The organism is Paenibacillus sp. Dod16 (genome assembly GCF_049893405.1).
GTDB lineage: Bacteria > Bacillota > Bacilli > Paenibacillales > Paenibacillaceae > Paenibacillus_AQ.
The window spans coordinates 1-57,671 of sequence record NZ_JBNDYG010000012.1; the positions used below are offsets into that span (position 1 = coordinate 1).

Sequence of the window (57,671 nt, forward strand, 5' to 3'; positions counted from 1 at the left end):
ACGCCCATTTGATTTGCGTATTCGGTCTGAGATAGAAAGATCAGAGTCATACCCTTGAATTAATGCCAATTTGCTATCCTTAGTAAATTTAGTCATAAAACAACTGCACCTCCAACTGTTAGATGTGTCTAACAATTGGGGTGCAGTTCAGATGGGGTCGGCTTTTTTGCCGTTACACAAAACTGTTCCAGTAAGTTTGCCTGGCGAAAGGATCATTTTTTTGAAAGATATGTAGGGTTTCCGGAATTAAAGGTGTCTTATATAGTAGCACCGGATCTATGGCTTGGTTCAACCAAAAGAGATGGTTATAAAGGGGGGAGGATCCATGGAGGATGGGACATTGTTGGACGGGCTTGCGCAGAAAGATCCGCAATGTTTTGAAACATTGGTTGACCGCTATTCACGCTACATAGCCGCGGTGGTCGCTAAAGTGGCCGGTGGACGGTTTAATTCCTACGATGTGGAGGAAATCACCGGAGACGTGCTGGTCAAGCTGTGGACAGACGGGCCCAAAATCATGCTGCGCGGAGATAGCTTCAAGCCTTATCTGGCCATAGCAGCGCGTAATCATACCTTGAATGTTTTACGAAAAAGACAGCGGGTCATTGAATCCGAATTGGAAGATGATGCGGTTTCTTGTCCTTCTGCAGAGGCATTGGCTATTCTGCGGCAGGAGAAGGAAGCGATTAGCGGCATGGTCCAGGATATGGGGGAACCGGATCGCGAAATCTTCATCCGCAGGTACTTCTATTTGGAGAAAGTCCGAGATATTGCAAGCAGGCTGAATATGCAGGAGAAAGCCGTCACCGCCCGGATCCGCCGGGCAAAGGACAAACTGCGCATTCATTATGAAACCGATAATCTGTAGGATTTCTATAAGGACCGTGTCTATAGGAGTGAAGCTTCGAATCGATAGCGAAAGGGGATGGATGCAAGTGAAGCGGCGAATTGTAGATATCATGGCCAATATCGACAATCAGGAGCTGGAGAATCTCCTCCTTACGGAGGAAGAGGAACGCGAGTTGACAAAGCAAATCAGTATGGAACGCATCAAGAATCGAGCGATGAACCGTATTCAAGAGGAGGAAACGATGATGTTTAAAAACAGGAAAGTGAAAAAATATAAAGCCAGTATCGTTATCGCTGCCGCGATGATTATGATACTTAGCACGACCGCTTTTGCGAGCCAATACATGGATAGCTTGAAGCAGTTCTTCGGTCAATCCGCGTCCATTGCGGAAGACGAACGGTCACCTATACAAGGGACGGATACAGCGTCCGGGGTAACCATGAATGTTGAAGAAGGCATATACGTCGGCAACAGCGGTTATTTGGTGGTCAGCTTTTCGAAAGAGGATGGTACGCCATTCCCTGCGGGTGTTTCGATACCCCGACTTGAACTGAATATGGAACATGATGTGAATTATATGGTAGGACAGCAGCTTCTTGACGATAACAAAAAGCTTGTCGGCGTATTTGAGATGGATGCGGTGAATGACCTCGAGGGGGTGAAGGCACGGATCACAGCCGATCGAATCACGTCAGCGGACAACACCCAAGCCGTTGAAGGCCCTTGGGATGTTCAATTCACCATTTCTCCCGGCAAGCAAAGAGAACAGAGTCTGAATCTGGCGATTGATGAGGGTAAGGAAGCACTGTCTCTCCGCACCATTAGTGTTTCATCCATCGGTGTGGCCATCGAAGGCAAGCGTACCGACGGTGAGCTGGATGAACTGCCGGAATATACGCCGGAGGTTAAGGTCATCGCCGCGGACGGATCGGAACTGAAGCTTCATGCCAGCTCGACAAGCACCACGAAGAACGGATTTCAGTGGCTGTATAATCTGGATAGCAAGAATAACCTTGTCTTTCTGGGGGATGTGGACATCAAAAGCATCAGCATTGACGGCAACGTGACGGAGCTGAAGTAAATATAGATATATAGGTGGCAGGAGGAATCTCAAGGGGCATAAGTGATGACTTATGCCCCTTTACTTGATCAACACCTCAGCAGGAATGGAATCCGAAAGCCGTAAGCGAATCAGGCCATAGCCTAAATACGCTTACGGCTTTTTTGAGGCTTCGGACCGAAATATTATTCATGAGAAAAAAATGTATTGAAATTGGAGAAAACGTCCATTAAAATGAAACCAACTACCATACTAGTTATACTAGTATGGTGAAATACGACTCTCAACATAGGTGGGAGAGGAAGCTGGGTCACTTTGTCGGTCTAACGTTCAAGATACGAGAGTTTATTTGTTAAACCAACATTGTAAGCGCTTAATATTGAAGGGGGGATCAATAGAAGGGCGGATATTACCTGCCGTAACGCTGCAACCTGTTTATAGCCACAATAATTGAAAGCGATTTCTTCGTGAGTATTGAATGGAGCTGGATCATGAAACACGGCCATATTCCATGACGAAAGAGGTATGAGAAGAGGCCATACGGATTGGAGTGAATAACGTCGATGGAGCCAAAAGTTGCGCATCATTCCTTGCCAGCCGTGAAAGCGGCCAAGAAGCCATCCAAACTTAAAACCGTCGCTGCACTGGTCCGGAAGGATTGGCAGCTGTATTCCCTATTGATTTTGCCGGTCATGTACCTGCTCATTTTTAAATATGGACCGATGATTGGCAACGTGATCGCTTTCAGGCGATTTATGCCCGGAGGAAGCATCTATGGGGAGAAATGGGTAGGACTGCACTATTTCAACATGTTTATCCATGACCCGGCGTTCTGGAACGTATTCAAGAACACCCTGCTGCTCGGTGCGTTATCCCTGCTCTTTACGTTTCCGGTGCCCATMATCTTTGCGCTGCTGCTGAATGAGGTGAAGAGCAGGCGATTCAAGAAATTCGTCCAGACGGCTTCTTATCTCCCGCACTTTCTGTCCATCGTCATCGTTGCCGGGATGATCCTGCAATTGACGTCGGTCAACGGCTCCGTTAACTCGCTCGTGGAGTTCTTTAACGGGGAACGAATCAATTTCATGCAGCGGGCCGAGTGGTTCCGGGCGATCTATATCTCGTCGGAAATCTGGCAGGGCATGGGCTGGGGCGCGATCCTGTATCTGGCCGCATTAACGACGATTGATGAATCGCTGTACGAGGCGGCAAGGATCGACGGGGCCAACCGCTGGAAGCAAACGCTGTTTGTCACGATTCCGGGCATCCTGCCAACGATTGTGACGCTGCTGATTCTGAACATGGGGGCATTCCTGGCGGTAGGGTTCGAGAAAATATTGCTGCTGTACAATCCGGTTATATATGAGACGGCCGACGTGATATCGACGTACCTGTATCGGGTTGGTCTCGTATCGAACAACTTCAGTTATGCCACGGCCATTGGACTGTTCGAATCCATAATCGGACTTATATTGGTATTCTCCGTGAATGCGATCTCGCGAAGACTGACGGATCGAAGCTTATGGTAAGGAGGGAGCGGTTATGAAGGAGTCAAGATCCTATAAGGTGTTCAAAGTGTGCAATGCCATCATTCTGCTGTTCGTTGTCTTCATCACGCTGTATCCCTTCCTGAACGTGGTCGCTCAATCCTTCAGCGGCGAGGCGTACATCAATTCAGGGAAGGTGAACCTGATTCCGAGGGGCTTCAATCTCGATACCTACAAAACCGTCACCAAAGACGCCATGTTCTGGACGAATTACAAAAACACCGTCGTGTACAGCGTGGTCGGCACCGCGATATCCATGTTCTTAACGACGATTTTTGCTTACGCCCTGTCCAAGAAAAGGCTGGTAGGACGCAAGTTCCTGACGATGTTTGCTGTGTTCACGATGTTCTTCAACGGGGGGCTGATCCCGAACTATGTGCTCATTAACAGCCTGGGCTTCAGCAACTCGATCTGGGCCATCGTAATCCCGGGAGCCATCAGCATATATAACATGCTTATCATGAAATCCTTTTTTGAAAATATGCCGGAAGAGCTGGAGGAAGCCGCGGCCATTGACGGCTTGAACACGTATGGCATGCTGTTCCGAATCGTGCTTCCTTTAAGCAAAGCGGTCATCGCGACCATGGTTCTCTTCTATGCCGTCGGGCACTGGAACTCCTGGTTTCCGGCCTTCCTGTACCTGGATCAGAAGGAGCTCTTCCCGGTTACGATCTATTTGCGCAACATGATAGCGGGCGCAACGGGCGTGACCTCCGCCGGTGCCAGCTCGGCCGATAACCTGACGCAGATATCCGCCAATATCAAATCGGTGACCATGGTGCTGACCATTTTGCCGATATTGACGATTTATCCGTTCGTGCAACGTTATTTCGTAACCGGCATCATGCTGGGCTCCGTAAAGCAATAGGACCATCCGAAAGGACATTTTATTGATATCATGGGGGGAATGAGAAAGTGAAAAAGAGTCATCGATCGTTTGCCAGCAAAGCTTTATTGCTATCGTTAATCGTTGCGATCTTGGCGGCGTGTACCGACAAGACAGGCGGCAAAGAGGCCGAAATCCAGGATAAGGGCGCGATGGAAACCTACGCCGTAGGCGATACGTTCAAGGCAACGGAGCCATTCGATCTGTCCATCCTCTACAGCGACCAGCCGGCGTATCCTTACAAGCAGGACTGGATGCTTTTTGCTAAAATAAAAGAAATGACTAACGTGACCTTGAAGCCGACGATCGTGCCGATGAGCGATTACAGCCAAAAGCGCAGTCTGCTGATCAGCTCCGGCGATGCGCCGCTGGTCATTCCGAAGACTTACCCCGGGGAGGAATCCGCGTTCGTAGCTTCCGGTGCGATTCTTCCGATCAGCGATTATATTGATCTGATGCCGAACTTCAAGGACAAGATCGAGAAATGGGACATGGAAAGCGAACTGGAAGGGCTTCGCCAGGAGGACAAAAAATATTATGTGCTCCCGGGCCTCCATGAAGCGGTGTGGCCGGACTATACGCTGATCGTGCGGACGGATATTTTCGAAAAGCATAACATCGCAATTCCGACCACCTGGGATGAGCTTTATACGGCCATGAAGCAGTTGAAGCAGGAGTACCCGGACGTTACGCCGTTCTCCGACCGCTTCAAATTCAACAGTACGCTGAACATCGCGGCTACGGGCTTCGGCACCAAAGGCGGATGGGGCTACGGCAGCGGACTTACGTATAAGGAAGATACGGATGAATTTGTGTACACGGCGGCAACGGATGAATATAAGGACATGTTGGCCTACTTCCATAAGCTGGTGGATGAAGGATTGCTGGACAAAGAGAGCTTTACCCAGGATGACGATCAGGCCGTGCAAAAGTTCGTGACTGGCAAATCCTTCATCATTAACGGCAACTCCCAGACCGTGGTCCAGCATCGCAATGATATGGACAAAACGCTGGGCGAAGGCAAGTATGCGATCAGCAAAATCACGGTTCCCGGCGGCCCGGCAGGCCAGCTGATGTCCGGCAGTCGCCTCGAGAACGGGGTGATGATCACTTCCAAAGTGAAAGAGAGCGAGCATTTTAAAGCCATCCTGCAGTTTATCGACTGGCTCTATTACAGCGACGAGGGACAGGAATTTACGAAGTGGGGCGTCGAAGGCGTAACGTATACCAAGGAAGGCGGCGTACGCAAGCTGATGGACGACATTAATTACAACGGATTGAATCCGAAGGGCACGAAGGATCTGCGGATCGAGCATGGCTTCTCGGGCGGCGTGTTTGCGTACGGCGGCACGACCGAGCTGCTTCAATCCATGTTCAGCGAGGAAGAGCAGCAGTTCCAGAAGAGCATGAGCGAAACAAAAACTGTCGTGAAGCCGGAGCCGCCGATTCCGTACTCGGTTGAAGAACGCGAGCGAGTGACGCTTTTGAGCACGCCGCTGAAGGACTACACGGATCAGAACACGCTGAAGTTCATTCTGGGCGATCGCGATCTTGCCGAGTACGACAAGTTCGTGAAGGAGCTGGATAGCCAGGGCGTAGGACAATACCTGGAGATTGCGAATAAGACTTATAAAAAATATAAAGAGCAACAATAACCAACGGATCGACAGGCTGCCGTTTCTTTAGGGAAAGGCAGCCTGTTTGGAAGTTCGGACGGTCGCGATGTTCCATCCTGCACTGTTGACGACAAGGAGGTTGTTCTAAATTGAGTGTGACCGTTCAAGACGTAATCAACCGATTAACCGAACCAGCGGGACGCCTTGAATCCACGGTGGACGGGGTTGTAGCCGGAAGCGCGGATGCCATCGTTCACGGCATCGCCGTCACGTTCGCCGCCTCGTTTTCGGTTTTGCAGAGAGCCGTACAGGCGGGAGCTAACCTTGTGATCACCCATGAGGGGATCTTTTACAGCCACCATGAGGATGGAGTGGATGGGATGCAGGCGAGTTCTGTCCACCAGGATAAAATAGATCTGATCCAATCCGGCAATCTGGCGATTTACCGGTTTCATGATGCGCCTCACAGGTATGTTCCCGATATGATCACACAGGGATTGGTTCAGGCACTGGACTGGGAGCCCTATATCGATACGTACCTTCCTACAGCTGCCCTAGTCACACTGCCCGGAGAACTGACAGTTCAGGAGATTGCAGAAGATATAAAAAGAAAACTGAATCTTTCGTATCTTCGTTATGTGGGGAATCGAAGCGGAATATGCTCCAGAATCGGCATAACCGTCGGCTACCGTGGCGGCGGCGCGCATGCCATTCCTCTCTGCGTGAATGAGCGGCTGGATCTGCTTATCGCCGGCGAAGGCCCGGAATGGGAGACACCCGAATATATCGGCGATGCAGTGGCGCAAGGCCGGAACCCGTCCATGCTTCTGCTTGGTCATGCCGCCAGCGAGGAGCCCGGTATGGCCTGCGCGGCCAAGCTGCTCCGCGAGCTTTTTCCGCAGATTCCCGTTCATTATATACCGCCCGTGCCCTTGATTCAGGTAATATAGAGGGAGAAATAACTTCAACGGTATCGGAAGAGCCATCCGCATAGAAAGCGATGCGATCAGCCAGATCCTATAACGTAAGCAAAAAGAACACTTGAGCATAAGAGAAAGAGGTAACGACATATGTCAACAGAGCAAAAGATTAAAGGCTCTACCAGGGAGTATTCCTATCAGCTGCTGAAAGACCGGATATTCCATCTGGAGCTGGAGCCGGGTACGAAAATCTCGGAAAAGGAAATTGCGGATGAATTGAACGTCAGCCGAACGCCGGTCCGGGAAGCGTTCATGAAGCTTGCCGAGGAGGAACTGCTCGACATTATTCCGCAAAGCGGGACAATCGTATCCCGTATTAATCTCAAGCATGTTGAGGAAGGCCGGTTTATTAGGGAGAAGATCGAGAAGGAAATCGTGGCGCTCGCCTGCGAATTTTTCCCCGAAGAGTTCCGTTTCCGTCTGGAAACCAATATTGCGCTTCAGGACATATGCGCGGGAAACCATAATTTCTATAAGCTGTTTGAGCTGGACGAGGAGTTCCATCAAATTCTGTTTGAGGGTACGGGCAAAGAACGGACCTGGAAGATGCTGCAGCAACTGAACATTCATTTCAACCGCTTGCGGCTGCTTCGCCTGTCGAAGGACTCCAACTGGGAGAATATTATCTCGCAGCATAAGGAAATGTATCAACTGATCGTTAATAAACAAGCGGAGCAGGCCATGAACGTAATGGAGCGCCATCTGCGTCTTGTCGTTGTGGAGCAGGATATTTTACGCGAGAAGTATCCGCATTATTTTATTTAATAACAAGCTTTATTAAAAATAATGACCCGCAGGAGAGTCACTTGGGATCAAGTGACCAGCCTTGCGGGCCATTTTTTTCATTAGATCGATCTGCGGATAACACCGTCAAGAATTTGAGCCACATGAGATGGTCCTTGCTCCAGATCCTGTTGATCCAGGGTAACCCAGGAGTGCTGTTCATCCATATCAAGGGATCGCTGGAGCCAGCCTGATACCCCTCTGCCTCTGCGGTCGACTTCGACCAGGACGGAAATCCCTTCCTGCTCCGGATACAGAATCAATTCAAGCTCTTTGATATGGCCGGCATAAGAGGAGCCAGGGTAAAATTCAATTTCTTGCACAAAAGGAACGCCCTGGCCTAATCTCGGGTGATATTCACAAGTGGCCATTTTGAAGCTGAAGCCAAGTTCTTCCACGGCGTCAAAAACAACGGATGCGCCTTCGTCCGGTTCAACGTCGATAAAATCACGGTCCTTCGGATCGATGGCATTATCGATATCAAGGCCGGTATGGATCCATACCGGCTGCCGCGAAATGGTGAGCGGCGTTTCCAGCGGCAGGGCAAAAGAGAATGGTATTTCCTGTTGATCGCCAGGCTTTAACGTGAGGCGGCTGGAGACATTGATTTTGGCAAGGGTATAGGATTCTATGTACTTCTTGTCGTCGCTTTCCCTGGTGTATTCCGTCATCACTTTCAAGTAAATACGGTCGACCGTCTGCTCTACGTTTCCTCCTTTAATGTGAATGACGCCGCGTACTTCTTCACCTGGATAATAGGAGGATTTTTCGAGATGCGTATCGATCTGGGCTGCTCCAATTCCTACACTGGCTAGCATTTTGTTAAAAAACGACATAAAAGATACCTCCAAAAGAGAATGTATGATAATGGAATTATACGCTGGAAGATTGCCTCTGGTTTCCGAATTGCAAAAATATTTTTTTGCAGTTTACGTAGTGAATATATTGACGCCCAGGAAGCTGAAGAATAGCCATGAAATCAGGAAAAAGAGTACAGCCCGTTAGCATTCGCAGGTTCGGCATGGTATATTGGACACGATACCATTAAGGATGGAGCATTCAAGGCATGAGCGAACAACAACGTTCCGGACAAGGAACCAAAAATAACAAATCAACGGCATACGGAAAGAAGCCGGGTGATAAGGCGGCTGCGAACCAAACAGGGGCCAAGCCGGCTTTTAAGCGCGAACATAGGAAGAACAAGGATTCGTTATCGGCTTCATCGTATTCGAAGGCGAAACCGTCCGATAAATATAAGCAAGGAGTACGAGGGCCACGGCCTTCATCCGGACGTGAGCACGCAGATGAGCTGCAAGCAGGCGACATTATTGTCGTTACGATCAAACGGCTTGGCATTAACGGCGAAGGAGTCGGCTATTACCGTCGCAAGGCGGTGTTTATTGACGGAGCGATCACGAACGAAGTTGTCAAAGCCGAGGTGAAAGAGGTCCAGCCTAAATTTATCAAGGCACAGCTGGTAGAAGTAGAGAAGCGTTCGCCTTACCGGATTGAACCTCCTTGTCCGGTATTCGGCATCTGCGGCGGCTGCCAAATTCAGCATATCTCCTATGAGGGACAGCTGCAGGCTAAGACGGATATTGTGCGTGAGGCGTTCAGCCGGTATGCAGGACGGGACGATGTGAAGTTTAAGCCGATCCTCGGCATGGAGCACCCATGGAATTACCGGAACAAAGCGCAGCTGCAGCTGAAACGGAAGGGCCACGAAGTGATCGCAGGGCTCTATGAAGCGGACAGCCATACGATTGTGGACATTAGCGGCTGCCCGATTCAGCATCCGAAGGTGAATGAAGCGGTGGAGAAGGTCAAATCCGTCCTCGAAGAGTTGAGGATTCCGCTGCACAAGGAGAATGGAAACAAGGACGGCGTTCGGACGATTGTGGTTCGTCACGGCTTCCAATCCGGGGAGCTTCAGGTGACGCTGGTGACGGCCGGAAGCAAGCTGCCAAGGCAGGACGATCTCGTTCGCATGCTGCGCCTTACCATTCCGGAGGTGAGCGGGATTTCACTCAATATTAATCCGAAGAAAACCTCACTCATCTTCGGAGACCGAACAATCTCGCTGTGGGGAGCCGAGAGCATGCAGGAATCGCTGAGTGACCTGCATTTCTCGCTGTCGCCCAGAGCGTTCTTCCAGCTGAATCCACAGCAGACGGTCAAGCTGTATGAGTCGGTCCGGGGGGCAGCCGGATTGACGGGGAAGGAAACCGTCATCGACGCCTACTGCGGAACGGGCACGATCGGCCTGTGGCTTGCGCCTTATGCCCAGGAGGTGCGCGGGATCGAGACGATCCCCGAAGCCGTCGAGGATGCCAAGGCCAATGCGCAGCGAAACGGGCGGGCTAATGCGAGCTTTCACGTCGGCCAGGCAGAGGAACTGCTGCCGCGCTGGGTCAAGGAGGGTATGAAGCCGGACGTCATCATTGCCGACCCGCCGCGTACCGGCCTGGACTCGCGCTTCCTGGAGACTGTGCTCCGCACCAAGCCGAAGCGGTTTGTATACGTATCCTGCAATCCCTCGACCTTGGCGAAAGATTGCAAGGTGCTGCTTGACGGCGGTTATGAGCTCGATTGGGTGCAGCCGGTCGACATGTTCCCGCAGACAAGCCATGTGGAGGCGGTAACGCTGTTGATCAGGAAAGACAATTAAAACGGAGATATGCAAAGAGGGGCTAAAGAGCCCCTCTTTTTTCATTGTTATAGCAGGACACTTGAGACATCACATTACAAGATTATGGAACAAGACCGTTTGTAGTGAATATTGACCAATTCCAGTCCGCTTCGGTCGACAACACTCTTTTTCTATGATATGGTAGCAAGTAATTAGGCATTTCGTTCCCTTGGGACGAGGTGCCTTCTCGCATATTTACAGCCGTTTTACATTTAATGTCTATCTGGAGGTGATGCAATGGTGCTCCTGATTTCCCCGCTACGGGGGGAGAAATCCGTAGTTCATTATGGACGATCGATGGAGAGTGCACCCAAATAACGATAATCTGAGGAGTGTTGTTGAGATGAGAGTAAATTTACGAGCAGAAATGCGCGCCGCGATGAACAAAACTGGACTTAAGCAGCTTCGTCTTTCGGGACGAATTCCAGCGGTTGTATTTGGCACAGGGGAAAACAATATGATGATTCAACTGTCCGCCAAAGAATTCGGCAAATGGGCAAGGAACGGCAAAGGAGGAATCCTTGAGCTTCGTTTTGACGATCGGGAGCCGCTTCCGGTTCTGCTGGAGTCCGTTCAGCGTGATCCAATTACTCGTGAATACATTCATGTCGACTTTTTACGCATCAATATAAATGAAGTTGTTCGGACGAGAGTAAATCTTGATTACATCGGCACCGCCAAGGGAGCCAAACTTGGAGGCGTCGTCCAAATTCAAAGCACGTTCATCGAGATTGAGTCTTTCCCTGACCGTATTCCTGCCATCATTCCAGTTGATATCAGCGAACTGGATATCGGGAATTCCTTACACGTCGGGGATCTTAAACTGCCAGACGGGGTCGTGCCGATCTCATCAGCAAACGAACTGCTCGTGTCGGTGGTGACACCGAAAGTCCAGTCGGAGCAACCGGAGGCTATGTAACTTCTGCTGCCGGCGATTACTTCCCGATACTCCATCGGGAAGCGATCGCCGGTTTTTTGCGTAAAACTTGAACAGAATCCGAACTTTCCATCAAGTGAGACTAGGCTTGGCCGTCATTATTATTGTACACTCAAGTCATGTGAACTGCGGCCTGCCGCTTACTCGGCGGCTGCATACTAAGCCAATGAAGGAAGTGTCGAACCATGAATGCAGAATCCGTTATGGCGGAGCTTGAAGCACTAGGCAAGGAACGGCTCAAGAAAATGTATCTGTCCAATGGGGCGCGTGAACCGCTCTTTGGCGTGGCGACAGGCGCCATGAAGCCGATGGCCAAGAAAATTAAAATCAATCAGCAACTGGCTGAGCAGCTTTATGCCACCGGGAACTACGACGCCATGTACTTTGCCGGCATCATTGCAGACCCTAAAGCGATGACGGCAGCGGATTATAATCGCTGGATGGATGCGGCCTATTTTTATATGCTGTCCGATTATGTGGTTGCCGTAACGTTGGCAGAGGCAGATATTGCGCAAGACGTTGCCGATCAATGGATCGCAAGCGGCGAAGAGCTCAGAATGTCGGCGGGGTGGAGCTGTTACTGCTGGCTGCTCGGCAGCAGACCAGATCGTGAGTTCCCGGAGAGTGAAATCTCAGCCATGCTCGAACTGGTGGAAAAGACTATTCACGAGTCTCCGGACCGAACGAAATCTGCAATGAATAATTTCATGTACACCGCAGCCATATCCTATCTGCCGCTTCATGATAAGGCGGTTGAGACCGCAAAGGCCGTAGGACCGGTAGAAATGAGGCGGGACAATAAGAGCAAGTTCCTGAACGCTTCCGAAAATATTAGGAAAGAAGTCGAGAGAGGGAAACTAGGTTTTAAACGCAAGTATGTGAGATGTTAAACCATGTTTTTAATCGGCGGATTTGATGGAAGACCTAAAGAAGGCGGTGTTTTGCTGCCTTCTTTTAAATATCCTTTTTCATATAGTAATGCGTATGCCGTCCGGCATTCTCGATCTGGCCATATACCTCATACCCCTGCTTGATGTAAAAATCCAAGGCTTGGAAGCTCAATGTATCCAATTTAACGAACTCGCATTGTTTCTCTTTCGCTATTTTTTCCGCCTCGTTTAACAGCTTGGTGCCGTACCCCGATTTACGGAAAGGTTCATCCACGAACAAGTAGTGGATCTCCAGCCAGTTCCAGCATATTTCCCCCACAATTCCTCCCAAAATCTGATCGTCCGCATTCCTCAACAATAGGTTTACTTCCTCATAACGGCCCTTTAAGTCGTCTGGGAAGTGCTTGAGATTATACTTAATCATTTGGTTCCTTACGTAATTTATGTCGGCGCTGTTTGATTCTGCAGTTTCATTAGTAAAATAAATTTGCATAAGGTTTGCTCCTTCTGGTATGCCACATCTGTGGTATGCGTAGGATACGAAATCGGTTATTCCTATCCTTCTCAAGATATCATAGCCTTCGAGTGGATCGGCGGTAAAAAATCTTTTTAAAAGAATGTACCCGTGAGGCAACGGGATGCCTATGCTATACTGTGGTTGTTATTTGATCCGCTTCATCTAAGGGAGGATTGTCCTTACATGTGTTGCATCGCATTCATACGTATTCGTTAATGAAGGTACAGAACATCTAAATCCGTCCATTTTCATGTAAAAATGCGAAGGATTATTTGTGCTGTGCCTTTTTCATTACTATACGAATGAATGAGGTGCTTTTTTGTGTTTAAACATAATAAAAATAGTCGGAAAAAGCTGAAGAAACCGTCTAACTTTTCCGCTCAGCATTTATTAATCAGCAAACGGCTGATTCATGATATGATCGATTTGGCCCAGATCCAATCCACCGATACGGTTCTCGATATCGGAGCGGGGACAGGGGCATTAACCTTTCCGCTGGCAGAGAAGGCGGCACAAGTGCTCGCGATCGAGACAGATCCGGCGTTTATTGATAAACTGTTCAGCAAGATAAAAGATGGCAGCAACATTCGCGTTAAGCCGTCTGATTTCCTGGAGGTTCCTCTTCCGAAAAGTCCGTTTGCCGTCGTGGCGAATATTCCGTATTCGATCACCACAGCGATCATGGCGAAGCTGCTGGATTATCCCGGCGTGCCGCTGCAGCGAGCCGTGCTGCTTGTGGAGAAGGGGGCAGCCAAACGTTTTACGGCAGTTCCTATTCAAGATCCGCGTATCTTAAGCTGGAGGATGCATTATGACATGCGGCTCGTGCGGACCGTATCGCCTCAACATTTTGCGCCGCCTCCCAAAGTGGATTCCGCTATTCTAGCCATCAACCGGAGGAAAAAGCCGCTCATTGCCACGCAGCATCAACCGAAGTTTAGAGCGCTGGCAGCCTATGGATTGCGGGACCCGAGGCTGCCGTTATTCGCGTCTCTGGCGGGCGTGTTCACGCCTCCTCAGATTACGAAGCTGGTCCGAATGCTGGGGGTGGATCGAGAGCTCCCCATCGGCAGGCTGAACGAAGAGCAGTGGGGGACTGTATTCCATACGATGCTTCAGCATGTGCCGTCGAACCGTTGGCCCATATTATCTGCAAGCTCTAAACGGAAATTCAAGAAAAGAGAATAACATTCCATGGGGATATTGTCGTTTCTAATACGATCATTTATAAAATATTCGCAGAATTCGCTTGACCCTGACACTAGTGTCAGGGTTTACAATGAAATCGAATCGTTCATCCAGGAGGCGAAAAAGCATGAAAATCGGAGAACTTGCAGCCCGTACCGGCGTCAGCATCCGTTCGCTTCGATACTACGAACAGCAAGGATTGCTTATGCCGGTTCGCAACGAGAACGGGTACCGGGAGTATTCGATTCTCGCAGAAGAACAGGTGCGTACCATCCAGTTATATTTGAATCTGGGATTGTCCACCGAGCAGATCGCGGGTTTCCTCCATTGCGTCTTGAAAAATAAAGAGGCGTTTTGCGCGGAAGTGTTTCCGATTTTTCGTCAAAAAATTGCAGAGATCGATGCGCAAATCCACCAGCTGAACCATATCAAGATGAATCTGGAGGAACGCATGCAATCGATTCTGGAGGAACGAGAATCGGAAGAAGCGGAGGAATGCAAATGAGTTTACCACGAATAGATGCAGCCAGCTTTCAAGACGCGATTAAACAGAATGGAGTCACTCTGGTTGAATTTGGAGCCACATGGTGCCCGCCGTGCAAGGTGCTGCTACCCATTCTGGAAGAGCTGAGTCAGGAAGAAGCGGGTCGCCTGGATGTCTATCAGGTGGATTGTGACGAATCCCCGGAGCTTGCCGCTCAATTCGGTATTATGTCCATGCCGACGGTGATCGTGTTTCATAACGGAGAACCGGCAGACAAACTGATTGGACTTCGACCTAAGAGTGTGTACCAAGCGGCGCTAGGCCGTTATGTCTCATAGAATCGAATATAGATTGATTGAGCGAAAACGCCTCTGTTGTTTAATGACACAGAGGCGTTTTCTATTGAGGTAGAGGGCATTATACGCCGTGTATCGAATTCTTATATAGCAACCGTAATACGCTGCCGAAGGAGATACTTTCATGAGATCAAGAAGGAAAATCATATCTCTTCTGACCATCATCGTACTAAGCTGTCTTGCCATGAGCTTGGTAGACGCGGTGATCCGTCCGGATTATGCTGTTAAATCCGCCATCAAGATCATCCTTTTTCTTACATTGCCAATTGGTTACGCCGTGATCGCCGGCGGGGTACCGTTTCGGAGGCTGTTCACCTTCGAGAGAAAAGGCCTCCTGATGTCCTTGCTGCTGGGATTCGGCGTATTCACGATCATACTCGGCGGATATTTTTTGTTGAGTCCTTTATTTGATTTCACCAACGTAACAGGAGCCTTACAGGAAAACTTGGGGGTAAACGCGGGCAATTTTGTGTTTGTAGCCCTTTACATATCGATTGCGAATTCACTGCTGGAGGAGTTCTTTTTCCGGGGGTTTGCTTTTTTCACGCTGAAGGAGCAGGTCGGACGACGGTTTGCTTATGTATTCAGTGCAGGGGCCTTTGCCGTGTATCATATTGCGATGATGTCCAGCTGGTTCTCGGTAGGGCTATTCCTCTTATTAATCGCCGGTCTGGTTGTCGCGGGCCTACTGTTTAACTGGTTGAATGAGCGCAGCGGCAATATTTACGCATCCTGGATGGTCCATATGTTTGCCAATCTTGCCATTAACACCATCGGATTTATGCTGTTTGGGATCATCTGATGATAGGATTAGATTTGTTTGCGGATAAATTTATGCCTGGCAAGGCGGTGGAAATTTTAAGGAGGCGTTTTAACTGACAACAGAGATCTTTTTCTCAACTAACCCCATCGGTCATGTAACGAATGAGCAGCTTCAAACCATGCTGGACAGACACAATCTAGGGAACCTCATTTCAGCTGAGAAAACGTCTAAGGGAGTAGGAAATCAGACGTTGTTCATTAACTCGAGCAGAGGAAGCTATGTATTGAAGGGAAATCCCCTTTATGCAGGGCAGTTCGCTGAAGAGAAATTTTATACGGACTATTTGCACGAATATACATCACTGCCTTTATCTGCCCCATATCTGCTGGATGCGTCCGACGATATTTTCGGCTGGAGCTACGCGATCATGCCCCGTCTTCATGGCGTACATATGAATGATCCACAATGTAGAGCAAGTCTTGGCGCAGCGGATCGAATAGATATTGCCTCTTCAGCGGCCAACATTTTAAATGAAATGCACGGCTGGACAGTGAATCAGTATGGCGAGCTCGACCCGCAAACACTAAAGATCCGCCCGTTTGAGGGATCTTATAAAGAGTGGCTCTACAACCGGATTCGGTTTTGGTTACAGGATGCCAAGCAATATTCCCAGATCACCCGAGCCGATACGGAATGGGTTGAAAAGGTGCTGCGTGCCTCGGCGGATGAGTTCGATAAGCATTGCTCCCCCACTTTTGTTATGGGGGATTTCAAGGCAGAGAATATGCTGGTAGCGTATGATACGGTTCGTCAGGCGTGGCGAATCAGCGGCATTTTTGATTTTACGACCGGATATTTTGGGGATGGAGCAGCGGATTTGCCCAAGATGGTGATTATGTATTGGGATTTCGAGGAACAGGAAGCAGCTCGGCATTTTGTACAGATGTACTTGCAGGGTTCTGCCATTAAGGAAGGCTTTGTTGATCGATTTAGAGTGCATATGCTCCATCAGCGTATATTGGATTGGGGATGTGCCAAAGCGATTGGTGCAGTTACTTGGGATCCGCAGCTTGCTTTTTCCGAATGGGCAAAAGATTATGTTTATGCCATGGACTACTTGAGATCGTGGATTGCATGATGCTTGTGGAATTCCGGATTGACCTTCACATCATGTGATGGTTTACAATGCGGTTAACCGAATGAAAAAGGAGCTGCTGCGTGTGCATATTAGTGAGTTGTCACGTAAAACGGGCGTAAGTTTGCGTTCCTTGCGTTATTACGAGGAGAAGGAACTATTGTCTCCGGACCGTCAGAATAATGGCTACCGTGAATATAGGGAGACGGATATCGAGCGGGTTCGGCTGATCCAGATGTATTTTAGCCTGGGATTGACGGTGAAGGAGATTATGAGTTTTTTCCAATGTGCATTTGATGAGCAGCCCAGAATCGAATGTCTCCCGAATGCGATTGAGGTAGGTAAGCGGAAGCTGGATGATATCCAGCTGCAGATCGAGCTGCTGAAGCAGGCGGAAATTCATTTGCAGAAGAACATTAAGGCATGGGAAGCTGTTTTGGACAAGGGGGATCGGCGTAATGAACAAGGTTGACGGACAGGTTGTGAAGCGAGTTGCTGTCGTGACGGGGGGCAACCGCGGAATTGGAAAAGAGATTGCAAGGCAGCTTGCTGCCAAAGGACTTCAGGTGATCATTACGTCCCGGGACGAAGGGAAGGGGAGGTTAGCTGTCCAGGAATTGCTTGCGGCCCGGCTCGATGTAAAGCTGCAGGTGGCGGATGTCCACGAAATCAACGATGTGGCACGGATGATGGAGCGAATACAGTCAGACTACGGCCGTCTTGACGTGCTGGTGAACAATGCCGGGGTTATTTTGGACCGAGGGGTTTCAGTGCTGGATGTAGAGGAGTCGGTCGTGCGGCAAACGCTGGAGACGAATTTTTTTGGTGCTTTGCGTATGATGCAGGCGGCGATCCCTCTGATGAAGAAGCATCATTATGGGCGTATCGTAAACATCTCTTCCGGTCTTGGCGCATTCGAAATCATGCAGGATGGTTACGGTTTAAAAGGGTCGTCCTCGGCTTACCGTATCTCCAAAACGATGCTGAATGCGTTAACCTGCCTCGTCTCGCAAGAGGTAGCCGGTGCCGGCATAAAGGTAAACGCGGTTTGCCCTGGCCGGGTTCAGACCGATATGGGCGGTGAGGATGCTCCGTTAACCGTTGCCGAAGGGGCTGATACGGCTGTTTGGCTGGCGACGATGGAGGATGATGGACCGAGCGGGGAGTATTTTCGAGATCGGCAGCGAATCGCTTGGTGATGTGGTGGGAATTTTCGCTATGCAAGGGATGACGTCTATTGTTTGGTTTACCGATGGATGACGCTGCTAATGATTAGCAATATAAAAATACTCTGAAAAAGACCCATTTCGAAGATGCTGATGTATAATAATCGGTATCAGGAGGTGCAGAGTATGAGTGATATCAACATTTTTGGCCATCAGGCTTTGTTTGAACATGTCTACAAAAGTGCTCCAATTGGCATTGCCCTGGTTACGATAGAAGGAAATTGGATCAGCGTAAATCCTGCGGCTTGCAAAATGTTTGGCTTGACGGAAGAAGAATTGATGGCACAGCCGGCAACCGATTATATTTATTCTGATTGCATTAACAATAAAGATAAGCTGTTTCAATCTTTGGATGAGACGTCCTCAACCATTGCGGTGGAAAAACAATTCGTACATAGAGACGGCCGTGGCATCTGGGCATCGATGCATGTTTCTCTGGTTCGTGACGAAAAGGATCAAACTCCTTTGTTTTTCATTTCGCAAATTGTTGATATTACCAACAGCAAGGTTGCCGAGCAAAGGCTCCAGGAGAGCATTGAACGCTATACCTCGCTGAAGAAGTATAACCATGATGCGATCATTTCCTTCAATCTGGAGGGAAGGATCATTAACGGGAACCAGATGGCAGAGCAGCTGACTGGTTTTAAAATTCCCGAATTAATTGGAACCCGGATTTCCAATTTGATCGGTGAACGTCATCTTGCTCGTATACTTTCTCCTTTAGCGGATTATGTTGCTGTCGAGAAAGCTATAAACGTTATCCATCACAAAAACGGACACACGGTTGAAGTGCTAGCTACGCTTGCACCGATTGTCATTCATAACAAGAATGTGGGTTTCTACATTATTGCCAAGGATATGACAGAGCAGAAGAGGCTCATCATCGAGAAGGAAGCAGCCGAGAAGACAAATAACGCCAAGAGCGAGTTTCTGGCGATGATGAGCCATGAGATCCGCACACCGATGAATGGTGTGATCGGGATGACGGACTTGATACTTGAAACAGAGCTTGATGAGGAGCAGCGGGACTATGTACAGATCATTAAGAAAAGCGGGACAACCCTTCTGAACATCATCAATGATATTTTGGACTTTTCAAAAATCGAATCGGGCAGAACGGAGCTGGTGGAGGAAACATTTAATCTAAGAACGGCTTTGTCCGAGACATTGAACCTGATTCTTCCGAAGGCGCTGGAGAAAAATATTGAGGTAACCACATCCGTAGCTTCGGACGTTCCGAGTCAGGTTTACGGGGATGTGACGAAGCTGAGACAGGTCTTAATGAACCTGCTTAGTAATGCCATTAAATTTACGCCTAATGGCGCCGTCTCCATCTCTGTGCAGTGTGTCGAGGACCAGGGGAACTCGGCCCTTATCCAATTCTCCGTTATGGATACGGGCATTGGCGTGCCGAGTGAGAAGGTTGCGCAGTTATTTGAACCCTTTTATCAAGTGGACCACTATATGACCCGCCAGGTGGAAGGAACGGGGCTGGGTCTGGCGATCTGCAAAAAACTCGTTCAGTTGATGGGCGGAGATATCTGGTATGAGAAGAATCAGAACCAGCAGGGGTCTGTCTTTACGTTTACGGTTGATTTTTCGTTTAAGCCGAATGATGTCAATCAACAGGAGAATGGGGCCGTTCACGAGAATCACTCCTCAGGAAACGATCTGAAAATTTTGATTGCCGAGGATAATGAGGTGAATCAGTTAGTCCTCAAGAAAATGATTGAGAAGCTGGGATACCATTCGACCACCGTCCAGAATGGACTCGAGGCGGTTGAAGCCTTCGAGCGTTATCCGTATGACATCGTGTTCATGGACATTTCGATGCCCTTCATGGATGGAACGGAAGCGGTCCGGCTCATTAAAGAATCGGTATCATCCGAAAAACAGCCCTTTATCGTGGCCGTTACGGCCCATGCGATCAAGGGCGATCGTGAGAAATATTTAGGGATGGGCATGGATGAGTATGTAAGCAAGCCTGTCAGCATGAATGTTATCTCGGGCATTATTGATAAGTTTCTGGCTGAGCGAGATATGTCTCAAGCCTAAACAGATGAAAGCTCAAGTGATGTCGCTTGAGCTTTTATTCATTCTAATTATAGGAACGAATTCGCATGCAGTATGCAGCTGCTAATCTGCCGTCGCGTGTATGGGAGTTGCAGTCATAGTGAATGAAAAACGGCCTGCGGGAAGAATCCCGACAGGCCGTTAATGTTATAAAGGATGTCCTAAGAAGCGTTACCGGTTACGCTGCTTCCGCTTTTCGTAAGTTTATAGGTGATGACCTCGCCGCTCCAGAAATGGAATTTAAGAATCACTTCTCCGTCTCTGACCTCATTAAAAAAGGTAGGCTTGAGCTTGATTTCATCCGTCGAGTAGGATGGGGAGAACGTATATTCAAACTCTTTGAAGGAGGTCCAGTCCTGCGGTCCTGCATTGCCTCCCGTCGCGTATACCGCCTCCATCGTGGCTAGCTGATCTCCGTTGAACGTCGTTGGAATGCTGAACGAATCGGTTGTACCCTGCGTGTTGCGGAGCTCGGGCTTATCATGGAAGATGACCCTGAAATTCCAGTCCGCACCGCGGTTGAATTTCGCCGTCAATACAGCATTCACGCCGAATTGGCCGGATGAAGTCAGTCTGGACAGCAGGCTGGACGTAAACGTGATCGCATTTCCGTTAAGCGTATAATCCTGCCCGGCAACTAGCAGCTGTCCGTTTGTGCGAACTTCGGTTAACGTGTGGCCGTTTAAGTTCAAAGGGATGCTCTTATTCTGGATGGCCGTTCCTTTTTTTACGAAGACCAGATCGGTGTCAGCCGTGGAAGAACGACCGCTCCAACCCGCCTTCATGATGTTGTACAGCTCCGGATCGGACCAGGTAAAAGCGGTTCGCTTAAAGTGCTGGCCATTGTCCCATAGCATATGGGTAATGTTCTTCTCTTTGAGATAATAGGTTAGATACTCGAAGAACTTCAGTTTCTCCCCCTGCTCAATGACTCCCGTGCTCTGATCGAACCCAAGCAGTCCATATTCACCCAGGATGACGGGAATCCCTCTGGCGATAAAGGTGTTATACACATTGTTGAATGTTTGATCGATATCGTTCCGGGTATCCGTCTCAAAACGGGTATAACCCGCGATGTTCACACTAAACGGCCAAAATCCATAATAATGGACCGTGGCAATGAGATTGGAGTCATACAGCTTCGTCATGGTGTTATATAGTTCGTTCATTCTCTCCTGGGTTGGAGAGGCCTCCAGGGTAGATAGCACAAGCGGCCGGGTTGCGTTGCGTGCTCCAGAGCCGCGGACGATCCGATGGAATGACGTTTGAAGTTCATCCAGCATCTGAAATGCTTTCTTCTCATCGGTGGTCCCGCCATCCGAGAAACGAGGTTCATTGACGCTTTCAAACATCAGTTTGTTGGAATGGTTCCGGAAGCGATGGGCAACTTGAGTCCATACGGCGTTGTACTTGGCAACGACCTCATTGCGATTGTTCTCCATATGGCTGATCCATAGCCAAGAATCGTGATGGACATTGATCATGACATAAAGATCGGCTTTAAGCGCCCAATCGACAACCTCCTGTACCCGGTCCATGTAAGCAGTGTCGATGGTATAGTTCGGCCCGCTGCCGATATGGTTGTTCCAGGTTACCGGAATGCGGATACTCTTATATCCCTGTGCCGCGATTTGGTTGATCAAGGCTTTGGTGATGCGCGGATTTCCCCATGCTGTTTCGTCAGCCCCCACGGCATCCAGCGAATTGCCAAGGTTCCAGCCGGGCTGCATATCATTGACGTAGGCTTGGGGATTTTTCTTTGGAGATCTTGAATGTTCATTTTTCGCAGCGGATGCGAAAGATGGGAATAGTGAAAGGACTAGAACAGCGATAAGTGCCAAGGAACATAGGGATTTCTTATTCAGGTTTATCATTAGCATCTCCTTTTGTAATGAAGTTGTAAAGTGATGTTTTAACTTAAGTGACTTCGTGTGAGGTATCTGTCGGGTGTTGAGGTTCTAGTTGTCACGAAAGGATCTAGAGAGTAGGCGTTCACCTCCAAGTGTAAGTTGAAAGCGCTTTCTAATTTATAAATTATCATATTTTCCCATTTGGAAGTACCCGGACAATTCCTCATAAAATCATGTGGAAATTAGTTATAAGATGCAGGCAGTTTTGGAGAGGGCTTGATGGGTGGAAAGGGATAAAAAAAGCTGTCCCTCATGGTCAAATTTGACCGGAGGAACAGCTCTTTATGTTAGAGAAGGTTCGTATTCTACCTTCGACTAAGGTTTTTTAACTAATACAAGTGTTTTGGATGCTTCGGATAAAGGTGTTGCGGATGGAGCACTCGAAGCGATTTTCTTGTCTTTGGACAGTACGGACAGGACATAAACGGCATATTCCGTATTGTCTTTAATGTCTTTACCGAAGGCATCTTTGGCAGGGATTTCAATCAGAGCCGAGATATCTTTGCCATCGGGTTTTATGGTTACATTGGTATTGACTTTGGCATCCGCTTCCGTCGCTGTCTTCAGATCGAAGGCCTTAATGCTATTTTTCTCTACAAACAACAGGCGGTATGCCGTAATGCTGCGTTCATCGATCGCCTTCTTGAAATCGACTTGAAGCTTCCCGTTTGCATCCAACTTGGCTGTAACGCCCGTTGCTCGGGTCGGATTCGGGATCGTAAACACATCAGAAGAATCGGACAGAGTATTGCTGGTAGAAACAGTGCCATCGGCAACAGCCAGGATGAATACACTGTACTTTTGGCCAGATGCAATGACTGTACCATTGACGTCTTTCGTTGTAGCCTCCAAGTTTTTTACATATTGTTTCTGGCTGGAATCGACATTAACTATTGTGTAGTTTCCAAGCGGTACATTATTTGCTTCAAAATCGCCAAATTTTTTGTTGGCTGGTACCACCATGATTCGATATTCTTTAATGCTTCCTGTAGCGGCCGAGAATTTGACTACAATATCACTGCCATTCCCGTTGGTGCTTTCAATCCCGGCATATACATCCGAAGGAACCGTTACAGCGGTACCCGTAAGCTTAATTGGCGCAGATGGTGCCGACAGGGCACTGCTTATTGAACCATTATTGCTCACGGACAATACGAATACTTGATAATCCACCAAATTGCGAATTGGCTGGCCTTCAACATCGTTTGTTCCAGGTCTCAGAACGTTATTGAAATTGTCGCCGACCGGTACACGATCGTAGTTGCCAGAAGCTACACTGATAGCATGATTTAAATTAAAGCTGCCAGCGTTTGTTTGTTTCACGACCATAATCCGGTATTCCTTAATGTTGGCTTCATTTGCAGCCTTGGTAAACGATACTTTCAAGTCGCTTGCGTTATTATTGTCGCCTGCATCAGCAGCCGTAATGCCCTTTACCGCATCTACCTGGGTCACGCCTTGTATCGTTACGTCACGAGAAACCGATGAAAGAGCATTGCTGTAATTCGAATAGCTGTTGCCTCTAGATAAGACGTACACACGGTAGCTTGAACCTCTTTGAATGAGATCCCCGTCGGAATCCTTCGTCGTGCTAGTCAAATCCCGAGTGATGGTGCCGCCGGTTTTGTAAACCGTGGTGTAATTCTTGTTGTCATAAGCTTGGGACACGCTCAGGCTCTTGGATGACTTCACAACGAGAATCCGGTAATGATCGATGAAGTTTTCACCATTTGCTGGATTGAAGGAGACTCTTAAGTCACTTCCGTTACCATTATTGCCGATAATGGACAAGGTTGGCGTGGAAACAGGGTTTACATTGCCCTGATTGTTGTTTCCAAGCGTAATCGATGAGTAATTGGATAATGCATTATTACCCGAATAGCTTACGGACAGGACATATACGCGATAGCTGATTCCATTGCGAATGAGCTCCCCATCGATATCACGGCTGTTGGAATTCAGGGTTTGAGTAATGTAGTTGCTGCTGTTGTTCTTATTGATTTGAGTGTAATAATAGCTGTTGTTTAAGTTATTGGCTCTATACAGATCGAAATAGCTATCGGATGATTTTACAACGAATACCTGGTAATAGTTGATGTTCGAACGATCGGACGGCTGGGTGAATGACACCTGCAGGTCGCGTCCGTCATTGTAGTTGTTCACGTCGGTGACAGACAGGCTGGTAACCGCACCCACATTGGAGCTGGAACTCAAGATGATGGAGTTAGATGGCGCAGACAGCACGTTATTATTGGAGTTATTATTGTTCACGGCCATGACGAATACGCGATAGTACACGCCGCTGCGAATCGTTGCTCCGTCTACGTCTCTAGCCCCCGATGCCAGCGTCAAGTTGTTGATGTTATTCCCGGTTTTGTTGACTTGGGTGTAGTTGTAGCTGGATACACCATTGGCTTTGCTTAAGTTGAAGCTGTTGTAATTGCTGTCCTTTACGACAAACACGCGATAAGAGTGAATGTTGGATTCGTTGGATACCTTGTTGAAGCTTACGCGAAGATCGCGGCCATCACCATAATCGCTGATATCCGTCACCTGCGTAATGGATGGAACCGTTGCATTGCCTGTGCTGAGGGTGATGGAAGACGAACCTGAAGACAGATTGCTTGCAAGCACGTTCTCATTGCTGCTCACAGACTGGACGAACACGGTGTAAGCGACTCCGCTGCGGATAAGCTCCCCTGACGTATCACGAGCGGAAGAACTCAGCGTCGTGGACAGCGTTGTATTCGTCGTGCTGGTTTTACTTACCGTCGTGTAATTTTGGCTTTGAACGGATTTGGCAGCCGTCAGATTAAACTTGGCAGCATCCTTCGTTTTTACGGCAAACACTCGATAGTTGGTTACATTGCTCTCATTCTGGGCACGCGTGAAGCTGACCTGCAGATCACGGCCATCGCCATAGTCGCTCACATCGCTTGCCTTCACGTTGGTTGCTCCGTTTACTGAATTGGTGTTGGTCAGCGTCAACGACGGCGAAGCCGAGGAAAGGGCATATGTGCCGCCTGTTTTGCTGACTGCCAATACGTAGGCTTTATAAGCCTGGTTATCGCGGATCAGATCATTATCCACATCCCTTGAGCCCGACGTGAGGGTCAGCGTCGGATCCGAGCCGGATGGGTACACCGTTGTGTAAGCTGCCGAGGACACGCGCTGTGCCTCAGATTGGTTTAACGTCTTGGACTGCTTTACAATCATCACCCGATAATGCGAAATTAAAGACTCGGTGGATGATTTGGAGAAGCTCACCTGCAGATCGCGGCCGTCGCCGGTATTACCGATGTCCCGAAGAGTCACATAATTCACAGGCACGATACCGGTATTATTTCCGCCGCCTGAATTGTTCGTTGTTTTGACGGTGACCGTTTTCGTTTTGGAATTCCAGCCGATTTTTTGGCCGAGGGCTTCACTTACGAAGCGTACCGGCACCATGGTGTTGCCTTTTAAGTTTTTCGCCGGAACATCCAGCGCTACCGTCTTGTTATTGATGGTGGCCGTCTTGGAGTTGATTTTTAGAATGACGGTTGTGCCATCCTTGGTCGCTGTGACGGTTTTCGTTTTTTGATTCCATTTGACCGATGCATCCAAGGCTTCGAAGATGGATCTCATCGGAAGCATGACGCGTCCTTGGATCATGACAGGCGCTTGAGGCGTATACAGCTTGACGCCGTCAATCAAGACGCTGATCTTCACTGCCGCCTGTACCTGCGATTGGAATGTCATGGGGATTAACAGTATAGCTGCTAGCAAGGCAGTCCATATTCTTTTCACACACTCAACCTCCTGAAATTTAGCTTTGTTATTATTTTCCTCTACAATATGACGCATTGGCCTAGAATAAAGTTTCAACTATAACATCGGCAATCCGAAAATATTTTTTAGTACCTGGTCATAAAAAAGAAAGAAACAGCGTATTTCTGCCGTTTCTTCCCTGCTGCTAATGTTGATCAATAATGTTGAATTGTATCGGTGCCGCCCAGGATCGACCGGGTCACTGCATCATATATATTCGGCGGGTACTCGGCGATTCGGTGGCACAGGTACAGGAACCATTCTTCACCGTAAGTCAGATAAATCCGAATAGGGAAGCCGTCATCTTTCATTTGTCTGGACAGGTCCGGACGTATGCCATACAGCATTTCAAGCTCGACGGCTGAGTCGCGATACATTTTGTTGCTGGTCATATGCCGCAGGATCCTTTCATCATGGGTGGCGACCGATACGGGCCTGCCTGCTTGAACGCATAAATCCACCATTCGTACATACCTCGAAGTCAGCATCTCGGAACGGGGAATATAGTGCCCCTCTTGTTCCTGATAAGCGCCTTTCACGATGCGGATCGTGCCGGAGCCGTCGGCAAGAATTTGTTCGAGGTCTTCCATCGTTCGCGGGAGCTGCGCTTGCAAAGTAATACCGACATTCGTGAATTGGTCCGAAGCTTTTCTGTACAGTTTAAGGATAGCATCCGTTTTGGCGGATTCCTCCATGCTGATGACCAGCTCCAATCCAGCTTCCTCGGCTTGGCCAGCCAGTCCGAGAAGATGCCGGTATGCCAAATCCTCGTCTACCGATAATCCGATATGGGACAGGTCGAGTGAAATGCGGGTTCCTGTCCTCTGTTCCGCACAAGCTTCAATTAACTTAGTAAACTCCAGGAAAGCCTGCGTGCATTCCGCTTCAGTCAGCGTATTCTCCCCGATATACTCCAGCGAAGTGCGATAACCTTTGGCGTCCAGAGCATCCCGACATGACAAACCTTGTTCCAGCACATCGCCCGTGACAAAACGCTCTGCTGCACGCAGCAGGATCGGATACCATTCGGCGGATTGCTGGACGTACTGTTTGAGTTGCAGGTTACGGGCGACTGACTTCAAAGCGTCGGCAAAAGCCATTTCCGTTAATGAATCGTTCAAGTTAAACACCTCGTTTGATTAAGATCTTCTGTGATTCTATCAACGTTTAGGCGAGGCGGTCTTGTATAAAATTGCGGTTTGTTTAAGATGTCGCTGCTTTTGCATACCGAAGTGGCGTTGTCCCTACGCAACCGGCAAAAGCTCTCGTGAAATGGCTCTGATCGTAAAACCCGGTCTCCACAGCAACGTCGGCTATGGCTTTTCCTTGAAGTAACTGCTCTTTGGCGTAATTGATGCGCAATAAATTCTGATAAGCGTGGGGAGCTAGATGATAGGATTCTGTAAACATCCGAATCAGGTGGAATTTGCTGACTCCGGAGATGCCTTGCAGAATATCAAGTGTAATGCGATCTTTGTAATGATGATCCAGATACTGCTTCACTCGCAGAATAGCCGGGGATTGATGAACGCTGCCGCTAGACGCCAAAGCGGCTTCCTCTTGAAGGAGACCCGTCTCCCGCATTAATGTCATAAGCACGGACTCCACTTCGAGGGGAGTGGCATTTTGCTGAAGCAGTGTCCTGCAGGAATGAATCAGATGCCGGGATCGTTCGTTTTGATATTTCGGATGCAGGATGGGCATATGGGGTTGATGGTAATTGGAATCATAGTCCGAAGAGGTTTGACCGAGCCACCGGGGATGGACAAACATCATCGTGTACTTCCAGTTTGCAGGATTCTCGGGATGACAGGCATGAGGTAGCAGCGGCGGAAAATGCACAATATGCCCCTGGGCAGCCTCAAACCGTTTCCCGGCCGACCATACGCGGGTGGCTCCCTTTTCAATGAGGCCAATGGAAATTTCTTCGTGAAAATGCTTCTTATAGGAAAGATTGTCTAACGTATCGCATTCTTTGATTTCGAGAAACGGCAGGTCAGGATCACGCAAAAAAGTGATATCGGGCATTTCCGTCATTCCTTTCCTTCAAATATCAATAGATTCATTATAAGGAAGGCGTTATGTTTGTTCAAAGATCGCGTCCATCTTTGTATATAACTTTACAGAAATATAACTATATAGTAATATAATGAACATGTTGAACGATAACCTTTTTGAAGTATTGGCAGAACCGAACCGCAGGACGATATTGGACTATCTGCGCGTGAAAGAGTGCACGGTGGGCGAGATTGTAGATCTCATGCAGCTCAGCCAACCAGGCGTATCCAAGCATTTGCGCATTTTGCGGGAAGCCGGTCTTGTCTCGCTGCGGAAAGAGGCACAAAGGCATGTGTACAGCCTGAATGCCAAGCCTCTGGAGGAAATCCACCACTGGCTGGAGCCTTACCGGCAGTTCTGGACAAATAAGCTGGATGATCTGGAGAGGTTGCTGGATAAGGATGAATCTCCTTAAACATCCTGATGTAGTTTTTGATTGGAAGATCTATTTTTGAATAAAACATTCCTAAGGAGGATGAAAAATGCTGGCAGTAGTACAGCAAGACGAGTTCGGAACGACCGTCCGATTTGAACGCCGCCTGAAGCATTCGGTTGAGAAGGTGTGGTCCTATCTGACGGATAATGACAAGCTCACACAGTGGTTCTCGGAGCTGAAGGTGGAAGATTTACGTCAAGGCGGAAGAATTACATTTGACTTGCAGGATGGAACGTTCGAAGAATTTGAAATTACGGACTATCGGGAGTTTTCGGTATTGGAGTATACGTGGGGAGAGGACAGGGTGCGTTTTGAGCTGCATCCCGAGGCCGAAGGCTGTCGTCTGGTACTGATCGAGACGATAACGAAAATTACGGATCATACACCGAAGGATATTGCCGGTTGGGACGTATGTCTGGACGTCATTGAAGCACTGCTGGATGGCAGAACGCTTGAATCGCGCAAGGACGCCTGGTCGGAAAAATACGAGCAATACGTTCAAGTATTTAAACAATTGCCGCGTGCATAACAATCTGCTCTGACCCAGCATGTAAACATGCCGGGTCGGAGCTTTTTTATTGGAAGAGGGATGAATTGCATCTATAATCGGGGTTAGGGATATATTCCCATATGGAAACCGCTTGGGTGGAGGGGTTAAAATGCCGGATTACACGGTACACATCTTGCAGCTTAGAGAAGATAACTATCATAACGGGCTTAAGCTGGGTCACAGTCTGCGAAATCAACCGATATTAAAAGCTTTCGAAGCGGTCACCAAGCCGGAGATCGACACGGAACAACTGAAAAGCATTTATAACGAGTTTGCCCCGCAGCTGTTGTCGGAGCTTGAAGGGCTGGCGGAAGGCTTGGAAATGCCTTTTTCCAAAGCCGCGGCGCTTCTCGGCGGATATGACGTCCCGAAAATCGCGGCCATGGGATGCTCGGCGATGATCACGGCTTCGTATTACGTAAGAAATTACGATTTTACGCCTGCGTTTTACGATGGTTATTTTACAGTGGCTCAAGCCGATCAAGGCTTAGCGAGTGCAGGCTATAATTTGCAGGCAATAGGTAGGCATGACGGGGTGAATGAAAAAGGGCTTGCTGCCGGGCTTCATTTTGTCAGCTTTGACGGATACCAGGCGGGTGTGTCGCCTTGGGTCGGCGTCCGGATGGTATTGGAGTCATGCGGTACTGTGGAAGAAGCGTCTTATATGCTGCGCCATATTCCCCATGCGGCGTGTTATAACTTTTCAATCGGGGATGCACGAGGGAACATGGCCGTTGTGGAAGCAAGTCCGGATCAAGTGATTACCCGTACGGGCGGGGAGGCGGCGATCGCCTGCGTTAACCATTATGAGGCTTTGACGGGCAAAAACAGGCCATCCATCGAGCATTCCCTTCGGCGTAAACGTTACATCGATAGCTTGGATACTGAACAGTTAACCCAAACCGAGGTTTTCGGTTTGTTTAAGGACCGAAAGTCCCCGTTATTTTTTACGGATTACGACGATTTGTTCGGAACGCTGCATACCTTTTCGTACGCCTTCGAAGAAGGAAGGGTCATGACATCGCTTGCTCATGGGGGCGTGCTCGATTTTTCGTTCAGGGATTGGGTCGAAGGCAAGGATCTTCAGGAAGCGACACTGACCGGGCATATCGATTGACAATAAATCTATCAGAGAAGCGCTTCTTCCCGGGTGAAGAAGTGCTTTTTTGTGCTGCTCGGGCTATTTCGAATTTGGAACATTCTGTGACATTGCCATCGCGGGGGGATGCTGCGTTTTCTTTGGCCGATTTGTTTGTGCTACACTGATTTTAAAGGATCATTTCATTGAATGCACGTCAGTAAACAAGGAGTATAACAACGGTAAAGACACAAATAAGAGGTATAGCACAGTCACGACAGATGCCGAAGTTCGTGTCCATCACGGTGAACGACCCTTCGGCTTAAGCACCGGATAAGCCCTCTTTTGGGTTACATTAGTTTACATAACGATTTAAGCCGATATTGCGACCATGAGTTGGGAGTGGGGTACACATGGCTTTTGTGAGCATGAAGGATGAATATAAGCGCTACCGAATGGGAGAGACCACGATTGTAGCCAATGATGAAATCAACCTGGAGATTGAAAAAGGCGAGTTTGCGATCATTGTCGGTCCCAGCGGTGCAGGCAAATCCACGGTGCTGAATATATTGGGCGGCATGGATACGGCGGATGAGGGACAAGTACTCGTGGATGGAACGGATATTGCAAGGTTTAACAGCAAGGAGTTGACCGGCTATCGGCGCAATGACGTCGGATTTGTGTTTCAATTTTATAACCTGGTTCCCAATCTGACGACAAAAGAAAATGTGGAACTGGCTTCGCAGATTTCTCCTCGGGCCCTGGACGCGGAGCAAGTATTGCGGGATGTCGGCCTGGGTAATCGTCTGAACAATTTTCCGGCACAGCTGTCCGGCGGAGAACAGCAGCGGGTAGCGATTGCCAGGGCACTCGCCAAGCAGCCGAAGCTGCTTCTCTGCGATGAACCCACGGGTGCGCTTGATTATCATACAGGGAAGCAGGTGCTTAAGCTGCTCCAAGACACTTGCCGCCATACCGGAACGACGGTTATCGTCATTACGCATAATTCTGCCCTGACGCCGATGGCGGATCGGGTCATCGAGATCAACAATGCCAAGGTCCGAAACATGGTTTTGAATCCGAACCCCGTTTCTGTAGACAACATCGAGTGGTAGGGAGACACATATTATGAAGAAAAGAGCGTTGTGGACTGATATTTTCCGGGAAATATCGCGGACAAAAGCTCGGTTTCTGTCCATTTTTGCCATTATTATGCTCGGCGTCGGTTTTTTTGCGGGGATAAAAGCCACGGGTCCGGATATGCTGGACACAGCGGATCACTATTATAGCGATTTAAAGCTGATGGATCTTAAGGTTCAGTCCACCTTGGGTCTCGAACAAAGCGATATCGAGAAGCTGAAGTTGATTGCCGGAGTGGATGAGGTTCAACCTGGCTATAGTGCAGACGTATTTCTCGGTGACAGCGGGCGGATCGCGAAGGTCCTCTCCTATGACCCAGGAAATAATCTGAATCAATACGTGCTTACAGAAGGTCGAATGCCGGAGGTCGCAGGAGAGATCGTCATCGACGCGGGAGATCGGGGGAACGAATTTAATCTGGGGGATCAGATTACCTTTACCAATCCGGATGAGGAAGTCAATCTCAAGAAAACGTTTGACCACCACACTTATACGGTCGTGGGAAGGGCGAAGAGTCCGCTGTTCATCAGCAGCATGAGCCGGGGAACGAGCGGCATCGGCAAGGGGACTGCGGATGTGTTCGCCGTTATACCGGAGCAGGACTTTAAACTACCTGTATATACGGAAGCCTACCTGACCTTCCAGGACACCGCTGAATCAGCTCCCTATACGCCTGAGTATGACGAGAAGATCAAACGGCACAAAGAAGCGGTAGAACTGGAACTGAAGACCATGCCGCAGGAGCGGCTGGCAGAGATTCGTGCCGAGGGGCAGAAGAAGCTGAATGAGGCCTTGGACAAAATCAAGGATGCCAAGAAGCAGATGACCGATGCGGAGCAGGAGTTAAAGGAAGCGAAGATCAAGCTGAATGAAGGAGAGCAATCCTACCGCGATGGCGTGAATAAACTTCAAACCGAGCTGGCACAGGGACAAGCCAAGCTGGATGCCGCGGCAAGAAAACTTGCCCAGGGCAGAGCGGAGCTGAAGCGGAATCATCAGCAGTTGGAACAGGGACAGTCCCAGCTTAAGACAGGTCAAAGTCAACTGGATCAACAGAAATTGGAGCTTGCGCCAAAGCTGGCACAAGGGCAGCAATTGGCGAAGGCGCTGCAGCAAATCTCCGGCTTAGATCCGAAAGACATACCGGAAGAACAGGGGCAAGAGCTGCTTTCAGCGGCTCAGGCAGCAGATCCGAAGCTGGGAGCAGCCACTGCGGGTTACATGGAGGGAGCATTGGATGGCGCTGCTTTGCAAAAGGCTGCTTCTGCGTTCCAGCGCGGTTTAAACGAAGCTTCGCAACAGCTGGATCACGCTCAGCAGAAGCTGGATGCAAGCCGGGCACAACTAAAAGAAGGAGAGGCCAAGCTTCGGGAAGCCGAGCGTCAACTCGTGCAGGGTGAAGCTTCGTTGACGCAAGGAACGGAGGAGCTTGCTGCTGCTAAACAGGCAGGGGAAGCCAAACTCGCGAATGCGAAAGCGGAGCTTAGCCAAGGACAGGAGAAATACCAGGAGGGTCTCAAGAAATTTAATGAAGAAAAAGCAAAGGCTGAGCGGGAAATCGCCGATGGCGAGAAGGAAGTGGCGGAGGGACAGAAGGATCTGGATCGGCTCGAGCTGCCCAAAGTCTACGTCATGGACCGCAGCGTCAATCCGGGCTATACCGAGTACAGCGATAATGCGGACCGCTTATCTTCCATTGCAACGGCATTCCCGGTTTTCTTTTTCCTGATCGCCGCCCTCGTCAGCCTGACAACGATGACTCGGATGGTCGAGGAGCAGCGGCTGCAAATCGGAACCTTGAAAGCACTCGGATACAGCAACAGGGATGTGATGAAAAAATTCCTGGTGTATTCGACGCTGGCCAGTGTTGCGGCCTCAGCAGCCGGACTGGCTATCGGCTTCACCTTGTTTCCCGCTATTATCTATGATGCTTACGGGGCTTTGTATAATCTGCCGGATGTAAGAACCAGCTTTTATCTCAGCTACAGCATCATCTCGATCATCGTGGCCGTGCTTTGTACGACCATGACCGCTTATGTGGCGACGCGGGTGGAACTTCGAAGCAACGCTTCGGTCCTGATGCGCCCCAGAGCGCCCAAGAACGGATCCCGCATATGGCTGGAGCGAGTTCCTTGGGTGTGGAACCGGCTCGGCTTTATTGGAAAAGTCACCGCCCGTAATTTGTTCCGCTACAAGCAGCGGATGTTTATGACTGTTTGCGGCGTTGCCGGCTGCACGGCCCTGATTCTGACCGGTTTCGGTCTTAAGGATTCCATCGGGGATATCGCGCCGCTGCAATACGGAAAGATTATGCAGCATCAGGCGACCGTTGTATTTCAAGACGATAACGGCGATAACGGCGATAACGGCATGCTGGAGGATTATAACAAGCGCATTGCGGAAATGCCGGAGATTACGGGGATTTTAAATGTGACGCAAGAGGCGATGACTGCAACAGCCCCCGGGGTGAACACTCAGGATGTGAGTTTGTTCGTGCCGCAATCGCCAGATGAGATCGATTCGTTTATCATCCTGAAATCCCGTGGGCAGGAGCAGACCCTGTCCCTGACGGATGACGGTGCGATCATTACCGAGAAGCTCGCCAAACTGTTTGATCTCAAGATCGGCAGTACCTTCACCGTACAGAACAGCGACAACGATCCCTTTGAAATACGTGTAGCCGGGATAACGGAGAACTATGCCATGCACTACGTCTATATGACGCCGCTGTATTACGAAGAGATTTTTGATGCAGGGCCGGAAGTGAACAGTCAATTGCTGACGTATGACAACCACGATCACAATCCGGAGTGGGAAGACCAGCTTGGAGAATCGTTAACCGCAAGCCAGCGGGTGGCAATGGTCAGCTTCACGAGCGGGGTAAGCGACGCTTTCAGTGATACGATGGACAGCATGAACGTCGTGGTGGTTGTCCTGATTGTATCTGCTGCGGCACTTGCGTTTGTCGTGCTGTACAATCTGACGAATATTAACGTATCCGAGCGGATACGGGAGCTGTCAACGATCAAGGTGCTTGGCTTCTATGATAAGGAAGTAACCATGTACATCTATCGCGAAAATATGATTCTGACCGTGCTGGGAATTATAGCGGGCAGTCTGTGTGGCGTGTTCCTGCACCGGTTCGTGCTACTAACCGCAGAAGTGGATGCGATGATGTTCAGTCCCGCGATCCATGGAATCAGTTACGGCTATGCGGCACTGCTGACGCTGTTGTTCTCGGCCATTGTGATGGCCTCCATGCATTACAAGCTAAAGCGGATTGATATGATTGAAGCGCTGAAATCGGTGGAATAGCTATATGTTTCAACAAGAGAGCCCTATTCGAGAGGAGACAATCCTGAAGAATAGGCTCTTTTTTTCATCTCCTTTGCAATGCTTCCTACACAAACCAGGAGTTGCGTTTTGAAATGTGAATTACTGTGATTTTTTAATCAGTCGGTAAGTTCTAGGAGAAAATATATTATAATAGACATATCGAGCTCTTGTACGAACTAATATTGCTACTACATGAAGACCAGTGGGTAATTGATGTATGAACATGATAAAGGTCTTCAGCCTCGGAGGAATGCTTATGGGAATGGTTTTCTCGATCTTGAAAAAGTACCGCGTCGCAGCGATTGCGGCACTGGTCATGATGCTGATTGAGCTCACCGTTGAGCTGATTCAGCCGCTGCTCATCTCTAAAATCATTGACGACGGCATACAGAAACAGGATTTGTCCGTTGTCTGGATGTGGGGAGCCGTTTTAACTGGAAGCGCTATTATTGCCTTTATAGCGGGGATATCCAGCTCTTTTTTTGCGGCGCATACGAGTCAGGGACTCGGCTATGATCTGCGTGATCAGCTGTATGAAAAGGTGCAGTCTTTCTCTTATTCGATATTTAACCGGTTTGCTACCTCATCTTTGATTACCAGACTTACAGGTGACGTCACCCAGATTCAGGATACGGTGTTCATGGGCTTGCGGTTTATGACGCGCGTTCCGCTCGTTGTGCTGGGAAGCATCATCATGGCATTGGTGGTGAATGTGAAGCTGGGCTTGCTGCTTGTCCTTACCGTGCCATTGTTGTTTATTTTTATCGCTTGGATTATGAAGCGGGCAGCGGATGCGTTCCGCCATGTACAGCAGCGACTGGATGCGGTAAACGGCGTCATTCAGGAGAATCTGACCGGGATCCGGTTGATACGCGTATTCGTACGGATGGGACACGAAATTGAACGCTTTGCCCATACCTCTGGCAAGCTGATGAGCACCACGGTCTCGACCTTGCGGTTAACGGAGACAACGATGCCGTTTATTCTTCTCATTATGAATGCAGGGATTATGGCGGTCCTGTGGTTCGGCCGCAAAGACATCGCATCCGGCAGTGCCAGCGTCGGCGAAGTGGTTGCCGTAGTCAATTATTCCCTACGTTGTATTGGTGCCATGTCTGCCCTGTCCTGGGTTGTCGTTGCCTTCTCCCGGGGACGCGCTTCCGCACAGCGGACGCAAGAGGTGTTAAATACGGAAGAGGATACAGCAAGTGCGGCCAAGGATAAGAATAAAAAGGTTCAAATTCAAGGAGGCGTGAAGTTCGAGCAAGTGAGCTTTAGCTACCCGGGCAGCGACATCGACGTGCTGACGGATATTTCCTTTGAAGCGAGGCCCGGAGAGCGGATCGCGATTATGGGAGCAACTGGTTCCGGTAAGTCTTCATTAGTACAGCTGATTCCACGGCTTTACGAGGAAGAGAAGGGAACAGTACGCGTGGACGGAATGGACGCCGGATCGATCGATGAGGTAAATCTGCGCAGCAGCATCGGTTATGTGCCGCAGGAAGTGCTGCTCTTCTCCGGTACGGTCCGGGAGAACATTGCCTGGGGACGCGAGGATGCTTCCATGGAGGAAATTAAAGAAGCGGCGCGCAGAGCGCAAATCCACGATACCATTGAGCGTCTGCCTAACGGTTATGACACGATGCTGGGCCAGCGCGGGGTCAACTTGTCCGGCGGACAGAAGCAGCGCTTGTCCATTGCGCGGGCGCTTGTGCGAAAGCCCGCCATCCTTATTCTGGACGACAGCACCAGCGCCCTTGACGTCCGAACGGAAGGCGCTCTGCTGGATGCACTGAAGGATTTGTCCTGTACGACGTTTTTGATCACGCAGAAGATCAGCTCGACCACTTCGGCTGATTTGATTCTGCTGCTGGACGACGGGCGTTTGATTGGAAAAGGGAACCACGAAGATTTGATGGAAAGTTCCTCTCTATATCGACGCATCTATGAATCCCAATACGGAGAGGAGGCGCAGCAGCATGCTCAAGGCATTCACTGAACCGTTTCGTCATCCGAGACCGAAGATTGATCTTGGCAAGAATAAGGATGGCGGCCAGGGGAGCAAGCCTAAGGCCAAGGCCAAAAACTGGTCGGGCACCCTCTCCAGAATATGGACTTATCTCGCCCGCCGCAAAGGCAAGCTCGCACTCGTGCTGCTGATGGTGTTGATCAGCTCGGGCCTTGCATTGCTAGGTCCCTATCTGCTTGGCGTCGGCGTGGATAGATTTCTGGATGATGTGCGTAATCCGGACAGCTCCATCGACGCGGCCTGGTTGTATTTTCTCGTTGGCTTGGCCGCCGTCTATGTTCTTCAGGCTTTAACCACTTGGCTGCACAACGTCTGGATGATCGGCATCGCCCAAGAGACGGTGTACCGGATGCGGATGGATCTGTTCACGCATCTGCACCGGCTTCCGATCCCGTTCTACGGCAAGCGCCAGCAGGGCGAGATCATGAGCCGCCTGACGAATGATATCGAGAACGTGAGTTCAACGCTCAACAGCTCAGCGATTCAAATCTTCTCGAGCGTGTTGACCTTAATCGGCACATTAACCGTCATGTTATGGCTTAGTCCGCTCCTTACGCTGCTGACATTCCTGGTCGTGCCTCTGATGATGATGGGGATGCGCTGGATTACCCGGCGGACCGGCCCCTTGTTTAAGGAGCGTCAACGCAACCTGGGGGATCTGAACGGGTATATTGAAGAAACGCTGTCGGGGCAGCGGATTATTAAGGCTTTTTCCCAGGAAGAACGGGTTGTCCGCGAATTCGATGAGCGCAATCAACGGATTCGTCTGTCGGGCTTCTGGGCGCAGAGCATATCAGGCTTCATTCCGAAGCTGATGAACGGGCTCAACAACTTGAGCTTTGCGATCGTAGCAGGCATCGGCGGCATCATGGCGATTCAGGGGCATATTACGATCGGCGTCATCATTATATTTGAGAGTTATGCAAGGCAGTTTACGAGACCACTGAACGATCTCGCGAACCAATGGAATACGCTGCTGTCTGCCATTGCGGGGGCGGAACGCGTATTCGAGGTGCTGGATGAAGAGGTTGAAGCAAAGGACGAAGGGGCTGCTGTCACGCTGAAGAGCGTGGAGGGAGCGGTGAAGTTCGACAACGTCTCGTTTTCTTATGAGAAAGACGGAGACACACTGGAAGGAATCAGCTTTGAAGCAAAGCCCGGCGAGATGATTGCGCTGGTCGGTCCGACCGGTGCGGGGAAAACGACGTTAATTCAGCTGCTCTCCCGGTTTTACGATCCGGACAGTGGAAGGATTACCCTCGACGGGCGGGATATTACTTCGATTCGCAGGGAGAGTCTGCGTGCGCAGATGGCTTTTGTGCTGCAGGATTCCTTCCTCTTCCAGGGCACGATCCGTGAGAATATCCGCTTCGGACGGCTGGATGCCACCGATGAGGAAGTGGAAGAAGCCGCGAAATTGGCCAACGCCCACTCGTTTATCGTGCGGATGAAGGATGGTTATGACAAGAAACTCAAACCTGACGGCAGCGGCATCAGTCAAGGACAGAAGCAGCTGCTTGCCATCGCGAGGGCGATTCTGGCCAACCCTTCCATGCTGGTGCTGGATGAAGCGACAAGCAGCATCGATACCGTAACGGAAATCAAAATCCAGGAAGGATTGCAGCGATTGATGAAAGGGCGGACGAGCTTTGTCATTGCCCACCGACTAAACACGATCCGCTCGGCGGACCGCATCCTGGTGCTCAAGGATGGACGCTTATTAGAGCAGGGCTCCCATGATGAGCTGCTGAAGCAGGGAGGATTCTACAGCGACCTGTATTACGGCCAGCTGAAACGGGCGGCTATGTAAAATAGAATCAAAACCACCGGAGAGGCTTAAAGAAGCCGATTACTCCGGTGGTTTTTCTTTTAAGCTTGTTAAATATCTCTTGTCCTCGTCTCATTTAGAGCTCGTAGTTTGAAGCTGCAGTTTACGCTGCCCCGCGGCTTTGCCAAATTGCAGCATGAACAGCAGAAGAACTCCAGCTTGCAAGGCAACCAGGACGATATAGATGTTGCTGTAGGTGGAGGCGCCCTGGAACAGGTTCAGCGGATTCCAGGAGCTCCCGGCGCCAAGATCGACGGCTTTGCCGTACACCCCCGTGGCGATCGCGCCGGACAGGAAGTTAAGCAGCGAGAACAATCCCATCCCGACACCGGTTTGCTCTTTGGGCAGCGACAATGAGATGGTCTTGGAGAGCGAGATTTGCATAAATATTTGACCTACATTGCCAAAGACCAGAATCAGCGCAATGAGGTATGGGGATACGCCCGCGAAGGTGGACAACAGGGCGAAACAGAGCAGAAGCAGGGTGGACGCTGTATAGAACAGATAACGCGTTCCTTTGGTATCCGCGAGCTTGCCGCCTCTTCCGCCGAGTATGGCCGCAGCGACGGCTCCCGGCACCATAACAAATCCGATCCATCCCGGAGCCAAACCGTTAATATCCGCCAGCAGCTGCGGAGTAAGAAAAGGCAGGGCGTAACCGACACTCATGATGAATATGCCGAGGACCAGACCGACCGAATAGCTTTTGTTGCTGAATAAACGGGGCTGGACAAAAGGCTCTTTAGCCGATCGAATGCGCAGGAGGAACAACAGGAACAGCATGAAGCTGCCTACGCCGAATATCCATCCACTCTGCGTCACCGCAAGGAGCAGCAGCGCAACCGTTCCGGCGAGAAGACCGCCGCCGAGCCAATCGATTCGTCCACCCTGACCTTGTTCATTGCCCAAATATTTGCGGTACAGCGGCAAGGTAACAAGGATCAACAGCGGGATGCAGAAGAGCCATCTCCAGTGGAACACGCTGACGATCAGAGCCGAGACAACCGGCCCAATCGCACTTCCGATAGCGAGTCCAGTGGCGGTTATGCCGAGCGCGCGGCCCCGGCTTTCCGCAGGGAAATAGCGAACGGGAATGATCATGGCGGTTGCCGGAATGACGGCTGCCCCCGCAGCCTGGAGGATCCGCCCCAGCAGCACCATCCAGTAGGCTTGTGCCGACAAACCTACAATAGAACCGACTAGGAAGAGAAGCAAACCGAAAGTGAGCAGATTTTTGAGTTTATAGGTGTCGGCCAATTTTCCATATAGGACAGAGCCTATGGCATAAATCAGCATGTAAATCGACGATACCCAGCTGACCTGGGCAAAGGAAAGCTGGAATTGCTTGCTGATTTCCGGAAGCACGATATTAAACATCGTTGCGCTCATCGATGAGAGAATCATCGTAAACGCCAGAATGCGTATTAATTTTTCAGCCGATGGTGGTTGTTGCTGATGTTCGTTCATGTGATTTCCCCCTTTCCTTTGGTTACGATTTATTCTACAATCGATAGTTAATAAATAAAAATATATATTATGACATGCATTCATATACTCAAGGGTATCAATAAAGGAGGAAGAACATCGTGGAACTGCTTCAGCTGCATTATTTTCAGACGGTGGCCAGAATGGAGCATATGACCAAGGCTGCGAAGGAACTCCGAATTGCCCAGCCTGCGCTCAGCAAGACGATTGCCAGGTTAGAGGAAGATTTGGGAGTACAGCTGTTCGATCGGCAGAATCGGCAAATCAAGCTCAATTCATTCGGGAAGGCTTTTCTGAAAAGCGTAGATACGGCATTGTCAGCGCTTGAGGAAGGGAAGAGAGAGGTGTCGGATTTGGCAGGTATGGAGCGGGGCAGCATCCGCATTGCAACGACGGCACTGCCTCGGCTGTCCAAAGCATTGGGAGCTTTCCGTGCGCGATATCCTGATGTGAATTTCCGCATTATCCAGATTCCGCCTGACTCGATGATGGAGATGGTGCAGATGCTGGAGAATGGTGAAGTCGATTTATGCTTTGCGGCTGCGGCATTGGATGATGACAAGTTTCGGGAAATCCCGGTTCTCCATGCCGAGGTGTTCTTGGCGGTACCCCACGGTCATCGATTGGCGGGCAGGAAGAGCATTTCTCTTCAGGACGTTGCGGGGGAAGCCTTCATCGAATACAAGGAAGGCCACCCGTTCCGAAATATGAATGAGGAGTTCTGCCGATTGGCCGGGATCAGCCGGGATGTCGTCTGTGAAGTGGATGAACCTGCCGCTCTGGGAAGTCTGGTGGCTGCAGGGCTTGGAGCCGCATTTGTACCCGGGTGCAAAGGGGATGAAGAGCCGCCGTACGCGATGGTGCGTATCGAGAAACCTTCCTGCTACCGTACCTTCACTCTAGCGTGGCTGGAGCAGCGATATTTGTCCAAGGCCGCAAGAGAATTCCAGTCATTCCTGGTAGACTATTTCGGCGAGTTTCAGGAGCCGATGATGCATAGGGACGTGATCTGACAGATCACGTCTTATTTCCTGTCCCGGCGATCCCCTTCTACATAGGCCGGGCCTTCTACGCATACAGATAGATCAAGAACTTTCAAGGGAGGAATACGATGCTGGATCCAGTACTGACATCTCCGAATTTGAAGCTGTTTGCGGACTCGAACGACACCTTGAACTATAAACGCGATGCGGGAAATTACATAACCCAGGTGTTTGAAAATCAGATGCCGGCCATTGCCACAGGATTCTTCAACGTTCATATGACCAAAGGAATTATCATCCAGCCCCATTGGCATACGAATGTCGATGAGCTGGTGTTTGTCATCAGCGGCGAAGTGCTGACTTCCGTATTTAATCCCTTCACCCAGAAGCTGATGACCTACAAGCTAAAACCGGGACAGGTATCGATGTTACCAAAAGGCTGGTTCCACTGGATTCTGACGCTGAGCGACAAAGCCCATATTCTGACCATATTTGATAAGCCGACGCCGGATATCGTATATGGATCGGACTTCCTAAGGCATATTCCCAAGGAGATCTTGCATATCGCATACTGCGTGAATGAGGAGGATTACGCCAAAGCGGTTGCTCCGCTGAAGGAAACGGTCATATTGGGGCCACCGCCGGGCTGCGGCAAGCGGGACGACCATGCCCCCTACGTTGAATCGATTCAGCGGCAGCCGTTTGACCAGCCATTTCCGTTGAACGTACAGCAACCTTCGCCGCCTAGCTATTATGGATATGCACCACCGCCACCGTATCCATCGTATCCATACAATTATCATCAAGCGAGGATGCAGCAGTACGGCGTTTCCCCATCGTATTCCCCTTATTCGCAGCCGCCATCGTATCCGCCGCAAGCTTCCTTCTCGCCCCCCTATGCGCAACCGGCACCCTATGCACAACCGGTAACCTATTCGCAGCAGGCACATCAGCAATCGCCATTTTTCCAGCCGCAGCCCTTCCAGCAGCTTCAGTATCTGTACAAAACGAGCCCGGATCCAGAGTCAGTCTCTAGCCGTGGTCCCGAATCCGATACGGAAATTGGGCGAGAGGGCCAGTGAAACTATAAGCTTGCGGTCTGTTGCAAGCGGTATAAGATGATGACGCCTGATCATTTATATGACGACTCCGAAGTCTTCAAACTCCCTTGGTGGTTTCTTTTGAAACCACCCTCCGGAGAAGAAGGCTTCTTTTTGTATCCCGGATCGTCCGTGTATTTTCCTTCCGAAAAAAGCCTTGCCTGATCTGGAACGTTCTGGTATGCTATTGTCCTTCTCTCATTTTCGCCTTGTCTGAAGTGGATGGGTCCGCCATCTAAAATGCTTATCGGAGGTGCTTCATGCTTTATTTCACATTGGCTTCCAAAGCCTATGCCCGCAATTTGCAGTACCGCGGCGCACACATGGTGCACAATATCGCCAGCGCGATGTTCGGCTTCATGTATGCCTGTATCTGGATCGGTCTCGGTGCAGACTACGCACTCGGAGATTACGGAACGCAGGGAATGGTCGGTTATATCGCCTTTACGCAAGCTGCGCTCTGGGTTTCCAGTTTCGTCACGAATGGCCTCGGCATTCCCCAAGCCGTGCGAACCGGCCATATCTCTCTGGATTTGATGCGCCCCGTTCACTTGTTCAGTCATTTGATGGCCAAGGAATGGGGGCAAATCGCCTACCAATTCGTTTACAAATCAATCCCGATCTACCTGGTGTATTATTTTGCTTTCTCGCTGCATTTACCCGGAAAAGCATCTACCTTCCTCTATGTAGCCATTGCGCTTGCAGGAGCCGCCTATTTATCGATCTGCATCAACTATCTCATCGGCGCATCCGCATTATGGACAACGGAATCGTCCTGGTTGTATTGGGGCAACCATGCGATGATCAATCTTCTTGCAGGCTTCTTTATTCCGATTGAATGGCTGCCGGGCTGGCTTCAGACGTTGGCCTGGTGGTCGCCGTATCCGTATCTGCTCTATGTGCCGACCCGGATCTATCTGGGTTTTGATGACGTTTCCTATCTATGGGGGACGCTCTTGTGGTGCGTGCTGCTCACGATGGCCAGCCTGCTGGCAACAGGCTTCCTAAGACGGAAAGTGGAGGTGCAAGGAGGATGACCACGAGATCCTGGCTATCTCTGTACGCGCTGCTGATCCGCACCAGCATCAAAAGCCGCATGCAATACAAATTCAATTTTATCCTGGCTTCGTTTCTGGCGGCGCTGATCCAAATTTCTGAATTTCTTATGGTTGCTATCGTGCTCTACAAATTTGGGGCCATCCAGGGGTGGTCCATGCATGAAATCGGGTATTTGTTTGCCGTTATGACCTTATCGAAGACGCTCTACCGGACGTTTGCGGATGAAGTACATCATCTTGAACACTACCTGGTTAATGGGGAGCTTGACCAATTGCTGACCCGTCCCATGCCGGTGCTGCTGGCGCTCATGCCGCAGAAATTCCGGATTATGTTGGGCGAAGTGCTGCAGGGCGGTTTTCTGCTCTGGTGGTCGCTGCATGGCATGATGGCGGCAGGGCAAGTCGGATGGAGCGCGGTGCCGCAATCGCTCTATATTATCGTCACGGGAGCCGTCATCCTGTTCTCGATCGGACTTGCGACCGCAACATTCGGTTTTTGGACGACCCGGATCACCGAGCTTCAAAATATTACGGAGGACGCGGCCCGGACGGCAGCCCAGTATCCGCTCACGCTGTATCCCAAATGGATGTCGTCGATCCTGCTGATCGTGGTCCCGGTCGGTTTAGTCAATTACATCCCGTCATTATACATACTGCGGGGCGAGCTCGGCGTTTGGGTGCTGCCCGCATTGGCTGGAGCGGCTCTGGTATGTCTCTTCTTAAGTCTGAAATTCTGGCAGTTTGGTTTGACCAAATATCAAAGTACAGGGAGCTAAGGGAGGAACGCGTCAATGATTGAAGTCCACGACATACGCAAGGAGTTCAAAACGCCGGTTGTGAAGGAGGGGCGTTTCTCCGGGCTGCGAACCCTGTTCACGAGAGAATACCGGACGAAGGAAGCCGTGAAGGGAATCAGCTTTCAAGTGGAGCGGGGGGAATTCGTCGGATACATCGGACCGAACGGGGCCGGCAAATCCACCACCATCAAAATGCTGACCGGCATTCTCCACCCGACCTCGGGTCACGTATCGATCGGAGGCATGAATCCGCACAAGGAGCGGCGCAGCGTCGTGAACAACCTGGGCGTCGTATTCGGTCAGCGGAGCCAGCTGTGGTGGGACCTGCCGGTGAAGGATTCTTACGATATTTTGGCTAAAATGTACAGCGTGGATCAGGCGGACAAGGAGCGCAGACTCGGACAGTTTGCCGAATTGCTGGATTTACAGGCGTTCTGGGAAACGCCTGTGCGCAAGCTGTCGCTCGGCCAGCGCATGCGCGCCGACCTCGCCGCCGCGATGCTGCATGATCCGGACGTGCTGTTCCTGGATGAGCCGACGATCGGTCTGGACGTAAACGCCAAGCGGAACATCCGCCGTTTTCTCAAGCTGATCAACGAGCAATTCGGCAAGACCATACTGCTCACGACGCATGACATGGATGATATCGAACAGCTGTGCAATCGCGTGATGGTCATTAACAACGGCGAGCTGTCTTATGATGGGACGGTAAAGTCATTACGAGACACCATCGGGCTGCCTACCGTGATCACCGTCACTTTCCGCGGTCCTTTTGTAATTCCCGAGGAATTTTTAGGTGAAGAGGCTTTTACCGTCCCGATTCGGGTGACAAGCACGCTGGATAACACCGTCACCATTGAGGTGAACCGCCGCGAGATGAATACGCTTGATATTTTTAAAGAGCTGGGCCGCTGGGGCGAGCTGGATGATATCGATATGGAAGATCCTGATTTCGAAGATGTGATTCATAAGGTGTACTGAACAGAGCCAAGAGTGGGCCCTATCGCATATTTAAACTAAACTTAAACTTCAAGTCATCTGAATGCTCTTTTCGTTAAGTATGATGAGCTTGAGGTGATTGATATGAATCATTCAAGAATGAAAAAAGCCGGGTATACGGCTTGCATTGCCGCTGTTATGTATGCCCTCCCCCATTTCTGGTGGGGACTTGGCATCGGGTTTGCATTCCCAGGGGATTTCCAGGAAGCGCCTGATGAATTTTGGACGCACGTGATCGGTTACTGGGGAATGGGTACCCTGGCTTTATTGGCAGCCGTATTCGCGCTTGCTTTTGCCAGACCGTGGGGGCTGCGCTTACCGAAATGGTTGCTAATTATACCAGCTGCCATCGGTTCTGTTTTGTTGTCATTATGGGGATTTACTTACTTCGTCATGCAGTATTTGTTGGCGGTCGGCCGCGTTCAGTCGGCCCCCATGTATGCCGATCAAGATGCAAGCCCCATGGCGGTGTGGGGATACTTCTGGTATGCGCTCTTTCTGATCTGGGGAATTTCACTGGGTACAGCAGCATACTATGGGGGAAAAGTTCGTAAGCAGAATAAAGCAAAACGTTTCACTAAATAACGCATGTATTTCTTTCGTTGGACATTTTTGGTAACCTTGTACAATATAATAGGATACACACCTAAAGAGGAGCCTGCAGGGTTCCTCTTTAATTTGGGTGCAAATGGACAAAGAGGAAGTATAATAGAGAGATAGAGGAAGGAAACCTCTGCTCTGATCATACGAGCCCAAGAATAACATCTACATATAAAGGATGAGCCACCATGAAGTTGATGAAGCGGATCTGGTTCCGTATCGGTAACCATTACAGAAAGAAGCGGGATTTTGAACAAGCCCTTAAATATATGAGAAAAGGCGAAAGTGCCATTACCAGTTTCAATGATAAGCTGCACTATGCGGAGCTGCTGCACAACAGCGGCCATTCGGAAGAGGCCGTAACTTATTTGGGGCGCGTGATCGATACGAGCGGAAGCCATCGCGCTTATGAGCGGCGCGCTCATATTTTGCGTGAGCTGAACCGGGAGCGCGAGGCCATTGAGGATCTAAATGAAGCGATTCGGTTGAATGCCGACAATTATATGAATTGGTATACCCGGGGGATTGCCCACAAGGATTTGAATCAATATGAAGAGGCGATCCGCGATCTGAAGGAAAGCATTAAGAGAGAGGACAGGAGCACGGTTATTTCAACTTATTATGAGCTGGGCATGACCTTTTACGAGAGCGGCAATCCGGCGGAAGCGGCGCACTATTTTCGCCTAAGCATCCAGGAGCCGGAACGCGCCATCCCGATGTATTATTACATGCTGTCCGTATCCCTGGATCTGATGGATCATGTGCAGGAAGCCGTGGGTGTTCTGCAGGAGGGAATCCAGCTGGCCGATCGGTATGAAGCGGAAGCGGATGGCGGATATGCGCTGTTTGCAGGCAGCACCAACTACAGCTATGGTGCATTTCAGACGTTTCAGCGGCAAGTGCGGGAGGCGTATTCCTTTCGGAAATCTATGGCGGACCTGTACGTGCAGCTTGGGGACATGGGACAGGCCGAGCACTATCTATCGGAGGCCATTGAACGGTATCCGGATTCATACGAGCTTTACTTAAAGAGAGCGGAGGTCTTTAACCGGTCCGGTAACAAAAATGCAGCCAAAGCGGATTTGGAATGGGCGATTGAAGCGGCGCCGGACGATTACCGCGCGTATTTCGACATGGCCCGGATTTATCGCGAGGATGGTCTGGAGGATCAGGCCTACGAGCTGATTTCGAAGTTGTATGCAAGACAGCCGGACTCCCCGCTGGCCTGCTATTGGATGGCCGACTGCTATTACCGGCTGGGTCGTCAGGAGGAGGCGCTGGCGATCAATGACAAGCTGCTTAAGCTTGAGAATGATGATGCACCCAACTATGTGCAGCGCGCCGATATTTACATGGAGATGAATGATCTGCTATCTGCGGAGCAGGCTCTGAAGGAAGCAGCCGCGCTTCAGGACGGGACTGAAATCCGCAACAAGCTGAGTTATGTGCTCTATCTTCAGGGACGCAATGAGGAAGCGCTGCTTGAACTGCAGGAAGCGGTTAAGCAGGAGGAGTCCTTCTCCGAGCATCCGACGTATTTGGCGGCCAGCGGCCATATCTATAAGGAGATGGGCATGTGGGATCTCGCCATCGATGCTTATTCCCAGGCGATCCAGGCGCATCCGTCGAACCCGAGATTTTACGAGTTTCGTGCCGTTTGCTTTGTGGAGACCGGACAGCTGGAACGGGGATTAGCGGACTGCGCTCAAGGGCTCAGTTTGAACCCGGGGCAAGGCAGCCTCTACAGCCTGCGAAGCGGAATCTATTATTCGATGGCGGATTATGCGCGGGCGAAGGAAGATACGCTGCAAGTGCTGGAGCTTTCGCCGGGTCATCCGGGCGCTTATTTCAGACTGGGACAGATTTATTACAAGGATCAGGACGAAGATGCGGCATTGGCTGCTTTTGACGAGGTACTGAGGCTGGTTCCGGAGCATGCCGACAGCTATCTGTACAAAGCACATATTTATTACGGCCAGTTCGAGCATGAAGATGCCATACAGGCAATCGTGAACTGGAGCTTGCATCTTCAGAAGGAGATGCCGCCGGCGGATAAAATCCAAGCCATCGAAGGCTTGGAGGGCTTTGAAGAGAGCTTGCTGAACAAAGCGGTAGAACGGTTAACGGGCATGTATGGGCATCAGCTTTATTTGTCCTGAATGCCCCTCTTAACCAGCAGAATCATCGAATCCTGCATTCACCCTGTAAGTCCGGTACTCGCGTAGGTATGCGTTGATCACGAGGAAGTTAGAGTCCGCCAAGAAGTGGTGTCACATTTTGTCTAAAATTATGGTATGATTCAATAGTTGTTGCAGCATAACATGCTCGCAGGCTGCATAGCCAAGCGGGCTTTCTTCATGTGCAAGGAGGGGGATTATCATGATCTCACTGCAAGAGGTCAGTAAAAGCTTTGGCAGCGGAAGTGACCGTTATCAGGCGATAGACGCTGTCTCTCTTCATATTGAGGAGGGAAGCATACACGGAATCATCGGCACGAGCGGAGCTGGAAAATCGACGCTGCTGCGCATCATGAATGTACTGGAGAGACCGGATTCCGGCCGAGTCGTGGTGAATGGTCAGGAGCTGACCTCCCTTGGCGGCAGGGAGCTTCGGGAGGCAAGAAGATCGATTGGCATGATCTTTCAGCTGTTCCAGCTGGTCAGCAACCGGACAGTATGGGGCAATGTTTCGATGCCGCTTGAGCTCGCAAAGGTACCGAAGATCGAACGGGCGAATCGTGTCCAGGAGGTTCTGCGTTTTGTCGGACTTGAGGATAAAGCGAAGTCGTATCCGGCTCAGCTAAGCGGCGGGCAGAAGCAGCGGGTAGCGATTGCCAGAGCGTTAGCCAATTCGCCGACCGTCTTGTTGTGCGATGAGCCGACCTCTTCCTTGGATCCCCAGACAACCGCGGATATTCTGGAGGTGCTCCGGCATATCAACCGAACGCTGGGGGTAACCATCGTAATCGTTTCCCACGAGATGGACGTGGTGAACGACATTTGCGACCAGGTGTCCGTTATGGAGAACGGACGTCTGAGCAGAACGTACCGCAATCAGCTAAGCGATGGAGAGACTTCTCGGGGTTCCGGATCTTCAATGGACGGTGCAGGGAAAGTGGGGGATTGTTAGTTCCATGAATGACATCATTCCATATTTAAGTGATTATTTTGCCTATGTCCTGCAGTATCAGAATGAAATCTGGCGGGCGATTGGCGAGACGTTCATCATGGTGGGCATATCGATTGCTGCCGCTATAATACTGGGTCTTCCGGTAGGAACACTGCTATTTTTGTGTCGAAAAGGCCAGCAGTATGAGAATCGCCTTCTATTCTCCATTTTGAATGCCTTGGTTAACGTCATACGGTCATTCCCGTTTCTGCTTCTGGTTGTCATTATGATACCGGTCACGAGATGGATCGTCGGTACTTCCCTGGGGACGCTGGCCGCTGCGGTTCCTTTATCCGTCGTTGCGGTGGCTTACTATTCAAGGCTGGTAGAGCAATCCTTGCTGGAGGTGCCGAAGGAAGTGATGGAGGCGGCCGCTTCCATGGGGGCATCCACACTCCAGATGATATACAAATTCCTGTATGTAGAGGCCCGCTCGGGCCTTGTGCTTGGGCTGACAACATCCACGATCAGTTTTATCTCGTACTMTACGGTGATGGGGATCGTGGGTGGGGGTGGCGTCGGAGACTTCGCGATCCGTTACGGGTACCAGCGATTTGAGGGAGAGCTTATGTCATTTACAATCATCATTATGATCATTCTGGTACAGTCCATCCAGTTTGGAGGGAACCTGGCATCCAGACTGCTCGATAAGAGAAAAGTTTAATTCTATTTTTTGAACGCATGTACACCGATTATATTTTAACTGGAGGTAACCAAACGATGAATAAGAAATTAATGCTGCTGATGCTGACCCTCTTGCTGGTGCTGGCAGGCTGCGGGCAGCAACCTGCCAAGGACAAGGCTCCGGAGAGTGCTGCACCCGATGCCGCGGAAGAAGTTACATTAAAAGTCGCAACGCTCATTCCGCCAATGACCGAGGTGCTTGATCTGGTGAAGCCGATGCTGAAGGAAGAAGGCATCAACCTTGAAATCCAGATCTTGTCCGATAATGTGCAGCCGAACAATGCGCTGGCCCATAAAGAGGTAGATGCGAACTTCTTCCAGCATGTGCCGTACATGGAAGAGTACAATGCGAACAACGGCTCTGAATTGGTTCCGGTCACGCCGATCTATAATGCCGTTTTTGGAGCCTACTCCAAAAAATATAAGACCATCGAGGAGCTTCCGGACGGTGCAAGCATCGCGATTCCTAACGACCCTTCCAACATCGGCCGATCCCTGGTGATGTTCGAGAAGAACGGCCTGATTAAGCTGAAGGAAGGCGTCGGCATTCAAGCGACGCAGGCGGATATCGTGGAGAATCCGCATAAATACAAGTTCACCGAGGTGGATCTGCTCATGCTGGCCCGTACGCTCGACGACGTCGATATGGTTGCCATGACGCCGGCATACGCGAAACCGCTGGGACTTACCCCTAAGAAAGATGCTCTCGTAACCGAAGGCAACGACTCCGAATTCACCATTACGCTGGTGGCCCGTAAAGATAATGTGGATTCCGAGCCGATCCAGAAGCTTGCCAAGGCAATGACCAGCCCGGAAGTGAAAAAGTTCTTCGAGGATAACTACTCTGAGATTGCGCTGCCGGCTTTTGAATAAGAGGTAAGTATAGAGTCTTTAATGATACTTGTGTTCCTGTGACCGCTCCCGAGAGGGGCGGTTTTTTTATTATAAATAGGTCAGTCTACAAAGGTTCAGGAGATGCTTTTAAGAATCGCATATGATTTTTAGTCCAAAGAACGGGACATTAAATCTCCTTGAGGATGGGTTTACGCAAAGCCAGAGCATTTTTTCGATAAGGGAGGTGGACAGCTAAATTTGAGCTTATTGTTATCTCAATGTTAATTTTGGGCCCAAATATCATCCAAAAAATTTACGGTCAATTAACAAAAAACTCTTTGACAGTAACCAGAAACGGCTGTTATCATGGCGTTAGCAGCAGTTGTTGTTTGGGCCAAATCAAATTAAGTTTGGGTACATATACTTTCTGAAATGTTTTTTGGATCGCGGATTGAGAGAAAGGAGAGTTCCATTATTGCTACTTTAAAGGATATAGCAAACCATGTTGGAGTATCGATCTCCACGGTATCGCGTGTCATCAATAACGATACGAGCCGGCACATCAGTCAGGCTACCCGCACCAAAATTGTCGAGGCGGCCAAAGAGCTTGGCTATGCCCTCTATGAATCCGGGCGGCCGACTTTAAAGAAGGATAATCCCCCACAGACAACAGAATATCGTCAGATTGGCTGCATCGTGTCGGTTACACAAAACAAGTATAACCATCCTTATTTCTCGCCGATTTTACAGGGGATTGAGACAAAGCTGTCCGAGCTGAACAGCGTGCTCACTTATGTGCTCACGATGGATGAAATCAAGGGTGAAGGAGCGATGAACAAGCTTGCACAGGATGCCCAGCTCGATGGCATGATTATCATCGAGGGGATTGACCCGAATGTGTATGAATTTATCAAGCAAGCAGTTCCCTCGGTTGTAGGTATCGACATATCCGATACAACCGTGCCTGTGATTCTCTATGACCGCGTGGCTGCGGCGAAATCAGCCGTACAGCATTTGATCGAACGGGGGCATCGCCGGATCGGCTTTATCGGTGGGGCGGGACTGACCGGGGATCTCGAGCGGGAGAAGCGGTATCGCGGTTACCATTATGCAATGGAAGAAGCGGGGCTGGACATTGACCCTCGGCTGGTGGTGAATACAGGCTGGGATGTCAATAACAGCTATACACTTGTTTACGAGCTCCTAAGCCTCCCGGAGCATGAACGGCCAACCGCCATGTTCGCTGCGAGCGATATGATGGCGATATCCGCCATGAGGGCGGCGGCGGAGCATGGGCTTCATGTTCCTCAGGATGTGGCCTTCGTGGGATTGGATAACATCGAGGTATCGCAGTACACCTCGCCTCCGCTATCGACCGTTCATATTCCAAAGGAGGAAATCGGCATGATGGCCGCCAAGGTGTTGATCGATCAAATCGAGGGCAAGAATCCCTTGCCATTCAAGCTGTTTGTGCCTTATCAGTTGATGCTGCGGCAGTCTTCGGACTATTTTCGGAAATAAAAAGAGTGCACATATATAAATAACTGAGGTGCTAGTAACGGTGCCTCCCTCTTTTTATACCCTTATAGGAAAATTGGATAGGAGTTTGGGGCCAAATATAATTGGCGGAGGAAGAAGTGAATGAAACAAATTCGACTAGGAATCATTGGACTCGGCTGGAGATCGGGTTTCACGAAGTATTGGCATCAGCCTAATGGGAGATCCATCGTCGTTGCAGGTGCGGATATCGATCCCCTCAGACTAACTAAATTTCAGCAAAATTTTAACCCAGAAGCGGAGGTTACCCTAGATTACAGAGAGCTGCTGCAGCGGAAAGATATCGACGCGATTGTGATTACAACCCCCGATGACAGCCATGATGAAATCGCGGTTGCAGCGCTGCAGGCCGGAAAGCATGTGTACTGCGAGAAGCCGTTATCCATTACGGTAGAAGGCTGTGACCGGATATTGACGGCTTGGGCTCAGTCAGGGAAACACTTCATGATCGGTTTTAATATGCGCTATATGAATATGTACCGCACGATGAAGGAGATTATTGCCAGCGGGGAGATCGGGGAGGTGAAATCGGTATGGGTTAGACACTTCGTCGGCTTGGGAAGTGATTACTACTATCACAGCTGGCACGGCAGCTCAAGGAATACAACCTCGCTGCTGCTGCAGAAGGCTTCCCATGATATCGACCTGATTCACTGGCTGACCGGGCGATATACGAAGAAAGTGGCCGCTTTTGGCGGAGTTGATTACTTTGGCGGAACGAAGCCGAATGAGCTCACATGCCCGGAATGCAGCGAGAAAGCGACTTGTCCCGAATATCGTTCCGGCCCGCTTGTGCAATGTGCTTTCCGCAAGGAAATTGACGTGGAGGACAACAGCATGGTGTTAATGGAGCTGGATGGGGGGATCAAAGCCTCCTACATGCAGTGTCACTTCACACCTGACTATCAGCGGAACTACACCATTATCGGCACCGAGGGCCGCATCGAGAATGATGAGATCGCACAGCGGGTTTACGTCAAAACGCGCAAGTCCCAAACGTGGCGGGATCTCTCCGACCAAATTTACGAAATTAAGAAAGCCGAGGGTTCGCATAACGGAGCCGATCCGATCATTTGCGAGGATTTTCTGGATATGATTCTGGAAAATAAGGAGCCCATCGCCGAACCGATCGCAGGCCGCATGAGCGTAGCGGTTGGCGTTGCCGCAACGGAATCGATGAGAAAGGGAGGCCAGTTAGTCTATGTAAAGGATCCGGAGCCCTGGATGCTTGGTCAGAAGAGCAGCATATCCGGAATTTGATCGACAGGTCATGTCGATAGAACCATGTGCTCCAACAATGCAAGGAGGGGGATTCTTAGTGAATACAGCACCTGTCAGGCGAACGGAGGCCCGAGAAGCTGTGCCCTCGAAGTGGAGGGCGTTTCGCCGAACATTCCGTAAAAATTGGGAATTATATTTGCTCATTACTCCTGTCGTTCTTTATTTCTTCATCTTTGATTACCTGCCGATGTACGGCATACAGATCGCATTCAAAAACTTTGTGGCGGCCAAGGGAATATGGGCCAGCGAATGGATCGGGTTTGATCATTTTGAGCGTTTTTTTAACAGCTTTTATTTTGACCGATTGATTCTGAATACACTCGGCATCAGTTTGTATCAGCTAGCCATCGGGTTTCCGATTCCTCTCATCCTGGCACTCTTGCTCAATGAAGTCGGCAACAGTCATTTCAAGCGTTTTGTCCAGACGGTTACTTACGCTCCCCATTTCCTATCAACGGTCGTCATGGTAGGACTCATCATCATTTTTCTCTCACCTCAAAACGGCATCATTAACCACCTTATTACCTTTTTCGGCGGTGAACGCATCTCATTCATGACGGAACCTGGATGGTTCAAATCGATTTATGTATTTTCCGGTGTATGGCAGGGCATGGGATGGAGCTCCATCATTTATCTTGCGGCGCTCGCCGGGATCGATCCGACGCTGCACGAAGCGGCTAAAGTGGATGGAGCCAGCAGGCTTCAGCGGATTTGGAAGATCAACTTGCCGGGCATTATGCCGACCGTCGTCATTCTGCTTATTTTGAATGTCGGGCAAATCATGGGCGTCGGCTTTGAAAAAATTTATTTGATGCAGAACGATCTGAATATCGAGAGCTCCGAAGTGATCTCCACCTATGTGTATACACAGGGGATTCTGGGTGCACAGTACAGCTTCTCCGCCGCCGTCGGCTTGTTTAACTCCTTGGTTAACCTGGTGCTGCTCGTGCTTGTGAACCGAATCGCCAAAAAAGTCAATGAAACCAGCCTATGGTAAGGAGGGGATCAGGGTGAAAGAATCCGTCCAGGATCGTATGACACTCATTGTTATCTATATATTGCTTTCCATTATTCTGCTGCTTGTCTTATATCCGCTGATTTTTGTCATCAGCGCCTCGATCAGCGATCCGCTCACCGTATCGAGAGGAGAAATGTGGCTGTTTCCGAAGGATTTGTCCTTTATCGGCTACGAGCTGGTATTTGCGAATAAGGAAATATGGACTGGCTACGCGAACACGCTGCTGTACACGTTTGCGGGCACCGCGATCAATCTGGTTATGACCATATTTGCAGCCTATCCGTTATCACGCAAAGATTTCGCGGGTCGAAATGTCATCACGGCTTATATCGTATTCACAATGTTTTTCAGCGGAGGTCTCATCCCAACGTATTTGCTCGTGAAAAACCTTGGGATGATCAACACGATGTGGGCGCTGGTCATTCCTGGCGCAGTATCGGTCTGGAACATCATCATCATGCGCACCTTCTTCCAGACCTCCATTCCGAACGAGATCCAGGAATCGGCTTCGATCGACGGCTGCTCCAATATGCAGACGCTCTGGAGAATCGTGCTCCCTCTCTCCATGCCGATCATCGCGGTTATGATTTTGTTTTACAGCGTGGGGCACTGGAATTCCTATTTCAACGCACTCATCTATCTGAATGATCGGGATAAATACCCGCTGCAGCTGTTCTTGAGGGAAATCCTGATCAAATCCCAAGTAGATCAGATGGCCGGAAGCATGGATTTATCGGTGCAGAAGCATCTGATGGAAGCCGAGGCGATTAAATACGCCATCGTCATTGTGGCCAATTTGCCTGTACTGCTGCTATATCCGTTCCTTCAAAAGTATTTTGTCAAGGGTATGATGATCGGCGCTCTCAAGGGTTAGAAAACGGCTCTTGTTTCGCAATATATTTTTGAAAAGTGGAGGTTTGAGAAAAGATGAGGAATCATTTCAAGCGGTTCGCTTCAATCCTGCTTACAGGCGTGTTGACCGCAAGTCTTGTTACCGCGTGCGGTAGCGGAGGAAAGCCGGCGGCGGAGGAGCAGCCTAAGCAGCAAACGGCTGTAAATCCTACAGGGTTTCCGATCGTGGAGGAGCCCATCAAGCTTACGTTCTTCGCAGGGAAAGCCGCTTCGGCTCCAGCGGACTGGAACTCGCTCCCGGTATGGAAGGAATATGCCAAGCAAACGAACATCGAAGTCGATTTTCAATTGACGCCTGCAGAGAGCCTAGCGGAGAAACGGAATCTGGTGCTGTCCGGCGGCGATTATCCGGATGCCTTCCACACGGCGCGGCTGTCTGCGAATGATTTGATGAATTATGGAAGCCAGGGCATTTTTATTCCGCTTAATGATTTGATCGACCAGTATGCGCCGAATTTCAAGAAGCTCCTGGAGGAGCATCCGGAGGTCAAGAAAGGATTGACGATGCCTGACGGCAACATCTATTCCTTCCCGACGTTCTACGACCCGAACTTTAAATCGGTGCTTATTGGAACGAAGCTGTGGTACAACCAAGCGTTTCTTACCGCGCTCGGCATGAGGGAGCCCGAAACGACGGACGAATATTATGAATACTTGAAGGCGGTCAAGACCCAGGACCCGAACAAGAACGGCAAAGCGGACGAAATTCCGTATGCCGGCAGCGGCATTGGATCCTTGCTTGATGAGCTCAAGGGAGCATGGGGGCTCGGCAATCGGGGGAATATCCATGGGCGGATGGATATGGATCCGCAGTCCGGCAAGCTCCGGTTTATCCCGACCGATCCAAGATATAAAGAAGTGTTGGAATACTTGAACAAATTGTACAAGGAAGGCCTCATGGTTCAGGATATTATGACCATCGAAGGTCCTCAGGTGAACGCGCTGATGGATGAAGGGCTTGTCGGTTCCGCGGAAACGAACAGTCCGCATGCGATTGGCGGCGTAACGATTGAGCATTTTGTAGGTGCTCCGACGCTTAAGGGACCTTATGGGGACCAGATTTTCTCAAGAGCGCGTTCTCCGCTGATCGATGTTGGGGCTTTTGTCATCACCGATAAAAACCAGCATCCGGAAGCGACGGTCCGCTGGATTGATCACTTCTACAGCGAGGAGGGCAGCAAGCTGTTCTTCATGGGCGTGAAGGATGTCAGTTATGTGGAGAACCCTGACGGTTCGATTGAATACACCGAGGAAGCGCTGAAGGAGCAGTCAAAATTCGTGTCATGGGCAGGCGGGTTCTACCCGGCGATGCTGACGGACAAAACCTTCAAGGCCGGTGAAGCGACGGAGCCAAGCCTCGCAGCTGCGGCGAAAGTTGAAGGCCAGTGGCCGGAGGAGGTATGGCCTCAGTTTACGTATACTCAGGAGGAACTTACCCAATTCACGCCGCTTCATACGGACATTAATAAATATGTCGATGAAATGACGGCCAAATTTGTTGTAGGTGACGTACCGTTCAGCGAATGGGATAAATATGTAAGCACCATTGAGAAAATGGGATTGTTGCAGTATCTCGAAATCTATACAGCCGCATATGATCGGTACAAGGCCGAATAGGAGGGCATGGTGATGTGGAAAAAGGCTTGCTTGTCTCTGCTGTCGGTGATGCTGCTGTTGACGTCTTTCCTGCCCGGTTCAGCCGCGGCCAGCCAGGGCGCCCTGTTCGATGTGTGGGTGCCGACCAATACGGAGAAGGTGATGCGGGATCAGGCTTTTCCGGGCGAACCGAATTCCATCATTCGGATCGGAGCCGCACGCAATGAATATGAGAGCGGCCAGGTCATCTTAAAAGCCAATCATGCTTTACGCAAGCTGCAGGTATCCATGAGCGATCTGAAGCTTACGGACGGAAATGCCAAAATCGGCAAAGAACATATTGAATTGTTCAAACAGCATTATATTGAAGTAAAGACTTCCACAACACCGGCCTATCCGAAAGGTTGGTATCCGGATGCCCTGATCCCTTTGAATGGCCAGTTGGAAGTAGCAGAAGGACATAATCAAGGGATCTGGTTCAAAATCTATGTCCCAAAAGGGCAGCATCCCGGTACGTATACTGGAGAAATGACGCTGCACGAGACAGGAAACCCGGTCCGAGTCCCGATCGAACTCAACGTTTGGGATTTCGAGCTGACAGATGAAAGCCATGCTAAAACGAACTTCGGGGTCTGGGGCGGACCGATTCAGGAAGCTCACGGCAATGTCGTGGGCGAGGAGGCGTGGAAGTACATCGAGAAATACTACTACGCATCCGTTGAGCATCGTCTGACGCCGGGATACTTGCCGATCCCGGACTCCGACATCGACAGCTACATTGAACGTGCGCCAAAGTATGTAAACGATCCGAGAATATCCGCCTACCGCTTGCCGTATTACCGGACAGCTGACGGGCAGCCGGATATACAGCGGAACAAGCAGCTGGTGGATCGTTTAAGGGACGCTGGCCTGCTGTCCAAAGCCTATTATTATGTGTCCGAGATCGATGAACCGGCACGCGATAAATATGAGCGTGTTAAGCAGATCAATGATGCTCTGGAACAGGCGGCTCCCGATGTTCCGCATCTGGTTACGATCCAGCCGGTCGACGAATTGATCGGGGATGTGGATATTTGGGTAGCGGATATTGAGAAGTTCGATGAGGCTTTCGCCAAGGAACGGCAGGCCGCAGGCGATTCGGTTTGGTGGTACACCTATGTGAAGCCGAAACATCCGTTTCCTTCCTATCATCTGGATGACGACTTGGTTGGAACGCGGCTGTTAACCTGGATGCAGCGCGATCATGGCGTAGAGGGCACGTTATATTGGGCAACGACCCAGTTCCAGAAGTATGATGCCGCACAGAAGAAATACGTGAGCCGTGATGAATGGGCCGATCCGCTGGCATTCCCGGGAGCGAACGGCGATGGATATTTATTTTATCCTGGAACGCAAGTAGGCATCGATGGCCCGATTGGAACGATCCGGCTGGAAGTGCTCCGCG

The 57,671-nt window shown here is 50.0% G+C and carries 48 protein-coding genes (1 of these 48 running past the window's edge); 41 read left to right on the forward strand and 7 right to left on the reverse strand.

Annotated elements, in window-relative coordinates; translation table 11 throughout:
• Positions 1 to 325: 325 nt before the first annotated feature.
• The 7 genes from ACPV3A_RS11525 to ACPV3A_RS11555 all read left to right on the forward strand — a co-directional run bounded on the left by ACPV3A_RS11525 (position 326) and on the right by ACPV3A_RS11555 (position 7,704).
• Positions 326 to 868: an RNA polymerase sigma factor gene (locus ACPV3A_RS11525; protein ID WP_426199683.1), complete on the forward strand. Its 543-nt coding sequence runs from the start codon at positions 326 to 328 to the stop codon at positions 866 to 868.
• Positions 869 to 929: 61 nt separating this feature from the next.
• Entirely contained in the window at positions 930 to 1,931 is a 1,002-nt protein-coding gene (locus ACPV3A_RS11530) for a hypothetical protein (RefSeq protein ID WP_426199762.1), read from the forward strand.
• A 542-nt stretch (positions 1,932 to 2,473) separates the two neighbouring features.
• Positions 2,474 to 3,439: an ABC transporter permease gene (locus ACPV3A_RS11535; RefSeq protein WP_071223639.1), complete on the forward strand. Its 966-nt coding sequence runs from the start codon at positions 2,474 to 2,476 to the stop codon at positions 3,437 to 3,439.
• Positions 3,440 to 3,452: 13 nt separating this feature from the next.
• Entirely contained in the window at positions 3,453 to 4,325 is an 873-nt protein-coding gene (locus ACPV3A_RS11540) for a carbohydrate ABC transporter permease (protein WP_426199684.1), read from the forward strand.
• A 47-nt stretch (positions 4,326 to 4,372) separates the two neighbouring features.
• Positions 4,373 to 5,998: an extracellular solute-binding protein gene (locus ACPV3A_RS11545; RefSeq protein ID WP_216534705.1), complete on the forward strand. Its 1,626-nt coding sequence runs from the start codon at positions 4,373 to 4,375 to the stop codon at positions 5,996 to 5,998.
• Between the two features lie 110 nt (positions 5,999 to 6,108).
• Complete coding sequence (locus ACPV3A_RS11550; protein ID WP_426199685.1) at positions 6,109 to 6,909, forward strand: Nif3-like dinuclear metal center hexameric protein; 801 nt, start codon at positions 6,109 to 6,111, stop codon at positions 6,907 to 6,909.
• Between the two features lie 120 nt (positions 6,910 to 7,029).
• Positions 7,030 to 7,704, forward strand: a complete 675-nt coding sequence (locus ACPV3A_RS11555) for a GntR family transcriptional regulator (protein ID WP_194541333.1) — start codon at positions 7,030 to 7,032, stop codon at positions 7,702 to 7,704.
• Between the two features lie 80 nt (positions 7,705 to 7,784).
• Here the strand turns inward: ACPV3A_RS11555 and ACPV3A_RS11560 are convergent, their stop codons facing one another.
• Positions 7,785 to 8,558: a sporulation protein gene (locus ACPV3A_RS11560; RefSeq protein WP_071223634.1), complete on the reverse strand. Its 774-nt coding sequence runs from the start codon at positions 8,556 to 8,558 to the stop codon at positions 7,785 to 7,787.
• 230 nt (positions 8,559 to 8,788) lie between these two features.
• Here ACPV3A_RS11560 and rlmD point away from each other — a divergent pair, with 230 nt between their 5' ends.
• The 3 genes from rlmD (at position 8,789) to ACPV3A_RS11575 (ending at position 12,238) form a co-directional block, all read left to right on the forward strand.
• Entirely contained in the window at positions 8,789 to 10,390 is a 1,602-nt protein-coding gene (gene rlmD, locus ACPV3A_RS11565; RefSeq protein WP_426199686.1) for a 23S rRNA (uracil(1939)-C(5))-methyltransferase RlmD, read from the forward strand.
• A gap of 364 nt (positions 10,391 to 10,754) precedes the next feature.
• Complete coding sequence (locus ACPV3A_RS11570; protein ID WP_216534709.1) at positions 10,755 to 11,330, forward strand: 50S ribosomal protein L25; 576 nt, start codon at positions 10,755 to 10,757, stop codon at positions 11,328 to 11,330.
• Positions 11,331 to 11,533: 203 nt separating this feature from the next.
• Complete coding sequence (locus ACPV3A_RS11575) at positions 11,534 to 12,238, forward strand: DNA alkylation repair protein (RefSeq protein ID WP_426199687.1); 705 nt, start codon at positions 11,534 to 11,536, stop codon at positions 12,236 to 12,238.
• A 64-nt stretch (positions 12,239 to 12,302) separates the two neighbouring features.
• Here the strand turns inward: ACPV3A_RS11575 and ACPV3A_RS11580 are convergent, their stop codons facing one another.
• Entirely contained in the window at positions 12,303 to 12,731 is a 429-nt protein-coding gene (locus ACPV3A_RS11580; RefSeq protein ID WP_426199689.1) for a GNAT family N-acetyltransferase, read from the reverse strand.
• 345 nt (positions 12,732 to 13,076) lie between these two features.
• Between ACPV3A_RS11580 and erm the strand changes: the two genes are divergently transcribed.
• From erm to ACPV3A_RS11620, 8 genes are all read left to right on the forward strand, one after another.
• Positions 13,077 to 13,943 (forward strand): 23S ribosomal RNA methyltransferase Erm, encoded by an 867-nt coding sequence (gene erm / locus ACPV3A_RS11585; protein ID WP_426199690.1) that lies wholly within the window; start codon positions 13,077 to 13,079, stop codon positions 13,941 to 13,943.
• 127 nt (positions 13,944 to 14,070) lie between these two features.
• Positions 14,071 to 14,448, forward strand: a complete 378-nt coding sequence (locus ACPV3A_RS11590; protein ID WP_071223574.1) for a MerR family transcriptional regulator — start codon at positions 14,071 to 14,073, stop codon at positions 14,446 to 14,448.
• Complete coding sequence (locus tag ACPV3A_RS11595; protein ID WP_113058574.1) at positions 14,445 to 14,765, forward strand: thioredoxin family protein; 321 nt, start codon at positions 14,445 to 14,447, stop codon at positions 14,763 to 14,765. The genes ACPV3A_RS11590 and ACPV3A_RS11595 overlap by 4 nt, the downstream gene beginning before the upstream one ends.
• Positions 14,766 to 14,907: 142 nt before the next feature.
• The gene (locus ACPV3A_RS11600; RefSeq protein ID WP_426199691.1) at positions 14,908 to 15,585 is read left to right on the forward strand and encodes a CPBP family intramembrane glutamic endopeptidase; all 678 of its coding nucleotides are present in this window, start codon (positions 14,908 to 14,910) and stop codon (positions 15,583 to 15,585) included.
• Between the two features lie 106 nt (positions 15,586 to 15,691).
• Positions 15,692 to 16,684: a phosphotransferase family protein gene (locus ACPV3A_RS11605; protein WP_426199763.1), complete on the forward strand. Its 993-nt coding sequence runs from the start codon at positions 15,692 to 15,694 to the stop codon at positions 16,682 to 16,684.
• 61 nt (positions 16,685 to 16,745) lie between these two features.
• A complete protein-coding gene (locus ACPV3A_RS11610) occupies positions 16,746 to 17,153 on the forward strand; it encodes a MerR family transcriptional regulator (protein ID WP_426199692.1) in 408 nt (135 codons plus the stop codon).
• Complete coding sequence (locus ACPV3A_RS11615) at positions 17,140 to 17,880, forward strand: SDR family oxidoreductase (RefSeq protein WP_426199693.1); 741 nt, start codon at positions 17,140 to 17,142, stop codon at positions 17,878 to 17,880. Before ACPV3A_RS11610 ends, ACPV3A_RS11615 begins: the two co-directional genes overlap by 14 nt.
• A gap of 153 nt (positions 17,881 to 18,033) precedes the next feature.
• Positions 18,034 to 19,962 (forward strand): PAS domain S-box protein, encoded by a 1,929-nt coding sequence (locus ACPV3A_RS11620; RefSeq protein WP_426199694.1) that lies wholly within the window; start codon positions 18,034 to 18,036, stop codon positions 19,960 to 19,962.
• A 179-nt stretch (positions 19,963 to 20,141) separates the two neighbouring features.
• Here the strand turns inward: ACPV3A_RS11620 and ACPV3A_RS11625 are convergent, their stop codons facing one another.
• The 4 genes from ACPV3A_RS11625 to ACPV3A_RS11640 form a co-directional block, all read right to left on the reverse strand.
• On the reverse strand, positions 20,142 to 21,854 hold the full coding sequence (locus ACPV3A_RS11625) for a cellulase family glycosylhydrolase (protein ID WP_426199695.1): 1,713 nt from the start codon (positions 21,852 to 21,854) through the stop codon (positions 20,142 to 20,144).
• A gap of 351 nt (positions 21,855 to 22,205) precedes the next feature.
• Positions 22,206 to 25,679, reverse strand: a complete 3,474-nt coding sequence (locus ACPV3A_RS11630) for a stalk domain-containing protein (RefSeq protein ID WP_426199697.1) — start codon at positions 25,677 to 25,679, stop codon at positions 22,206 to 22,208.
• Between the two features lie 176 nt (positions 25,680 to 25,855).
• On the reverse strand, positions 25,856 to 26,821 hold the full coding sequence (locus ACPV3A_RS11635; protein WP_426199698.1) for a proline dehydrogenase family protein: 966 nt from the start codon (positions 26,819 to 26,821) through the stop codon (positions 25,856 to 25,858).
• A gap of 82 nt (positions 26,822 to 26,903) precedes the next feature.
• Positions 26,904 to 27,737: an AraC family ligand binding domain-containing protein gene (locus ACPV3A_RS11640; RefSeq protein WP_426199699.1), complete on the reverse strand. Its 834-nt coding sequence runs from the start codon at positions 27,735 to 27,737 to the stop codon at positions 26,904 to 26,906.
• A gap of 118 nt (positions 27,738 to 27,855) precedes the next feature.
• Between ACPV3A_RS11640 and ACPV3A_RS11645 the strand changes: the two genes are divergently transcribed.
• From ACPV3A_RS11645 to ACPV3A_RS11675, 7 genes are all read left to right on the forward strand, one after another.
• Positions 27,856 to 28,173, forward strand: a complete 318-nt coding sequence (locus ACPV3A_RS11645) for an ArsR/SmtB family transcription factor (RefSeq protein WP_426199700.1) — start codon at positions 27,856 to 27,858, stop codon at positions 28,171 to 28,173.
• 67 nt (positions 28,174 to 28,240) lie between these two features.
• The gene (locus ACPV3A_RS11650; protein WP_426199701.1) at positions 28,241 to 28,723 is read left to right on the forward strand and encodes an SRPBCC family protein; all 483 of its coding nucleotides are present in this window, start codon (positions 28,241 to 28,243) and stop codon (positions 28,721 to 28,723) included.
• 130 nt (positions 28,724 to 28,853) lie between these two features.
• The gene (locus ACPV3A_RS11655) at positions 28,854 to 29,861 is read left to right on the forward strand and encodes a C45 family autoproteolytic acyltransferase/hydolase (RefSeq protein WP_426199703.1); all 1,008 of its coding nucleotides are present in this window, start codon (positions 28,854 to 28,856) and stop codon (positions 29,859 to 29,861) included.
• A gap of 374 nt (positions 29,862 to 30,235) precedes the next feature.
• Positions 30,236 to 30,937: an ABC transporter ATP-binding protein gene (locus ACPV3A_RS11660; RefSeq protein ID WP_426199704.1), complete on the forward strand. Its 702-nt coding sequence runs from the start codon at positions 30,236 to 30,238 to the stop codon at positions 30,935 to 30,937.
• 13 nt (positions 30,938 to 30,950) lie between these two features.
• Positions 30,951 to 34,277, forward strand: coding sequence for an FtsX-like permease family protein (locus ACPV3A_RS11665; protein WP_426199706.1), 3,327 nt, complete (start codon positions 30,951 to 30,953; stop codon positions 34,275 to 34,277).
• Positions 34,278 to 34,554: 277 nt separating this feature from the next.
• On the forward strand, positions 34,555 to 36,297 hold the full coding sequence (locus tag ACPV3A_RS11670; protein WP_426199707.1) for an ABC transporter ATP-binding protein: 1,743 nt from the start codon (positions 34,555 to 34,557) through the stop codon (positions 36,295 to 36,297).
• Positions 36,278 to 38,137: an ABC transporter ATP-binding protein gene (locus ACPV3A_RS11675; RefSeq protein ID WP_426199708.1), complete on the forward strand. Its 1,860-nt coding sequence runs from the start codon at positions 36,278 to 36,280 to the stop codon at positions 38,135 to 38,137. The genes ACPV3A_RS11670 and ACPV3A_RS11675 overlap by 20 nt, the downstream gene beginning before the upstream one ends.
• 90 nt (positions 38,138 to 38,227) lie before the next feature.
• Here the strand turns inward: ACPV3A_RS11675 and ACPV3A_RS11680 are convergent, their stop codons facing one another.
• Complete coding sequence (locus ACPV3A_RS11680) at positions 38,228 to 39,622, reverse strand: MFS transporter (RefSeq protein WP_426199709.1); 1,395 nt, start codon at positions 39,620 to 39,622, stop codon at positions 38,228 to 38,230.
• A 119-nt stretch (positions 39,623 to 39,741) separates the two neighbouring features.
• On the opposite strand from ACPV3A_RS11680, the gene ACPV3A_RS11685 reads away from it, so the two are divergent.
• From ACPV3A_RS11685 to ACPV3A_RS11760, 16 genes are all read left to right on the forward strand, one after another.
• On the forward strand, positions 39,742 to 40,653 hold the full coding sequence (locus ACPV3A_RS11685) for a LysR family transcriptional regulator (RefSeq protein ID WP_426199711.1): 912 nt from the start codon (positions 39,742 to 39,744) through the stop codon (positions 40,651 to 40,653).
• 98 nt (positions 40,654 to 40,751) lie between these two features.
• On the forward strand, positions 40,752 to 41,705 hold the full coding sequence (locus tag ACPV3A_RS11690; protein WP_426199712.1) for a cupin domain-containing protein: 954 nt from the start codon (positions 40,752 to 40,754) through the stop codon (positions 41,703 to 41,705).
• Positions 41,706 to 41,983: 278 nt separating this feature from the next.
• Positions 41,984 to 42,760 carry an ABC transporter permease gene (locus tag ACPV3A_RS11695; protein WP_194541357.1) on the forward strand — a complete coding sequence of 259 codons (777 nt, stop codon included), beginning with the start codon at positions 41,984 to 41,986 and terminating at the stop codon, positions 42,758 to 42,760.
• Positions 42,757 to 43,557: an ABC transporter permease gene (locus tag ACPV3A_RS11700; protein ID WP_071223555.1), complete on the forward strand. Its 801-nt coding sequence runs from the start codon at positions 42,757 to 42,759 to the stop codon at positions 43,555 to 43,557. The genes ACPV3A_RS11695 and ACPV3A_RS11700 overlap by 4 nt, the downstream gene beginning before the upstream one ends.
• 15 nt (positions 43,558 to 43,572) lie before the next feature.
• Positions 43,573 to 44,559, forward strand: coding sequence for an ABC transporter ATP-binding protein (locus ACPV3A_RS11705; protein ID WP_426199713.1), 987 nt, complete (start codon positions 43,573 to 43,575; stop codon positions 44,557 to 44,559).
• A gap of 102 nt (positions 44,560 to 44,661) precedes the next feature.
• Complete coding sequence (locus ACPV3A_RS11710) at positions 44,662 to 45,162, forward strand: DUF3995 domain-containing protein (RefSeq protein WP_426199714.1); 501 nt, start codon at positions 44,662 to 44,664, stop codon at positions 45,160 to 45,162.
• Between the two features lie 203 nt (positions 45,163 to 45,365).
• The gene (locus ACPV3A_RS11715) at positions 45,366 to 47,336 is read left to right on the forward strand and encodes a tetratricopeptide repeat protein (RefSeq protein WP_426199715.1); all 1,971 of its coding nucleotides are present in this window, start codon (positions 45,366 to 45,368) and stop codon (positions 47,334 to 47,336) included.
• A gap of 220 nt (positions 47,337 to 47,556) precedes the next feature.
• Complete coding sequence (locus tag ACPV3A_RS11720) at positions 47,557 to 48,306, forward strand: methionine ABC transporter ATP-binding protein (protein ID WP_260066969.1); 750 nt, start codon at positions 47,557 to 47,559, stop codon at positions 48,304 to 48,306.
• Positions 48,307 to 48,310: 4 nt separating this feature from the next.
• The gene (locus tag ACPV3A_RS11725) at positions 48,311 to 49,009 is read left to right on the forward strand and encodes a methionine ABC transporter permease (RefSeq protein WP_426199717.1); all 699 of its coding nucleotides are present in this window, start codon (positions 48,311 to 48,313) and stop codon (positions 49,007 to 49,009) included.
• Between the two features lie 56 nt (positions 49,010 to 49,065).
• On the forward strand, positions 49,066 to 49,902 hold the full coding sequence (locus ACPV3A_RS11730; RefSeq protein WP_426199718.1) for a MetQ/NlpA family ABC transporter substrate-binding protein: 837 nt from the start codon (positions 49,066 to 49,068) through the stop codon (positions 49,900 to 49,902).
• Positions 49,903 to 50,295: 393 nt separating this feature from the next.
• On the forward strand, positions 50,296 to 51,384 hold the full coding sequence (locus tag ACPV3A_RS11735) for a LacI family DNA-binding transcriptional regulator (RefSeq protein WP_426199719.1): 1,089 nt from the start codon (positions 50,296 to 50,298) through the stop codon (positions 51,382 to 51,384).
• A gap of 120 nt (positions 51,385 to 51,504) precedes the next feature.
• Positions 51,505 to 52,680: a Gfo/Idh/MocA family protein gene (locus tag ACPV3A_RS11740; protein WP_426199720.1), complete on the forward strand. Its 1,176-nt coding sequence runs from the start codon at positions 51,505 to 51,507 to the stop codon at positions 52,678 to 52,680.
• Between the two features lie 58 nt (positions 52,681 to 52,738).
• The gene (locus ACPV3A_RS11745; protein WP_426199721.1) at positions 52,739 to 53,698 is read left to right on the forward strand and encodes an ABC transporter permease; all 960 of its coding nucleotides are present in this window, start codon (positions 52,739 to 52,741) and stop codon (positions 53,696 to 53,698) included.
• A 37-nt stretch (positions 53,699 to 53,735) separates the two neighbouring features.
• Entirely contained in the window at positions 53,736 to 54,593 is an 858-nt protein-coding gene (locus tag ACPV3A_RS11750) for a carbohydrate ABC transporter permease (RefSeq protein WP_426199764.1), read from the forward strand.
• Between the two features lie 53 nt (positions 54,594 to 54,646).
• On the forward strand, positions 54,647 to 56,248 hold the full coding sequence (locus ACPV3A_RS11755) for an extracellular solute-binding protein (RefSeq protein WP_426199723.1): 1,602 nt from the start codon (positions 54,647 to 54,649) through the stop codon (positions 56,246 to 56,248).
• A gap of 12 nt (positions 56,249 to 56,260) precedes the next feature.
• Positions 56,261 to 57,671: the 5' portion of a glycoside hydrolase domain-containing protein gene (locus tag ACPV3A_RS11760; RefSeq protein WP_426199724.1), read on the forward strand. The gene runs 950 nt beyond the window's last position; only the first 1,411 of its 2,361 coding nucleotides appear in the window; it begins with the start codon at positions 56,261 to 56,263; its stop codon lies beyond the right edge, outside the window.

What these genes read in the sequence shown, in the direction of transcription:
- ACPV3A_RS11660 (WP_426199704.1), top strand. Translation starts at nt 30,236, where the DNA reads ATGGCTTTTGTGAGCATGAAGGATGAATATAAGCGCTACCGAATGGGA.
- ACPV3A_RS11645 (WP_426199700.1), top strand. Translation starts at nt 27,856, where the DNA reads ATGTTGAACGATAACCTTTTTGAAGTATTGGCAGAACCGAACCGCAGG.
- ACPV3A_RS11540 (WP_426199684.1), top strand. Translation starts at nt 3,453, where the DNA reads ATGAAGGAGTCAAGATCCTATAAGGTGTTCAAAGTGTGCAATGCCATC.
- ACPV3A_RS11570 (WP_216534709.1), top strand. Translation starts at nt 10,755, where the DNA reads ATGAGAGTAAATTTACGAGCAGAAATGCGCGCCGCGATGAACAAAACT.
- ACPV3A_RS11750 (WP_426199764.1), top strand. Translation starts at nt 53,736, where the DNA reads ATGACACTCATTGTTATCTATATATTGCTTTCCATTATTCTGCTGCTT.
- ACPV3A_RS11615 (WP_426199693.1), top strand. Translation starts at nt 17,140, where the DNA reads ATGAACAAGGTTGACGGACAGGTTGTGAAGCGAGTTGCTGTCGTGACG.
- ACPV3A_RS11620 (WP_426199694.1), top strand. Translation starts at nt 18,034, where the DNA reads ATGAGTGATATCAACATTTTTGGCCATCAGGCTTTGTTTGAACATGTC.
- ACPV3A_RS11710 (WP_426199714.1), top strand. Translation starts at nt 44,662, where the DNA reads ATGAATCATTCAAGAATGAAAAAAGCCGGGTATACGGCTTGCATTGCC.
- ACPV3A_RS11720 (WP_260066969.1), top strand. Translation starts at nt 47,557, where the DNA reads ATGATCTCACTGCAAGAGGTCAGTAAAAGCTTTGGCAGCGGAAGTGAC.
- ACPV3A_RS11575 (WP_426199687.1), top strand. Translation starts at nt 11,534, where the DNA reads ATGAATGCAGAATCCGTTATGGCGGAGCTTGAAGCACTAGGCAAGGAA.
- ACPV3A_RS11580 (WP_426199689.1), bottom strand. Translation starts at nt 12,731, where the DNA reads ATGCAAATTTATTTTACTAATGAAACTGCAGAATCAAACAGCGCCGAC.
- ACPV3A_RS11735 (WP_426199719.1), top strand. Translation starts at nt 50,296, where the DNA reads ATGTTTTTTGGATCGCGGATTGAGAGAAAGGAGAGTTCCATTATTGCT.
- ACPV3A_RS11560 (WP_071223634.1), bottom strand. Translation starts at nt 8,558, where the DNA reads ATGTCGTTTTTTAACAAAATGCTAGCCAGTGTAGGAATTGGAGCAGCC.
- ACPV3A_RS11670 (WP_426199707.1), top strand. Translation starts at nt 34,555, where the DNA reads ATGGGAATGGTTTTCTCGATCTTGAAAAAGTACCGCGTCGCAGCGATT.
- ACPV3A_RS11650 (WP_426199701.1), top strand. Translation starts at nt 28,241, where the DNA reads ATGCTGGCAGTAGTACAGCAAGACGAGTTCGGAACGACCGTCCGATTT.
- ACPV3A_RS11530 (WP_426199762.1), top strand. Translation starts at nt 930, where the DNA reads ATGCAAGTGAAGCGGCGAATTGTAGATATCATGGCCAATATCGACAAT.
- ACPV3A_RS11610 (WP_426199692.1), top strand. Translation starts at nt 16,746, where the DNA reads ATGAAAAAGGAGCTGCTGCGTGTGCATATTAGTGAGTTGTCACGTAAA.
- ACPV3A_RS11525 (WP_426199683.1), top strand. Translation starts at nt 326, where the DNA reads ATGGAGGATGGGACATTGTTGGACGGGCTTGCGCAGAAAGATCCGCAA.
- ACPV3A_RS11680 (WP_426199709.1), bottom strand. Translation starts at nt 39,622, where the DNA reads ATGAACGAACATCAGCAACAACCACCATCGGCTGAAAAATTAATACGC.
- rlmD (WP_426199686.1), top strand. Translation starts at nt 8,789, where the DNA reads ATGAGCGAACAACAACGTTCCGGACAAGGAACCAAAAATAACAAATCA.
- ACPV3A_RS11655 (WP_426199703.1), top strand. Translation starts at nt 28,854, where the DNA reads ATGCCGGATTACACGGTACACATCTTGCAGCTTAGAGAAGATAACTAT.
- ACPV3A_RS11715 (WP_426199715.1), top strand. Translation starts at nt 45,366, where the DNA reads ATGAAGTTGATGAAGCGGATCTGGTTCCGTATCGGTAACCATTACAGA.
- ACPV3A_RS11595 (WP_113058574.1), top strand. Translation starts at nt 14,445, where the DNA reads ATGAGTTTACCACGAATAGATGCAGCCAGCTTTCAAGACGCGATTAAA.
- ACPV3A_RS11690 (WP_426199712.1), top strand. Translation starts at nt 40,752, where the DNA reads ATGCTGGATCCAGTACTGACATCTCCGAATTTGAAGCTGTTTGCGGAC.
- ACPV3A_RS11600 (WP_426199691.1), top strand. Translation starts at nt 14,908, where the DNA reads ATGAGATCAAGAAGGAAAATCATATCTCTTCTGACCATCATCGTACTA.
- ACPV3A_RS11665 (WP_426199706.1), top strand. Translation starts at nt 30,951, where the DNA reads ATGAAGAAAAGAGCGTTGTGGACTGATATTTTCCGGGAAATATCGCGG.
- ACPV3A_RS11695 (WP_194541357.1), top strand. Translation starts at nt 41,984, where the DNA reads ATGCTTTATTTCACATTGGCTTCCAAAGCCTATGCCCGCAATTTGCAG.
- ACPV3A_RS11705 (WP_426199713.1), top strand. Translation starts at nt 43,573, where the DNA reads ATGATTGAAGTCCACGACATACGCAAGGAGTTCAAAACGCCGGTTGTG.
- ACPV3A_RS11675 (WP_426199708.1), top strand. Translation starts at nt 36,278, where the DNA reads ATGCTCAAGGCATTCACTGAACCGTTTCGTCATCCGAGACCGAAGATT.
- ACPV3A_RS11625 (WP_426199695.1), bottom strand. Translation starts at nt 21,854, where the DNA reads ATGATAAACCTGAATAAGAAATCCCTATGTTCCTTGGCACTTATCGCT.
- ACPV3A_RS11640 (WP_426199699.1), bottom strand. Translation starts at nt 27,737, where the DNA reads ATGACGGAAATGCCCGATATCACTTTTTTGCGTGATCCTGACCTGCCG.
- ACPV3A_RS11730 (WP_426199718.1), top strand. Translation starts at nt 49,066, where the DNA reads ATGAATAAGAAATTAATGCTGCTGATGCTGACCCTCTTGCTGGTGCTG.
- ACPV3A_RS11740 (WP_426199720.1), top strand. Translation starts at nt 51,505, where the DNA reads ATGAAACAAATTCGACTAGGAATCATTGGACTCGGCTGGAGATCGGGT.
- ACPV3A_RS11700 (WP_071223555.1), top strand. Translation starts at nt 42,757, where the DNA reads ATGACCACGAGATCCTGGCTATCTCTGTACGCGCTGCTGATCCGCACC.
- ACPV3A_RS11555 (WP_194541333.1), top strand. Translation starts at nt 7,030, where the DNA reads ATGTCAACAGAGCAAAAGATTAAAGGCTCTACCAGGGAGTATTCCTAT.
- ACPV3A_RS11590 (WP_071223574.1), top strand. Translation starts at nt 14,071, where the DNA reads ATGAAAATCGGAGAACTTGCAGCCCGTACCGGCGTCAGCATCCGTTCG.
- ACPV3A_RS11755 (WP_426199723.1), top strand. Translation starts at nt 54,647, where the DNA reads ATGAGGAATCATTTCAAGCGGTTCGCTTCAATCCTGCTTACAGGCGTG.